General features: G+C 69.1%; 53 protein-coding genes, 1 rRNA gene and 1 pseudogene (1 of these 55 only partly in view). 22 read left to right on the top strand and 33 right to left on the bottom strand.

Features of this window, described 5'->3' with window-relative positions; translation table 11 throughout:
• Positions 1 to 355, bottom strand: partial view of a DUF779 domain-containing protein gene (locus tag ACWF9G_RS21370; RefSeq protein WP_452517301.1) — the 5' portion only. Its footprint begins 74 nt before the window's first position; the window shows 355 of its 429 coding nt (coding positions 1–355); the start codon lies at positions 353 to 355; the stop codon falls past the left edge of the window.
• A 146-nt stretch (positions 356 to 501) separates the two neighbouring features.
• Here ACWF9G_RS21370 and ACWF9G_RS21365 point away from each other — a divergent pair, with 146 nt between their 5' ends.
• The 8 genes from ACWF9G_RS21365 (at position 502) to ACWF9G_RS21330 (ending at position 11,014) form a co-directional block, all read left to right on the top strand.
• Entirely contained in the window at positions 502 to 1,509 is a 1,008-nt protein-coding gene (locus tag ACWF9G_RS21365) for an LLM class flavin-dependent oxidoreductase (protein WP_452517300.1), read from the top strand.
• A gap of 797 nt (positions 1,510 to 2,306) precedes the next feature.
• Positions 2,307 to 3,356: a 3-oxoacyl-ACP synthase III family protein gene (locus ACWF9G_RS21360; RefSeq protein WP_452517298.1), complete on the top strand. Its 1,050-nt coding sequence runs from the start codon at positions 2,307 to 2,309 to the stop codon at positions 3,354 to 3,356.
• A gap of 8 nt (positions 3,357 to 3,364) precedes the next feature.
• Positions 3,365 to 4,270 carry a hypothetical protein gene (locus tag ACWF9G_RS21355; protein WP_452517297.1) on the top strand — a complete coding sequence of 302 codons (906 nt, stop codon included), beginning with the start codon at positions 3,365 to 3,367 and terminating at the stop codon, positions 4,268 to 4,270.
• Positions 4,267 to 5,928: a fatty acid CoA ligase family protein gene (locus tag ACWF9G_RS21350; protein ID WP_452517295.1), complete on the top strand. Its 1,662-nt coding sequence runs from the start codon at positions 4,267 to 4,269 to the stop codon at positions 5,926 to 5,928. Before ACWF9G_RS21355 ends, ACWF9G_RS21350 begins: the two co-directional genes overlap by 4 nt.
• Positions 5,925 to 6,968, top strand: a complete 1,044-nt coding sequence (locus tag ACWF9G_RS21345) for an NAD-dependent epimerase/dehydratase family protein (RefSeq protein ID WP_452517293.1) — start codon at positions 5,925 to 5,927, stop codon at positions 6,966 to 6,968. Before ACWF9G_RS21350 ends, ACWF9G_RS21345 begins: the two co-directional genes overlap by 4 nt.
• Positions 6,969 to 6,993: 25 nt before the next feature.
• Positions 6,994 to 8,199: a peptide synthetase gene (locus ACWF9G_RS21340; protein WP_452517291.1), complete on the top strand. Its 1,206-nt coding sequence runs from the start codon at positions 6,994 to 6,996 to the stop codon at positions 8,197 to 8,199.
• Positions 8,196 to 10,349 carry an MMPL family transporter gene (locus ACWF9G_RS21335; RefSeq protein WP_452517290.1) on the top strand — a complete coding sequence of 718 codons (2,154 nt, stop codon included), beginning with the start codon at positions 8,196 to 8,198 and terminating at the stop codon, positions 10,347 to 10,349. Before ACWF9G_RS21340 ends, ACWF9G_RS21335 begins: the two co-directional genes overlap by 4 nt.
• Before the next feature lie 236 nt (positions 10,350 to 10,585).
• On the top strand, positions 10,586 to 11,014 hold the full coding sequence (locus tag ACWF9G_RS21330) for a cupin domain-containing protein (RefSeq protein ID WP_452517357.1): 429 nt from the start codon (positions 10,586 to 10,588) through the stop codon (positions 11,012 to 11,014).
• Positions 11,015 to 11,019: 5 nt separating this feature from the next.
• Here the strand turns inward: ACWF9G_RS21330 and ACWF9G_RS21325 are convergent, their stop codons facing one another.
• The 5 genes from ACWF9G_RS21325 to ACWF9G_RS21305 are packed head-to-tail and all read right to left on the bottom strand — an operon-like array spanning position 11,020 to position 15,576.
• Positions 11,020 to 11,742 (bottom strand): HAD family hydrolase, encoded by a 723-nt coding sequence (locus ACWF9G_RS21325; protein WP_452517289.1) that lies wholly within the window; start codon positions 11,740 to 11,742, stop codon positions 11,020 to 11,022.
• A gap of 26 nt (positions 11,743 to 11,768) precedes the next feature.
• A complete protein-coding gene (locus ACWF9G_RS21320; protein ID WP_452517287.1) occupies positions 11,769 to 13,253 on the bottom strand; it encodes a flavin-containing monooxygenase in 1,485 nt (494 codons plus the stop codon).
• Positions 13,250 to 13,792, bottom strand: a complete 543-nt coding sequence (locus ACWF9G_RS21315) for an NAD(P)/FAD-dependent oxidoreductase (RefSeq protein WP_452517285.1) — start codon at positions 13,790 to 13,792, stop codon at positions 13,250 to 13,252. The genes ACWF9G_RS21320 and ACWF9G_RS21315 overlap by 4 nt, the downstream gene beginning before the upstream one ends.
• Entirely contained in the window at positions 13,789 to 14,712 is a 924-nt protein-coding gene (locus ACWF9G_RS21310) for a ferritin-like domain-containing protein (protein WP_452517284.1), read from the bottom strand. The genes ACWF9G_RS21315 and ACWF9G_RS21310 overlap by 4 nt, the downstream gene beginning before the upstream one ends.
• Positions 14,713 to 14,739: 27 nt before the next feature.
• Positions 14,740 to 15,576: an SDR family NAD(P)-dependent oxidoreductase gene (locus ACWF9G_RS21305; RefSeq protein WP_452517282.1), complete on the bottom strand. Its 837-nt coding sequence runs from the start codon at positions 15,574 to 15,576 to the stop codon at positions 14,740 to 14,742.
• 108 nt (positions 15,577 to 15,684) lie between these two features.
• Between ACWF9G_RS21305 and ACWF9G_RS21300 the strand changes: the two genes are divergently transcribed.
• The 3 genes from ACWF9G_RS21300 to ACWF9G_RS21290 are packed head-to-tail and all read left to right on the top strand — an operon-like array spanning position 15,685 to position 17,794.
• Positions 15,685 to 16,332 (top strand): TetR/AcrR family transcriptional regulator, encoded by a 648-nt coding sequence (locus ACWF9G_RS21300; RefSeq protein WP_379304227.1) that lies wholly within the window; start codon positions 15,685 to 15,687, stop codon positions 16,330 to 16,332.
• Between the two features lie 55 nt (positions 16,333 to 16,387).
• Complete coding sequence (locus ACWF9G_RS21295; RefSeq protein ID WP_452517280.1) at positions 16,388 to 17,191, top strand: metalloregulator ArsR/SmtB family transcription factor; 804 nt, start codon at positions 16,388 to 16,390, stop codon at positions 17,189 to 17,191.
• 12 nt (positions 17,192 to 17,203) lie between these two features.
• A complete protein-coding gene (locus ACWF9G_RS21290; protein WP_452517278.1) occupies positions 17,204 to 17,794 on the top strand; it encodes a dihydrofolate reductase family protein in 591 nt (196 codons plus the stop codon).
• 4 nt (positions 17,795 to 17,798) lie between these two features.
• Here the strand turns inward: ACWF9G_RS21290 and ACWF9G_RS21285 are convergent, their stop codons facing one another.
• Positions 17,799 to 18,794: an alpha/beta fold hydrolase gene (locus ACWF9G_RS21285; protein WP_452517277.1), complete on the bottom strand. Its 996-nt coding sequence runs from the start codon at positions 18,792 to 18,794 to the stop codon at positions 17,799 to 17,801.
• Positions 18,795 to 18,836: 42 nt separating this feature from the next.
• Here ACWF9G_RS21285 and ACWF9G_RS21280 point away from each other — a divergent pair, with 42 nt between their 5' ends.
• Positions 18,837 to 19,685 carry an SDR family NAD(P)-dependent oxidoreductase gene (locus ACWF9G_RS21280; protein ID WP_452517275.1) on the top strand — a complete coding sequence of 283 codons (849 nt, stop codon included), beginning with the start codon at positions 18,837 to 18,839 and terminating at the stop codon, positions 19,683 to 19,685.
• A 112-nt stretch (positions 19,686 to 19,797) separates the two neighbouring features.
• A complete protein-coding gene (locus tag ACWF9G_RS21275) occupies positions 19,798 to 20,778 on the top strand; it encodes an AurF N-oxygenase family protein (RefSeq protein ID WP_452517274.1) in 981 nt (326 codons plus the stop codon).
• Between the two features lie 5 nt (positions 20,779 to 20,783).
• Here ACWF9G_RS21275 and ACWF9G_RS21270 read toward each other — a convergent pair whose 3' ends face one another.
• From ACWF9G_RS21270 to ACWF9G_RS21260, 3 genes are read right to left on the bottom strand one after another with little or no spacing between them, the layout of a single operon-like run.
• Complete coding sequence (locus ACWF9G_RS21270) at positions 20,784 to 21,521, bottom strand: SDR family NAD(P)-dependent oxidoreductase (protein WP_452517272.1); 738 nt, start codon at positions 21,519 to 21,521, stop codon at positions 20,784 to 20,786.
• Positions 21,518 to 22,540 carry a phosphotransferase family protein gene (locus tag ACWF9G_RS21265; protein WP_452517270.1) on the bottom strand — a complete coding sequence of 341 codons (1,023 nt, stop codon included), beginning with the start codon at positions 22,538 to 22,540 and terminating at the stop codon, positions 21,518 to 21,520. The genes ACWF9G_RS21270 and ACWF9G_RS21265 overlap by 4 nt, the downstream gene beginning before the upstream one ends.
• Complete coding sequence (locus ACWF9G_RS21260; RefSeq protein WP_452517268.1) at positions 22,537 to 23,745, bottom strand: acyl-CoA dehydrogenase family protein; 1,209 nt, start codon at positions 23,743 to 23,745, stop codon at positions 22,537 to 22,539. Before ACWF9G_RS21260 ends, ACWF9G_RS21265 begins: the two co-directional genes overlap by 4 nt.
• A gap of 129 nt (positions 23,746 to 23,874) precedes the next feature.
• Between ACWF9G_RS21260 and ACWF9G_RS21255 the strand changes: the two genes are divergently transcribed.
• Positions 23,875 to 24,744, top strand: a complete 870-nt coding sequence (locus tag ACWF9G_RS21255) for a TetR family transcriptional regulator (RefSeq protein WP_452517266.1) — start codon at positions 23,875 to 23,877, stop codon at positions 24,742 to 24,744.
• 277 nt (positions 24,745 to 25,021) lie between these two features.
• On the opposite strand, the gene ACWF9G_RS21250 is transcribed toward ACWF9G_RS21255, so the two are convergent.
• The gene (locus tag ACWF9G_RS21250; protein WP_452517265.1) at positions 25,022 to 25,759 is read right to left on the bottom strand and encodes a PaaX family transcriptional regulator C-terminal domain-containing protein; all 738 of its coding nucleotides are present in this window, start codon (positions 25,757 to 25,759) and stop codon (positions 25,022 to 25,024) included.
• A 104-nt stretch (positions 25,760 to 25,863) separates the two neighbouring features.
• On the opposite strand from ACWF9G_RS21250, the gene ACWF9G_RS21245 reads away from it, so the two are divergent.
• Together ACWF9G_RS21245 and ACWF9G_RS21240 are read left to right on the top strand one after the other, a co-directional pair.
• Positions 25,864 to 26,703, top strand: a complete 840-nt coding sequence (locus tag ACWF9G_RS21245; RefSeq protein WP_452517263.1) for an SDR family oxidoreductase — start codon at positions 25,864 to 25,866, stop codon at positions 26,701 to 26,703.
• Positions 26,704 to 26,865: 162 nt separating this feature from the next.
• Positions 26,866 to 27,348 (top strand): cation:proton antiporter regulatory subunit, encoded by a 483-nt coding sequence (locus tag ACWF9G_RS21240; protein ID WP_452517261.1) that lies wholly within the window; start codon positions 26,866 to 26,868, stop codon positions 27,346 to 27,348.
• A gap of 11 nt (positions 27,349 to 27,359) precedes the next feature.
• On the opposite strand, the gene ACWF9G_RS21235 is transcribed toward ACWF9G_RS21240, so the two are convergent.
• Positions 27,360 to 27,650, bottom strand: a complete 291-nt coding sequence (locus ACWF9G_RS21235) for a hypothetical protein (RefSeq protein ID WP_379304182.1) — start codon at positions 27,648 to 27,650, stop codon at positions 27,360 to 27,362.
• A 575-nt stretch (positions 27,651 to 28,225) separates the two neighbouring features.
• Between ACWF9G_RS21235 and ACWF9G_RS21230 the strand changes: the two genes are divergently transcribed.
• Together ACWF9G_RS21230 and ACWF9G_RS21225 are read left to right on the top strand one after the other, a co-directional pair.
• The gene (locus tag ACWF9G_RS21230) at positions 28,226 to 29,050 is read left to right on the top strand and encodes an SAM-dependent methyltransferase (RefSeq protein WP_452517259.1); all 825 of its coding nucleotides are present in this window, start codon (positions 28,226 to 28,228) and stop codon (positions 29,048 to 29,050) included.
• A 209-nt stretch (positions 29,051 to 29,259) separates the two neighbouring features.
• Entirely contained in the window at positions 29,260 to 29,976 is a 717-nt protein-coding gene (locus ACWF9G_RS21225; protein ID WP_452517258.1) for a GNAT family N-acetyltransferase, read from the top strand.
• A gap of 7 nt (positions 29,977 to 29,983) precedes the next feature.
• Here the strand turns inward: ACWF9G_RS21225 and ACWF9G_RS21220 are convergent, their stop codons facing one another.
• Positions 29,984 to 30,832: an alpha/beta fold hydrolase gene (locus ACWF9G_RS21220; RefSeq protein WP_452517256.1), complete on the bottom strand. Its 849-nt coding sequence runs from the start codon at positions 30,830 to 30,832 to the stop codon at positions 29,984 to 29,986.
• Positions 30,833 to 30,899: 67 nt separating this feature from the next.
• Positions 30,900 to 32,156 carry an aspartate kinase gene (locus tag ACWF9G_RS21215; RefSeq protein WP_452517255.1) on the bottom strand — a complete coding sequence of 419 codons (1,257 nt, stop codon included), beginning with the start codon at positions 32,154 to 32,156 and terminating at the stop codon, positions 30,900 to 30,902.
• Positions 32,157 to 32,357: 201 nt separating this feature from the next.
• Between ACWF9G_RS21215 and ACWF9G_RS21210 the strand changes: the two genes are divergently transcribed.
• Positions 32,358 to 33,482, top strand: coding sequence for an ACT domain-containing protein (locus ACWF9G_RS21210; protein ID WP_452517253.1), 1,125 nt, complete (start codon positions 32,358 to 32,360; stop codon positions 33,480 to 33,482).
• 84 nt (positions 33,483 to 33,566) lie between these two features.
• On the opposite strand, the gene ACWF9G_RS21205 is transcribed toward ACWF9G_RS21210, so the two are convergent.
• A complete protein-coding gene (locus tag ACWF9G_RS21205; RefSeq protein WP_452517251.1) occupies positions 33,567 to 34,454 on the bottom strand; it encodes an alpha/beta fold hydrolase in 888 nt (295 codons plus the stop codon).
• Positions 34,455 to 34,553: 99 nt separating this feature from the next.
• Between ACWF9G_RS21205 and ACWF9G_RS21200 the strand changes: the two genes are divergently transcribed.
• The gene (locus tag ACWF9G_RS21200) at positions 34,554 to 35,150 is read left to right on the top strand and encodes a TetR/AcrR family transcriptional regulator (RefSeq protein ID WP_452517250.1); all 597 of its coding nucleotides are present in this window, start codon (positions 34,554 to 34,556) and stop codon (positions 35,148 to 35,150) included.
• Between the two features lie 54 nt (positions 35,151 to 35,204).
• Here ACWF9G_RS21200 and der read toward each other — a convergent pair whose 3' ends face one another.
• The 11 genes from der to steA all read right to left on the bottom strand — a co-directional run bounded on the left by der (position 35,205) and on the right by steA (position 47,159).
• Entirely contained in the window at positions 35,205 to 36,623 is a 1,419-nt protein-coding gene (der, locus tag ACWF9G_RS21195; RefSeq protein ID WP_452517248.1) for a ribosome biogenesis GTPase Der, read from the bottom strand.
• On the bottom strand, positions 36,620 to 37,324 hold the full coding sequence (gene cmk / locus ACWF9G_RS21190) for a (d)CMP kinase (protein ID WP_452517355.1): 705 nt from the start codon (positions 37,322 to 37,324) through the stop codon (positions 36,620 to 36,622). Before cmk ends, der begins: the two co-directional genes overlap by 4 nt.
• 38 nt (positions 37,325 to 37,362) lie before the next feature.
• Positions 37,363 to 38,685 (bottom strand): pseudouridine synthase, encoded by a 1,323-nt coding sequence (locus ACWF9G_RS21185; protein ID WP_452517246.1) that lies wholly within the window; start codon positions 38,683 to 38,685, stop codon positions 37,363 to 37,365.
• A gap of 8 nt (positions 38,686 to 38,693) precedes the next feature.
• Positions 38,694 to 39,350, bottom strand: coding sequence for an SMC-Scp complex subunit ScpB (scpB, locus tag ACWF9G_RS21180; protein WP_452517244.1), 657 nt, complete (start codon positions 39,348 to 39,350; stop codon positions 38,694 to 38,696).
• Between the two features lie 70 nt (positions 39,351 to 39,420).
• On the bottom strand, positions 39,421 to 40,305 hold the full coding sequence (locus ACWF9G_RS21175; RefSeq protein WP_379304202.1) for a segregation and condensation protein A: 885 nt from the start codon (positions 40,303 to 40,305) through the stop codon (positions 39,421 to 39,423).
• Positions 40,302 to 41,135: a ParA family protein gene (locus ACWF9G_RS21170; RefSeq protein ID WP_229740260.1), complete on the bottom strand. Its 834-nt coding sequence runs from the start codon at positions 41,133 to 41,135 to the stop codon at positions 40,302 to 40,304. Before ACWF9G_RS21170 ends, ACWF9G_RS21175 begins: the two co-directional genes overlap by 4 nt.
• A gap of 249 nt (positions 41,136 to 41,384) precedes the next feature.
• On the bottom strand, positions 41,385 to 42,323 hold the full coding sequence (xerD, locus tag ACWF9G_RS21165; RefSeq protein ID WP_452517243.1) for a site-specific tyrosine recombinase XerD: 939 nt from the start codon (positions 42,321 to 42,323) through the stop codon (positions 41,385 to 41,387).
• Between the two features lie 53 nt (positions 42,324 to 42,376).
• Positions 42,377 to 43,033 (bottom strand): NUDIX domain-containing protein, encoded by a 657-nt coding sequence (locus tag ACWF9G_RS21160; protein WP_452517241.1) that lies wholly within the window; start codon positions 43,031 to 43,033, stop codon positions 42,377 to 42,379.
• An 88-nt stretch (positions 43,034 to 43,121) separates the two neighbouring features.
• On the bottom strand, positions 43,122 to 44,843 hold the full coding sequence (locus tag ACWF9G_RS21155) for a CTP synthase (protein ID WP_379304208.1): 1,722 nt from the start codon (positions 44,841 to 44,843) through the stop codon (positions 43,122 to 43,124).
• Between the two features lie 172 nt (positions 44,844 to 45,015).
• A complete protein-coding gene (locus ACWF9G_RS21150; RefSeq protein WP_452517239.1) occupies positions 45,016 to 45,957 on the bottom strand; it encodes a copper transporter in 942 nt (313 codons plus the stop codon).
• Positions 45,954 to 47,159 (bottom strand): putative cytokinetic ring protein SteA, encoded by a 1,206-nt coding sequence (steA, locus tag ACWF9G_RS21145; protein ID WP_379304211.1) that lies wholly within the window; start codon positions 47,157 to 47,159, stop codon positions 45,954 to 45,956. The genes ACWF9G_RS21150 and steA overlap by 4 nt, the downstream gene beginning before the upstream one ends.
• A 164-nt stretch (positions 47,160 to 47,323) precedes the next feature.
• Here steA and ACWF9G_RS21140 point away from each other — a divergent pair, with 164 nt between their 5' ends.
• Together ACWF9G_RS21140 and ACWF9G_RS21135 are read left to right on the top strand one after the other, a co-directional pair.
• Positions 47,324 to 48,145 (top strand): CPBP family intramembrane glutamic endopeptidase, encoded by an 822-nt coding sequence (locus ACWF9G_RS21140; protein ID WP_452517238.1) that lies wholly within the window; start codon positions 47,324 to 47,326, stop codon positions 48,143 to 48,145.
• 115 nt (positions 48,146 to 48,260) lie between these two features.
• Complete coding sequence (locus ACWF9G_RS21135) at positions 48,261 to 48,680, top strand: SRPBCC family protein (protein ID WP_379304213.1); 420 nt, start codon at positions 48,261 to 48,263, stop codon at positions 48,678 to 48,680.
• 46 nt (positions 48,681 to 48,726) lie between these two features.
• Here the strand turns inward: ACWF9G_RS21135 and recN are convergent, their stop codons facing one another.
• From recN to rrf, 7 genes and pseudogenes are all read right to left on the bottom strand, one after another.
• Entirely contained in the window at positions 48,727 to 50,496 is a 1,770-nt protein-coding gene (recN, locus tag ACWF9G_RS21130) for a DNA repair protein RecN (protein WP_379304214.1), read from the bottom strand.
• A complete protein-coding gene (locus ACWF9G_RS21125) occupies positions 50,474 to 51,430 on the bottom strand; it encodes an NAD kinase (protein ID WP_452517236.1) in 957 nt (318 codons plus the stop codon). Before ACWF9G_RS21125 ends, recN begins: the two co-directional genes overlap by 23 nt.
• Entirely contained in the window at positions 51,427 to 52,248 is an 822-nt protein-coding gene (locus ACWF9G_RS21120) for a TlyA family RNA methyltransferase (protein WP_452517234.1), read from the bottom strand. Before ACWF9G_RS21120 ends, ACWF9G_RS21125 begins: the two co-directional genes overlap by 4 nt.
• Position 52,249: 1 nt before the next feature.
• On the bottom strand, positions 52,250 to 52,537 hold the full coding sequence (locus tag ACWF9G_RS21115; protein ID WP_452517233.1) for a hypothetical protein: 288 nt from the start codon (positions 52,535 to 52,537) through the stop codon (positions 52,250 to 52,252).
• Positions 52,538 to 52,550: 13 nt separating this feature from the next.
• Complete coding sequence (locus tag ACWF9G_RS21110) at positions 52,551 to 53,444, bottom strand: HAD-IIA family hydrolase (protein ID WP_452517232.1); 894 nt, start codon at positions 53,442 to 53,444, stop codon at positions 52,551 to 52,553.
• 444 nt (positions 53,445 to 53,888) lie between these two features.
• Positions 53,889 to 54,759, bottom strand: a pseudogene (locus ACWF9G_RS21105) (hypothetical protein); the annotation flags it as partial.
• 1,735 nt (positions 54,760 to 56,494) lie between these two features.
• A 5S ribosomal RNA gene (gene rrf, locus ACWF9G_RS21100) occupies positions 56,495 to 56,611 on the bottom strand.
• Positions 56,612 to 56,778: the final 167 nt, after the last annotated feature.

Below are 56,778 nucleotides of genomic sequence, written 5' to 3'. Positions count from 1 at the left end.
CTTCCAGCGACGGTGTGCGGCGGTCCGAGCCGGGAGCGCTGTGGACAGCGATGCTGACGTCGATGTCCTCGAGGCCGACGTGGAAGTGGCCCGCCATCCAGAACTCGGTGGGGCCTGCCGTCTGACCGGCGAGAACATCGTCGGAATCAGCGTGGAAGTCGCTGCGGCGCAGACAGATCGGCGTGTGCCCATCGGAGTCGGCCGGCAGGTAGAGGACGACCGGGCCGTGCATCACGGTCAGCAGTTGCAGGACGTGGCGGGCGTCTTCGGAAGTGTCGACCGCGCGGTGGCGGTGGTTCGGCGTGTGCACGCGCGGATGGCGATCACGGTGTCCGGACCCGGCTTGGTAGGGCATGGTGCTCCTTGCAAAGTTCTCGAGGTTGTCGGGTTCGCCAGACACTATCGATGGCCAAGGTTGGTCCAGGGTTGGCGCCCGTCGAATCTTGCGAAGCTGTGACGAGTTCGTGGAATCCCGCGCGGCCCGCTGCGTTGACAACGGGTATGACTGCGCTCCCGGACTCGGTCCGCCTCTCGATCCTGGATCGCTCGCGTGTACGACGTGGGCAGTCCCATGCCGACGCGCTGCGCGACACCGTCGATTTCGCGGTGCGCGCCGAGAAGTGGGGGTATCACCGCTTCTGGGTCGCGGAACATCACAGCGTGCGCGGAGTCGCCGGGACGGCGCCGACGGTGCTGGCGGCGGCGGTCGCGGCGGCGACCAACCGGATCCGGGTCGGTACCGGCGGGGTGATGCTGCCCAACCACCAGCCGCTGGTGGTCGCCGAACAGTTCGGCGTGCTCGGCTCGCTGTTCCCCGGCCGGATCGATATGGGCCTCGGCCGGTCGGTCGGATTCACCGACGGTGTCCGCAGAGCGCTGGCGCGCGACCGTGTGGACGCCGAGGATTTCGATGCCGACCTGGCCGACCTCCTCGACTACTTCGGCTCGGGCCGGTTCGGCGTGCATGCCAGGTCCGCGGAGGACGCCGAGATCCCCGCGTTCCTGCTGGCGACCGGTTCCGGCGCGGAGCGGGCAGCGCGGTTCGGGTTGCCACTGGTCATCGCCCAGGCCGGGAGCCGCGCCGCCATGGTGCAGGCGATCGAACGCTACCGGGCCGAGTTCCGCCCGTCGGCGCAGGCCGAACAGCCGTATGTCATCGTCTCGGCGACCGTCATGATCGCCGACTCGGCCGAGCAGGCGCACCGGCTCCTGCTGCCCGAGGCGTGGTCGAGTGCCTACTCACGTACCCACGGCGAGTTTCCCGCGTTGATCTCTCCCGAGGAGGTCGACGCCGCGACGATGACCGAGCGCCAGCGCCGCTTCTTCGAGCAGGCGCTCGGCGACCAGATCCACGGCACCGAGCACGATGTCTCGGCGGCGCTGGGCCAGTTGGTTACCCACACCGGCGCCGACGAAATCCTCGTGCACACCAGCACTTTCGACCGCGAAGCACGGATCGACTCGCATCGGCGCCTCGCGCGGCTGGCCGGCCTCCGCTCGCTCCGGTAGCTACCCGGCCGCGGCCTCGGCCCAGGCGCGGGCCAGGATCTCCTCGACGGTTCTCCTCCGGCGTCTGCTCCGAGGTGTCGAGCCAGAGCGGAGGGTTCCGGCGTCATCTCCTCGCGGCCGTTGATCACCATGCGCCGGAACAGATCACCGCGCACATGCACCGATCGGGGCAACCGCTCGGCCAGCAGCTGGGCCACCGTCGATTTGCCCGCGGCCTGGATCCCGGTGAGGAGAATGATGACCTGTTGCAGCGACGGAGTCATCCGGCGCCTCCTTCCCGATCGGTTCCGCGAACCCGTAGCCGGACAGCCGGGAACGGGCCCGCCGTGCAGTGCGGCCGAGGCTACACCCACCGCCGGGGCGCCGACCGGTCGAAACTCGGCGGCACCGATGCGGACACCACCTTTCCTCGTGCGACAAATTTCGCGCCGACACTTCTGCGCACGAGACAAACTGAGCGGTCTGCGCCATATATTCTGCCGAGCGCCCTGACGTGAGGTCCCTCACGCCGAACCCTCGATCGCCCGGCACACGACCTCCAGAACATGCCACTTGGCATCGATAGCCGGTACGTAGCCGTACGCCGTAAAGCAGCGCATAACCAGTGCATGTCGCCTAAGATTTCAAGATTGCCGATAAAATGTGACTTTCAGTCACATATACGTGTTTACGGGACCGCCGAGCGGCCGTGGACCGCTCAGATCGTTTCCTGGACAACGCTTACTCTCCGGTAATGTTCCGTCGCACCGACCGTCGGAATTGATCCCAGGCGCACTCACAGACGTTCAGGAGTTCACGTGTTGCATTCACGTTTTGAATCGATCGGCGCATATCTTCCGTCGAATATCGTTTCGACCGCGGAATTGATTTCCCGTCTGAAAGTGCCACCCTCGTTCGACCTCGAGAAGATCACCGGGATCAAGGAACGCCGCGTGCGTGACACGCGGCCGGACAGCATCGAGGATTCGTTCGCGCTGGCGATGCAGGCCGCGCAGGATTGCCTGTCCCGGTCCCGGTACGACGCAGGCGACTTGGATGTGATCATCTCCTGTTCGATCACCCGCAGCAACCAGGGCACCCGGATGTACATGGAGCCCTCCTTCGCCTCGACGATCGCGCAGGCGCTCGGCGCCGACGCGGCGATCACCTTCGACGTGTCGAACGCGTGCGCCGGAATGCTCACCGGCACCTACATTCTCGACCGGATGATCCGTGCCGGCGTGGTGCGCAACGGCATGGTCGTCAGCGGTGAGTCGATCACCCCGATCGCCGACACCGCGGTCGACGAGATCTCCGAGAAGTACGACCTGCAGTTCGCGTCGCTGTCGGTGGGCGACTCCGGCTGCGCGGTCGTGCTCGACCAGGCCGTCGACGAGGCCGACATGATCCACTACGTCGAATTGTTCACCGCGGCAGAGCATTCGCATCTGTGCCTGGGCATGCCCAGCGACAAGTCGGCGGGCGTCGCGCTCTACACCGACAACCGCAAGATGCACAACGAGGCCAGGTTCCTGCTGTGGCCGGACGCGCAGGGCACGTTCCTCGAGGAGCGGGGCAGCAGCTTCGCCGACGAGAACTTCGACTACATCATTCATCACCAGTTCGGGGCCGCGGCCGTGCCGTTCATGAACGGCGTCGCCGCGCGCGAGTTCGGCGCACCGATGCCGCCGGATCTGAATGTGATCGAGAAGTACGGAAATACCTCGACCACTTCGCATTTCATCGTCTTGCACGACCAGCTGTCCGAGCAGAGCATCGAGGCAGGGTCGAAATTGCTCATGGTGCCCGCCGCTTCGGGCGTGGTCGCCGGCTTCCTGTCCACCACCATCTCTTCGCTGAAGGTCTGAGGTTCGTCATGGGCGTGCGTATCCAAGCCACCGGCGCCGACAGGGCTGCCGACACCCACAGCATCGTCGAGCACAGCGGCCGCGCGGCGCGGCAGTGCCTGGAGCGGGCCGGTATCCGGCCCGACCAGGTGGGCGTGCTGATCAATACCGGGATCTTCCGTGACTCGAACACGGTGGAACCGGCTGTCTCCGCGCTGATCCAGAAGGCGGCGGGCATCGGGCTCGACTACACCCGCGACGACGCGCGGACGTTCTCCTTCGACCTGATGAACGGCGCGGTCGGCGTGCTCGATGCCGTCCGGGTCGCCGGATCGGTGCTGGCGACCGGGAGTACCGGGCACGTGCTGATCGTCGCGGGCGACACCCACCCGTCGCTCACCCGTGGCACGGCCGATGCCGCATTCCCCTATGCCACCGCGGGTGCCGCGCTGCTGCTCGACCAGGTCGACGGTCCGGAAGGCTTCGGGCCGGTCCACTCGGCGAGGTCGACCGGCAGTCCCGCCGAGAAGGCCTACGTCGACACCGCGACCATGGGCACGGCCGGGCGCGGCCTGATGACCGTCGAGCGCGACGCCGATTTCGAAGACCGGATCCTGGACGTGGCGAGCAAGGCAGCGCGCGCCGCGATCGAGGAGGCCGGGACCGATCGCGCGAGCCTGGCATTGATCGCCTCGACTCCCACACCGCATTTCCCGAAGCGACTGGCCGACGCCCTCGGCATCGACCAGGACGCGGTGCGCACACCCGACCTGACCGACGGCGACCCGCACACCGCCTCGCTGCCCCTGGCCTACGACCGCGCGATCGCCGAGCACTCGCTGACCGGCTACACCCACGTGCTGTTCGTCGCGGCGGGCGCCGGTCCGACCGCGGCCGCCGCGCTCTACCGCCTCCCCGCGGAGACCGCCGCGTGACGACGGCGACCTACTGGCAGACCATCGACGACTTCCGGCGCTTCGCCGCCGCGGAACCGGACCGGGCGGCGGTGATCTACCCCGACGGGCAGACACCCGCCGGTCTGCCCGACTACCGCCGGATCACCTACGGTGAACTCGACCAGTGGTCGGACGCGATCGCCCAGCAGCTCCTCCGATCGGGGGTGGGCAGCGGGACACGGACCATCGTGCTCGTGCTGCCCAGTGCGGAGCTGTACGCGATCCTGTTCGCGCTGTTGAAGATCGGCGCGGTGCCGGTGGTGATCGACCCGGGGATGGGTGTGCGCCGGATGGTGCACTGTCTGCGCGCGGTCGAAGCGGAGGCGTTCATCGGGATCCCGCAGGCACACGCCCTGCGGGTGCTGTTCGCGCGGAGTTTCCGCGGCGTGCGCACCACGCTCACGGTCGGACGGCGCTGGTTCTGGCGTGGTCCGACCCTGCGCGCGTGGGGCCGGAGGCCGTCGGGCACGCTGCCGGAGCGCTCGCCCGCCGCGCCCGAGGACGTGCTGATCATCGGATTCACCACCGGCAGTACCGGTCCGGCCAAGGCGGTGGAGCTCACGCACGGCAATCTGGCCGCCATGGTCGAGCAGGTGCACGCCGCCAGGGGGAACACCCCGCCGGAGACGTCCCTGATCACCCTGCCGCTGGTCGGCGTGCTCGACCTGCTGCTCGGATCGCGGTGTGTGCTCCCGCCGTTGATTCCCAGCAAGGTCGGGTCGACCGATCCGGCGCATGTGGTGGACGCGATCGACCGGTTCGGCGTCCGCACCCTGTTCGCCTCCCCCGCCCTGCTCATTCCGTTGCTCGCGCATCTGCGCGCGCAGCCTGCCGAGCTGAGCACGCTGGCCAGTGTCTTCTCCGGCGGAGCGCCGGTGCCGGACTGGTGCGTGGCGGGCCTGCGCGAGGTGCTGAGCCCCGACGCCCAGATCTACGCGGGATACGGATCGACCGAGGCCCTGCCGATGTCGACGATCGAATCCAGGGAACTCCTGGATGGTCTGGTCGAGCGGGCGCATCAGGGTGACGGGACGTGTATCGGCCGTCCGGCCGATCGCGTCGAGGTGCGGTTGCTCGCGATCACCGACGGCCCGGTCGCGACCTGGGACGACGCGGATCGTCCCGCCGGTCCGCGCGCGGTGGGTGAGATCGTCGTGACGGGCCCGAATGTCAGTACCCGCTACTACTGGCCCGCGGCGGCGAACGCGGCGGGCAAGATCGCCGACGGCGAGCGGACCTGGCACCGCACCGGCGACCTCGGCTGGATCGACGAGCAGGGCCGGATCTGGTTCTGCGGGCGCAAGAGTCAGCGCCTCGAGACCGCGCACGGGCCGATGTTCACCGTGCAGGTCGAGCAGGTGTTCAACGTGGTGCCCGGGGTGGCACGGACCGCGCTCGTCGGTGTCGGCGCGCGCGGTGCGCAACGGCCGGTGCTGTGTGTCGAGCTCGAACCGGGCGCCGATCCGACTGCGGTGCAGACCCGATTGCGCACGCGCGCCGTGGAATTCGAGACCGTGGAGCCGATCAGCGAGTTCCTCGTTCATCCCCGGTTCCCCGTCGATATCCGGCACAACGCCAAGATCGGCCGCGAAGAACTCGCCCGCTGGGCGGCGAAACGACTGGAGTCGCGACGATGAAGGTATTGGTCACCGGTGCGTCCGGATTCCTCGGCGGCGCGCTCGTGCGCGCACTGGTCGCCGACGGCGCGCACGATGTGTCGATCCTGGTGCGGCCCACCAGCGTTCTCGACGATCTCGGCTCGGCGCTGGAGCGGGTCACGGTCGTGCACGGCGATCTGGCCGACCCGGCGTCGCTGGTGCGCGCCGTCGAGGGCATGGATGTCGTGATCCACAGTGCGGCGCGGGTCGACGAGCGCGGTACCAGGGCTCGGTTCTGGGCGGAGAACGTGGCGGCCACCGAGCTGCTGCTCGCCGCGGCCCGCGGTAGCGGCGCCACCCGGTTCGTCTTCGTGTCCAGTCCCAGTGCGCTGATGGACCGCGACGGCGGCGATCAGCTCGACGTCGACGAATCGCTGCCGTATCCGCGCCGGTATCTGAACTTCTACTCCGAGACCAAGGCCGCCGCCGAACGTGCCGTGCTCGCCGCGAACACCGACAGGTTCACCACGGTCGCGCTGCGACCACGGGCGATCTGGGGCGCGGGCGACCGTTCGGGTCCGATCGTGCGGCTGCTCGGCCGGACCGCGGCGGGTTCGCTGCCCGATCTGTCGTACGGCCGCGCGGTCGAGGCCTCGCTGTGCCACGTCGACAACATCGTGCACGCGTGCCTGCTCGCCGTCACCGCGGAAACCGCGGGCGGCAAGCCCTATTTCATCGCCGACGCCGAGAAGACCGATGTGTGGGGCTTTCTCGGCGAGGTGGCGACCCGGCTGGGCTATGCGCCGCCGTCGCGCCGCCCGAACCCCCGGGTTCTCGGCGCCGTGGTCGCGGCCATCGAGACCGTATGGCGGATACCGGCCGTGGCGCAGCGCTGGTCGCCGCCGCTGTCGCGCTACGCCGTCGCCCTGATGACGCGCAGCGCCACCTACGACACCGGCGCTGCCCGCCGCGATCTCGGCTATGCGCCGGTCACGGACCGCGACACCGGGCTGACCGAGTTCCTCACCTGGCTCGACGCCGTCGGCGGCGTGGAGACGCTCACCAGGCACCTGCGCTAGTCACCGCACGATTCCGGAGGCAATCATGAACGGCAGCACCACCTTCCGCCGCCCGATCTCGACGACGGAACGCATGTACTTCCCCATGCGCGATCTCGCGCCGCCGTTCCTGATGCAGCTGGTCATCCCCGGTGCGGGCGAGATCGACCCCGCCCGGCTGGGCCGGGCGGTGGCCGCCGCCGCGGCGGTGACCCCCGGCGCGCGCCTGGTGCGCCGCGGCGCGGAATGGGTCGACAGTGGCACCACTCCCGCGGTGCGGGTGGTGCGCGGGCACGTGCTGCGCGCGCCCGCGCTCGAGACGGATCCCGTGCTCACCAGCCCGATCGGGCCGACGCCGGACACCACTGTCGAGGTGTTGCTGCTGACCGGCGCTCCGGTGACGCTGGTGTTCCGGGTCTTCCACGGTGTGATGGACGGCATGGGCATGGTGCTGTGGGTGCGGAATGTGCTGCGCGCGCTGCGCGGCGAGGAGCCGATCCCCCAGCCGGACCCGATCGCCGATCAGGAACTCGTGCCGCGGATCGGAGTCCCTGGCAAGCCGGCGGCGATGGTGCCGCGCTATCGCAGCGCGGTCGGCCGGGGCAGGCAGCGGCGGGGTGTGGCCCGGCATCTGTTGCGGCACAAGAGCATCGACGCGGCGGGCCCGGGTGCGCTGGCCCGGGTCTGCGCGCTGCTCGCGGCCGAGACACCGGGGACTTCGCGCATCATGATGCCGGTCGATCTGCGCAGACACGATCCGGAGCTGCGCTCGACCGCCAATCTCGCCCTGCCGCTGTTCCTCGACATCGAACCCGGCCGGGACTGGACGCAGATCAAGGATCAGATCAAGACCGGCCTGCACGAGCGGCGCGAGCTGAACCAGCTGGCCAATACGCGGATCACGCTCGTGCCCGATGTCGTCAATCGTGGTGTCCTGCATACGACGAACTGGCTCGGCGCGCGATTCGGCCGGAACCTGGCGTCGGCCACCGTGTCGCACATGGGCCGGTTCACCGCAGACGAGCTCGCCGTGCCCGGCTTCCAGCCCACCGGGTTGTACGTGCTTCCCCAGCACAGCGTCGCGATGCCGCTGTTGTTCGGGCTCACCGAATTCGACGGCCGGACCGACCTGACGGTGTCGGCGCGCAACGGCGACGGGGTGGAGGCGCGCCTGGACGCACTGCTGGACCGGATCGTGGCGATGCTCGAATCCGAGTTCGCCGCGCAGGATTCGGTGGACCGGTCGCGGTGACCGTGCTGGCTCGTCTCGTCATCGCTCGCCCGCGCACGGTGCTGGCCGCTGTCGTCGTGTTCATCGGGTTGTGCGCGGCGTTCGGCGCCGACGTCACCCAGCGGCTCAGCGCGGGCGGGTTCACCGATCAGGGCAGTGAGTCGGCGCTGGTGGACCGGCTGGTCACCGAGCATCTCGGACCACAGAGTCCCGATGTGGTCGCGCTGTACACCGTCCCGGAGGGCCGGACCGTCGACGAGATCGGCCCGCGGGTCGGTGCGGCGCTGGAGCGGATCGATCCGGCGCTGCTGGCCCGGCCGGTCCAGAGCTATTGGACCGCCGTCCCGCCCGTGAAGAACTTCCTGGTCTCGGACGATCGGCGGCAGGCCGTGGCCGTGGTGTTCACCGCCGGTGACGACACCGCGCGCATTGCCGCGTATCCATCGATCGCCGAGGCATTGCGTGTGCCGGGCATCGAGACCCGGCTGTCGGGGTACAGCGCGCTCAACTCCGAGATCGTCGAGCGGTCGCAGCGTGATCTCGTCGTGGCGGAGTCGATTTCGCTGCCGTTGACGCTGCTGATCCTGGTGCTGGTCTTCGGTGGTGTGCTGGCGGGCGCGCTGCCCGTGCTGGTCGGTGTGCTCGCGGTCGCCGGTTCACTGGGCGTCATCCGGTTGCTCACCGAGACCACCGAGGTCACCACCTTCGCCGTCAATATCGCGTCGCTGCTCGGCCTCGGCATGGCCATCGACTACGGCTTGTTCCTGGTCAACAGGTTTCGCGAAGAGTACACCGAGAGCCGCGACGTTCCCGCCGCCATCGCCCGCACCTACGCGACCGCCGGGCGTACCGTCGCCTTGTCCGCGCTGCTGCTGATGTGTGCGTTCGCGGGGACGTTCGTGTTTCCGCAGGCGGTGTTGCGTTCGCTGGGAATCGGTTCCGTGGCCGCGGTCGCGCTGGCCGCCGGCCTCTCGCTGACGGTCCTGCCCGCCCTGCTGGCACTGTTCGGCGCCCGCATCGGTCGCGCCAAGCCGACGACCCGCACGGAACGTTTCTGGACCAGGGTGGTCGACGGCGTGCTGCGGCGGCCCGGTGCCGTGACGCTCGTCGTCGGCGCGATCCTGCTCGTCCTGGCCGCACCGCTCAGCGGGATCAAGCTCGGCGACATCGACCATCGTGCCTTGCCGCCCGACAGCGAGATGCGCCGCACCGTCGAGGAACTCACCGCGAAGTTTCCCGCCGCGGCCAGTGGCGCGACCGTGGTGATCCGCGGGGTCGGCGGCACCCCGCCGCAGCCGGGCGCGGTCACCGCGGTACTCGACGACGTCGACGCGATCACCGGGGTCCGCGATGTGCTGCAGGTGGGCCGCGCCGACGACTTCGTCGTCGCGCACGTCTTCCTCACCGCCGCGGACCGCAGCGAGGACGCCACCGCCACCGTCGGCGCCATCCGGGCGCTCGAACCACCGGCGGGCACCTCCCTCGCCGTGGGCGGCGACACCGCGGCGACCGCCGACACCGTCGACTCGATGGTCGCGCGGATGCCGCTGATGATCGCGATGATGGTGCTGGCCACCCTGGTGCTGCTGACCGTGGCTTTCCGCTCGATCATGTTGCCGCTCAAGGCCGTCGCGATGGCATTCCTCAGTCTGGCCGCCACCTTCGGCGTGCTGACCATGATCTTCTACCACGGCCATCTCGCCGATCCGCTCGGCATCACCGCGGGTCCGATCCCCGCGGGCATGCTGGTCCTGATCATCGCGGTCGTGTTCGGCCTGTCCACCGACTACGAGGTATTTCTGCTCTCCCGCATGGCCGAGGCCCACCGCGCGGGCGCCGACACCGCCACCGCCGTCCGCATCGGCACCGTCAAGACAGCACGCGTCATCACCGCCGCCGCCGTCCTGCTCATCCTCGTCACCGGCGCCTTCGCCCTGTCCCCGCTCACCCCGATGCGCTTCCTCGGCCTCGGCATGATCATCGCTCTGATCCTGGACGCGACCCTGGTCCGCATGCTGCTGGTTCCCGCGCTGGTCCAATTGATGGGCCCCGCCAACTGGTGGTTGCCCTTCCGCGCGCTCGACAGACCGGACGCCGCCGCGCCGCGAGCGACCGAGGAGAGCACCATGGAGACGGCACTCGACCGAGAAGCAGAAGGAGCGCACCGATGATCGTGACAACACTCGAGCGGTGGCAGTCGACCCGTGACCGGCTACGGATCGACGACACCGCGGTTCTCGTCGACGACGACGAGACGGCACTGCTCGCCGCCGACGCTCTGCCCGGTGCCCCGCAGGTACTGGTACTCACCACGACCGGGATTTCACCGAACGCCGAGGACGTCCCGGTCGATGCCGTCGCGGATGTTCGCTGGGCCCGGCGTGGGCCCGCCGGCCGGCATACGCAACTGCTGCACCGGCCGTCGACCGCCGCCACGCTCGACCTGCTGCCGCATCCCGAAGGCGGCTGGTATCGCGAAACCTGGCGCACCGCCCACGATTTCACCCCCGACGGCTATCCGGGCGTGCGGGCAGCGGCCACGGGAATCCTCTTCCTCCTCCCGCCCGGCGAGCAGTCGATCTGGCACGCGGTGCGTTCCGACGAGGTGTGGATGTGGCATCGCGGCGGGCCGCTCGAGCTCAGCCTGGGTGGGGACGGCGACGCACCGGACACCGTGGAGCAGGTGACCCTCGGCCCGCTGATCGAAACCGGTCACCGGGTGCAGTACGTGGTTCCCGCGGGCCACTGGCAGGCCGCGAAACCCAGCGGTGACGACGAGGTCCTGGTGAGTTGTGTTGTCGCACCGGGCTTCGACTTCGCGGACTTCCGCAGCTGAGGCGGCTATCCCGTCAGGACGGACGGGAGCAGTTCGAGCGAATCGATGACGTGGATACCGTGGCGGACAGCCGTCTGGTTCCGGATGTTCGTGCGGTCGAGCCAGCACGCGCGCAGGCCCGCATCGTGCGCGCCGAGCGCGTCGATGAGGTATTTGTCGCCGACGAACGCGACCTCGTGCGGTTCGAGTTCCAGGAGTGCGCAGCCGGCGAGGAAGATGCTGGGTGCCGGTTTCGCCGCGCCGTGCTCTTCGCTGCACACCACCAGGTCACCGAAGTAGTCGAGCAGGCCGACCGCGTCGAGCTTGCGGCGCTGCTGTGGGACCGAAGCGTTCGAGACGATGCCGAGCCGGTAGCCGGGAGTCAGGTGCCGCAGCACCGGTTCGGCGTCGGGGAACGCCGACCAGGCGGCGCGGCGGTGCGCGTCGTACCCGGTGAACCACGCCGCGGCCTCCGGCTCGGGGATAGCCGACGGTGCCGTTCGCCGCAGATGGGACAGGAATCCGCGGGCCCTGGCGCGCTGCTGTTCGGGGAAAGTCAGTTCCCCTTCGGCGAAGCGGGAGTACTCGGTCTCGGTGATCTCGCGCCAGAGGGCAACGGCAGCGGCGGGATCGGGAAACCGGTCGAGCAGGCCGTCTTCACTCAGGTGCGCGAGCAGACCCGCCGCTTCCGAGGCCGAGTAGTCGAACAGGGTGTCGTCGACATCGAACAGCACACCGCGGATCGGCATGGGATCCCTTCTCTGTCGGCGGCGGGTCAGGTGAAGACATAGTCGGTCAGGGCGAAATGGCTGCTGCGCCAGGCGGCTTCGAGGGTGGAGGCGGGGCGGAGGGGGACGTCGCCGTGTTTGTCGAAATAGTAGCTGTTTGCGGTGGCGCAGCTGTCCTGCCAGAACACCTGGCCGCCGCGGCGGGCGAGCATTTCGCGGAAGTAGCGGTCGTTGGCGGCTTCGCTGATCTCGATGCGGTCGGCGTCGGTGCTGCGGGCGTGGTGCAGGCAGCGCAGGATGTGGCGGGTCTGGTTCTCGATCAGGGTGAAGTAGGACGCGCCGTTGTAGCCGTAGGGGCCGATGATGGAGAAGAAGTTGGGGAAGCCGGGGACGCTCACGCCCTCGTAAGCCTGCAAACGGTTCTCGTCCCACCAGGTTTCCAGGTCGCGGCCGCCGACGCCGTGCAGGTCGTAGGTCGGCATGTTGCCCGATTCCATGACCTTGAAGCCGGTGGCGAGGATGAGAACGTCGGCGGCGTGCTCGATGCCTGCCGCCGTGCGCACGCCGGTGGGGGTGATCTCGCTGATCGCCGTGGTTTCGAGGGTGACATCGGGGCGATTGAAGGTCGACAGGTAGTCGTTGGAGAAGCTGGGACGCTTGCAGCCGAGCGCGTATTTCGGGGTGAGCGCGGCACGAACGGCCGGGTCTTTCACCTGGCGGCGCAGGTGCGCCAGGCCCGCGCGTTCCCCGATCGCGGCGGTCGGCAGCGAGCGGTGGTAGTGAGCGGCGAGGGGGAAGGTGAATTCGACATAGGTCTGGCTCACCAGCCGGGTCAGGGTGCGCCCACCGGGGACTTTCAAGGCCAGGCGGGCGGGCAGCGGCAATGGCATGTCGGGGCGGGGCAGACACCAGATCGGCGTGCGCTGGAACACCGTCAGGTGCTCGACCTCCGGTGCGATCTCGGGAATCACCTGCACCGCGGAAGCGCCGGTGCCGATGATCGCGACCCGCTTGCCGCGCAGATCCTGCCGGTGATCCCAGCGTGAGGTGTGCATGGTGACACCGGCGAAACTCTTGATGCCGGGAATGTCGGGCAGTTTGGGCCGGGTCAGCACACCGGTCGCGCTGATCACGAAACGCGCGGTCAGTTCGCCGCCGTCGTCGGTGTGCAGGACCCAGCGCCGGGCATCGGAGTCGAAGTCGGCACCGAGAATGGTGGTGCCGAACCGAATTCGCGGTCGCAGCTCGTATTTGTCGACGCACGATTCGGCGTAGGCCTTGAGTTCACTGCCCGGTGCGTACACCCGTGACCAGTCGGTGCGCTGCTCGAAGGAGAATTGGTAGCTGAACGACGGAATATCCACGGCGACACCGGGATAGGTGTTCCAATGCCAGGTTCCGCCGACGCCGTCGGCTTCGTCGACGATCAGGAAGTCGTCGAATCCGGCGTTGCGCAACGCGATCGCCGCGCCGATCCCGGAGAATCCGGCGCCGACGATGATGATCTCGTGGTCGATTCCGGTGGTGGTCATGCGATCTCCTTCATCCGGGCGCGGCCGGGACGGGCGACGGTGCGGACGACATGCTCGGCGTCCTCCGCGTAGACGATGGTGTCGACCCGATGCTCGATGCCGTCGACCGTACGCACGCCGAGCGGCACCAGTCGTGCGATCGGCCAGGTCACCAGGGTGCAATGTGGTTGCCGCAGCGTGCGGTAGTAGCTGTTGTGCACGGCGACGCCCGCGGTGTCGTCGGGTGTGAGACGGTGCCGCAGCCACGAATCATGGACTTGGACGCGAAGATTGACGCGGGCGACGAGCCGCACCAAGCGCTCCGGCGTATGGCGCAGGACCGCAGCGCCAGGTAGCGGTGCGCGCGGCAGAATCCACACCGCGTCGGTCTGGAACACCGTCACCCGCGCGGCCTCGGCCGCGATGCCGGGCAGCAGTCGCGCTGCCGCCGCCCCGCTGCCGATGATCGCGACACGGCGGCCGGTGAATTCGTGGCGCGGCACGAATTCGGTGCTGTGCGTCTGGCGACCGGTGAAGGTCTCGGCGAATCGAGGAGTCATTTCGCCACCGGTTCGTAGGTGAGTTCGTCGGACCAGGACGGCCTGCGCCCCAGCACCCGGACCGGGAACCGGTCGATACAGGCGTTGGACACATCGGCAAGCAACTGGAACGGCTGGCGGCGGTGAATCGTGGCCTTACCGTGCATTTTCACCACGTGATACAGCGGCATCCGCCGGATCGCCGGGCTGCGTTCCCCGACGTTCTCGTAGCGGCGCACCGCCTGCCACAGCTTCTCCTCGTCGAGCCCGAGGGCGATGATGTTGGTCGACATCCGCGACAGCAGTGGCGCGTACAGCAGCGCGCCGAGCACGAACGACGGGCGCACCGCGAAACCCGCTGTCTCGATGGCGATCCGGCGCAGCGGTCCGGCCCCGAGCTGTTCGAGAACCTGGAAACCGACGGCAAGGTGCCGGGATTCGTCGCTGTTGATGTGCCGGAACACCTCGTGACACACCGGATCATCGACCTCGTCGAGCAGGAATTTCACCAGCGCGCCGTCCAGCGCGGTCTCGAGCGAGGGAATGACCGTGCCGAGCACCGGGAGGGTGAGCTGGTCCGCGTAGCGGTCGAGCCAGCTGATGACGAGGCGAATGTTCTTGTTGGGCAACGGCATCGCGTCGCCGTCGAGCATGCCCCAGCGGCGCATCAGCGCCAGTTCGGCATTGGCATGCTTCTGTTCCTCGGCGTGGAAATACCGGTAGATCTCGCGGAGCGGGCCGGGCGGCGCCTGGTGCACGAGGGCGGCGAAGCCGCGGGCGCCGACGTGTTCGATCCACACCAGATCGGCCATGAAGGTGGCAAGCCGGGGGCGCTGCTCGTCGGTGATGGTGTCGGCACCCGGTGCGTCCCAGTCGATGTCGGCCAGTGCCCACTGCTTGGCGCGCACGGTGGCGAGCATATCGGGATAGGCGAACGTCATTGTTCGATCTCCTTCTTCTGTGCTGGATCAGCGCACGACCCGCTCCAGCAGGCCGGCCGAACGGGTATAGGTCGCCGGCATCCACCGTTTGGCCTGCCACAGCATCTTGGCCTCGAGCTGCGGCACCACATACAGCTCGCCGTGGTCGACGGCGTCGAGGGTGGTGCGGGCGATCGCGGCGGGCGCGCGTCCGGTCCAGCGCAGGAGCAGTCCGCCGAGCCGTTCGGCGGTCTCGTCCATCGGTGAATCCGCTTGCATGATGTTGGTTTTCACGCCGGTCGGGCACAGCACGGTGACGCCGACGCCGGTGCCTGCCAGCTCGGCCGACAAGGTCTCCGACAGTGCCAGCACCCCCGCCTTGCTGACGTTGTAGGCCGCCATGCGGGGCGCCGCGCCGAACGCGGCCGCCGAGGCGACGTTCACGATCGCCCCACGACCCGCCTCCCGCAGGATCGGCGCGAAGACATGACAGCCATGGATGACACCCCACAGATTCACGCCGAGCGTGCGCTGCCAGTCGTCGAGGGCGAACTCGCCGACCACCGGTCCGCCCGCCCCGATACCCGCATTGTTGACGACGACGGTGGGTGCTCCGCCGAACCAGTCCTCGGCGGTGGCGGCCAGCCGGGTGACCTCGGCGATCTCGGTGACGTCGCAGGCGGCGCCGATCGCCTTCCCGCCCGCGGCCTCGACGAGTCCGGCGGTCTCGGCGGCGCGGTCGGGATCGATGTCCGAGCAGACGACGCGGCCGCCACGCTTACCCAGTTCTACGGCGAAGGCACGCCCGATTCCGCTGCCCGCGCCGGTCACCACGGCATCGGCGCTGGTGGTCCGGCGGCGTCCGCCGAAGGGAAACACTCGCATGGCAACTCCCGGGTCGACCCGGTGAGACTCGAACTGGTGGCAACTGCCACCATTGGCCGCACCTGACACCAATTAGGCTCGCAGAGGAGTACTTTGTCAACCATGGATGTGCGCGCACCGGCACGGACCTGGGGCGGGCTGACCGCCGACCAGCGCAGGGCGCAGCGGCGGACCAGCCTGGTCGACGCCGCCCTCGGCATCTGGATCGAGCACGGCTGGGCCGCGGTGACCATGCGCGGCGTCTGCCAGCGAACCTCGCTCAACGACCGGTACTTCTACGAGCACTTCGCCGACCGCGACGAGCTGCTCGCCGCGGCCTGGGACGAGGTATGCACCGAGGTGTTCGTCGACCTGGCGAGCATCGTCGCCCAGAACACCGAGCGCACACCCCTGGAGATCCTGCGCGCGGCCATCGCCCGCGCCGTCGAACTGCAATCCGACCCCCGCGGCCGCGCCAGGATCCTGCTCGCCGACCACGCGGGCAGCGCGGTACTCGAACAGCGCCGCAAGACCATGCTCACCGACGCCACCGATTTGCTGATCGCCGCGGCATGGCCCTATCTGCGCCCCGGCGTCGACGAGACCGCCATCCGCATGAGCACACTCGCCGGGATCGGCGGCTTCATCGAACTGCTGTCCGCCTGGCGCACCGGCGGGCTCGACGTGGATGCCGAACGCATCGTCGAACACACCAGCGCGATCGCGGCCCAGCTGGGAACGATGTTCCTACCGGCGGAGATCATCGGCGACCACTAGACTTTCGCGAAAGTATTCCTTGACAGGAATATTCCCTTCAAGGAATACTTTCGGCATGGACGAGATCGCCGCAGCACTCGGAGACGGCGCGCGATGGCGCATCGTCGAACTCCTCGCCGAACGACCGCGCTCCGTCGGCGAGCTAGCCGAGCTGACCGGGTTGCGGCAACCGCAGACCACCAAGCACCTCCAGACGCTGGCCCGTGCGGGCCTGGTCACGGTGTTCCCGCTGGGTCAGCGCCGCGTCTACGCCATCGAGTCCGGGCCGCTCACCGGCCTCGAGCAGCGCCTGCGCCAGCTCGTCGAGTCGATCGAAGCGAACGCGGACGAACGCGACGTGGTCGAGCGCTATCGCGCGGCCATCGAGGCGGAATCCGCTGTCGCCGACCATGATCGGTGGGCCGACGGCCGCGCCTTCACCTTCGATCGCGTGCTGGACGCGCCGCGCGAAGTCGTCTGGCGACACTGGGTCGACGCCGATCTGCTCGGATCATGGCTGGCCCCACCGTCGATGACGATCACCGAGTGCGCGCTCGAACCGACACCCGGCGGACGCGCTGTCCTCGACTACCGCGATCCCGAAGGCCGCCGGTACCACTCGGCCGGAAAGGTTTGCTCCGCAACCGAACCCGAGCACCTCGTCTTCGATCTCTCGGTCCTCGATGCGGCCGGAGCGGTGTCGTTCACCGGCCACTACGAGCTGGTCCTCGACCCGATCCAGGGCGGTACCCGACTTCGGCTCGGGCTCACCATCACCGAAACCTCTGTCGAGGCCGTCCCGTATATCGCCGGGATCGGCACGGGATGGGGGCAGGTGCTCGACAACCTCGCAGACACGCTCGGCACCACCAGAAAGTAGGGAAGTACAGTCATGACCGAACGTATCGTGGCCGCCAATATCGGCCTCACCCTCGACGGACGCTACAACGGACCCGGCGGCCCCACCGATGCCGCGGCGATCGTGCGCTACGCGACCACCGATGTCGCGCGCGACCACCTCACCCGGCTCTGGGAGAACGCGACGACGGCGGTCCTCGGCCGCCGTAACGCCGAGGGATTCCTCGCCTACTGGCCGACGGTCGCCGCGGACGACACCGCCGATCCGCGCGACCGCGCCTACGCGAAGTGGTTGGCAGACACCGACAAAGTCGTCCTGTCGACCACTGTCACCGACGCACCATGGGAACACACCCGCATGGTGAACGCGCCCGCCGCCGAGGTTGTCACGGAGCTGAAGGCGACCGGCACCGGCGAGATCCTCGTCAACAGCAGCCCGACCGTCATCAAAGACCTGCTCGCGGCGGACCTGATCGACCGCCTGTATCTGCTCATCTGCCCCGAGATCGCCGGCGGCGGGCAGCGCCTGTTCGACGACGGCCTGCCGGATTCCCGGTGGACGATCGCTCACCACGAAGTGGGCGAACTCGGCGAGATCGCCCTCACCTACGACCGCGTGCGCTGAGACCTCAGGGCGCGACCCGAACTCCCACCCCGAGGTCGCGCAGTGCGGTGGTCAGGAACTCGTCGACGGCGTCGGTCCGCTCCAGTTGCACGAGGTGGCCCGCGTCCGGGACCTTCACCACCGCACGCAGATCCGGGACGTTCGCACGCAGGACGGCGAGCGGGTCACGGCCGCTGAAACCCTCCATGTCGGGGTCGTTCTCGCCGTAGAGGAAGTAGGTGGGCACCGGGACCTGCGCGCCTGCGAAGGCTTCGGTGAGTGCCCAGTTGCGGTCCAGATTGCGATACCAGTTCAGGCCTCCCGTGAAGCCGGTGCGTTCGAACTCTGTTGCCAGTGTGTCGAATTCGGATTCGGAGAGCCACGACCACGGCAGCTCGGGCGCCTGGGGCAGGACGTCGAGGTAGCCGAGTCCGGGCGGGTTCTTCCAGGTGTCGAGGTAGTGGTAGTCGCCGGAGAGCGAGTAGTACACGCGGGCAAGGAATTCGCGGGGACGTGCTGCCAGTTCGGCATCGGCCACGCCCGGCTCCTGGAAATAGGCCAAATGCAGGAAGTGCCGTTGCGCCGCCTTGGTCCAGAATTCGGACGGGGCTCGTGGTGGTCGCGGGGAGAACGGATTGTTGAGCACCGCCACGGCATCCACGCGTTCGGGCGCACGCAGCGACAGCTCCCACACGAGCTGGGCGCCGAAATCGAGACCGACGAACACGGCCTTCTCGGCGCCGATGTCGTCGAGTAGCGCCAGCAGGTCACCGATCACGGCCTCGTTCGTATAGGCGGCGACATCGGCGGGGGCATCGGTGCGGCCGTACCCGCGCAGGTCGGGGGCGATGCCGCGGCATCCGGCGGCGGCGACGGCCGCGAGCTGGCGGTGCCAGACGAACGAGGTGTGCGGGAATCCGTGGCAGAAGACGACCGGATACCCCTGCCCCTGCTCGGTGACGTGCATCCGGATGCCGCCGGTGTCCAGGAATCGATGCGTCAGCTCCACTACCGTCTCCATTTCTAGAACGTGTTCTTATTTTGACGGTAGTGTCTGGAGGTCATGAGCGGAACACCCAAGATTCTCGCCGGCAAGGTCGCGGTGGTGACCGGGGCCAGCCGCGGTATCGGCAAAGGCATCGCCCAGGAATTGGGCGCGGCGGGGGCCACCGTGTACGTGACCGGCCGCACCACCACGCCGGGCAAGCTGCCCGGCACCGTGCACGCCACCGCGGCGGAGATCACCGCGCTGGGCGGACACGGGATCGCCGTCGTGTGCGATCACGCCGACGACGCGGCGGTCGAGAAACTCTTCGCCCAGGTCCGCGACGAGCAGGGGCGGCTCGACGTGCTGGTGAACAACGTCTACAACTCCCCCGCCGCCGCCCGCTGGCTCGGGCGCAAGTTCTGGGACGTGCCGCCGAAGGCGTGGGACGAGACCTTCGACATCGGCGTGCGGTCGCACTACGTGGCCAGCGTTTTCGCCGCTCCGCTGCTGATCGAGTCGGCAGGCTTGATCGTCAATGTGTCCTCGCCCGGTGCCAGGCGATACATGCACAACGCCGTGTACGGCGTCGGCAAGACCGCCCTGGACCGGCTCACCACCGACCTCGCCCACGACCTCGACGGCACCGGCGCGACGGCGATCTCGATCTGGCCCGGCATCGTGGATACCGAACTGCTGCAACTGGTTCCGGCCGACAAACAGGGTCGCCGACAGGTCACCCTGCCGGGCGAGGGCACCTTCGATCTGAACGCCGCCGAGACGCCCCGCTTCCCCGGCCGCGCCGTGGTTGCCCTGGCCGCCGATCCGGATCGCGCGGCGCGCGCGGGCACCGCGTGCAAGGTCGCCGATCTGGCCGAGGCCTACGGATTCACCGACGTCGACGGCCGGATTCCCCGCGCCGACTGACCCCGGGCCCGATCGGTCTGCGCACACCCCTGGAAATAGGTGAGACAGTGCGTTACATTCAAATCAGGGCCCGCCAGCTCGACGGCGATCCTTGTGACGATGGAGAGAAACAATGACGTTCTCGAAGACCGCAGCCACGAACCCGGACTACGCCGACACCCTGCTGACCTTGTCGGAAGGGTCGGTCCACCGCAGGTTCGATCCGTACCTCGATATCGACTGGGACGCACCCGAATTCGCGATCGACCGCGATGATCCACGGTGGGTGCTCTCGGCCGAGCTCGACCCGCTGGGCGCCACCCGGTGGTATCAGGAACTGCCGCTCGAGCGCCGGATCGAGATCGGCCGCTGGCGGCAGGCCAATGCCGCCAAGGTCGGGCTGGCCTTCGAGTCCATCCTCATCCGCGGGATGATGCAGTACGCCATGGCGCTGCCCAACGGCTCCCCCGAGTTCCGCTACTGCCTCCACGAGATGACCGAGGAGTGCAACCACATCCAGATGTTCCAGGAGCTGGTCAACCGCATCGGCGACGACGTGCCGGGCATGCGGCCGCTGTTCAAGGTCGCCTCACCGTTCATCGGCGTCGCGGGCGGCTACTTCTGGGCCATCCTGTTCATCGGCATCCTCGGCGGCGAGGAACCAATCGACCATTACCAGAAAGCCCTGATCAGGTCGGGGAACGCGACCCAGCCGACGCTGCTGCGGATCATGGAGATCCACATCGCCGAGGAGGCGCGCCACATCTCCTTCGCCAACGAGTTCCTGCGCGCCCACCTCGCCCGGATGAACCCGGTGAGCACCGCGGTCTGCGCCGTCGCCTTCCCGATCGCCATGCGCTGGCTCGCCGACGAGCTCGTCAAGCCGTCGACGTCGTTCGCGAAGAAGTTCGACATCCCCGACGAGGTGTTCGCCGACGCGTTCTGGCGCAGCCCCGCCTCCCGCAAGATCCTCAGCGGATTCTTCGGCGACATGCGCGCACTGGCCGACGAGCTTGGCCTGATGAACCCGGTGACCAAGCGGCTGTGGAAGCTGCTGAAGATCGACGGCGGCCACGCCCGCTACCGCAGCGAACCACCTCGCCGCATCGCCTGAACCCGCTACGCCCGGTAGCCGTCGGTGCCCGCGCGGGACATGACGATCGTGGGGACCACGGCCTGGGCGGACAGGCGCAGCAGGGAGTCGACCATCTCGACGATGTCGTTGACCGCGAGCATCTGCTCGGGGGGAATCCGGTCATGGATCCAGGCGCTCATGTCGGTGTCGACGTAGGCGGGTGCGATCGAGGTGGCGGTGACGCCGTTGCCGGATTCTTCGGCGTTGAGGGTGGTGAGCAGCGAGATGAGCGCGGCTTTGGCGGCTCCGTACACGGCCAGTCCGGCCTCGGCGTAGACGCCGGTGATCGAGGACAGCGCAATGACTTTCGCGCCGTGGCGGGGATCGGCGGCTGCTCCGGCGCGCAGCATCGGCAGGGCGCCCTGGATGAGCTGGATCGGTGCGCGCACGTTGACCGCGATGGTCTTGTCGAAGCGCCGCATCGACGACTCGGCCAGTGGGCCCGCGGTGCCGACACCGGCGTTCAGGATCAAGGCCGACATCGTCGCGAACCGGTCGGTGTGCGCGGTGAGTACCCGCGCGACGCCCTCCTCGTCGGACATGTCGGCGGCGACGGTGACCACCTCGGCGGCGCCGTGCGCACGCAGCTCGGCGGCGACCACGTCGAGACGGTCGGCGTCGCGCGCGGTGATGGTCAGCGAGTAGCCCTGCTGGGCGAGCCTATTCGCGATGCCGAGGCCGATTCCCCGCGAGGCGCCGCTGATCAGGGCGGACTTGGTCATTTCCGGGTTCCTTTCAGTGCGCGCAGGCCCGCGGCCATGAATTCCGGGGTGGCCTCGGCGGCGCGTTCGGCCGCTGCTCCGGAGTCGGAACCCTGCAACGCCCGGTGGGTGATGCCCTCGCCGATCACACCGAGTTTGAAGTTGGCGAGCGCGAGATAGAAGCCCCAGTCGCCGAGGTCTCGGCCCGACGCCGTCGCGTAGGACTGGGCGAGGGTGTCAGCGGTGGGCATCCGGTCGCTGGTCCATGCGGCCGACGAGCCGAGGACCAGGTCGAAGACCGGTGAGCGGTACACGCACATCAGGGCGACATCGGTGAGGGGATCACCGAGGGTCGACATCTCCCAGTCGACGACGGCGCGCACCTGGCTTGGATCGGTCGCGTCCAGGATCGTGTTGTCGATGCGGAAGTCGCCGTGCACGATCGAGGCCGCCGATTCGGTCGGCAGTGCCTCCGTCAGCGCGGAGTGCAGCGCGGCGACATCGGCGAGTTCGCGAGTCTTCACCCGATCCCATTGGGAAGCCCACAGATTCACCTGGCGTTCGACGAAACCGGTGGGCCGCCCGAATTTCTCGAGCCCCACCGCCTGCGGATCGACCTCGTGCAGGTGGGCCAGCACTCGCACCAGCTCGGCCGCGCTCGCCCCGACCTGGTCGTCGGTCAGGGTGGCGAGGTCGTCCTGATCGCGGATCACCAGGCCGTCGACGTATTCGACGACGGTCATCGGGGCGCCGAGCGCGGTGCCCTGCGCATCGAATGCGATGGTCCTCGCGACCGGAACCGCCGAGCCCTGGAGTGCTTCGGTGACGGTGAATTCGCGGGCCATGTCGTGCGCGGACGGCGTGAGTCCGGCGACGGGCGGACGCCGCACCACCCAGGTCGAGTCGTCGTCGGCCGCCGTGAAGGTCAGATTCGAGCGGCCGCCGCTGATCAGTTCCACCCGCAGCGCACCGCGCACCGGTACGCCGCTGTCGCGCAGGAACTGTTCCAGTGCGGCGACATCCATGCCGGGCAGACTCATTCGGCATCCTTCTGCGCGCGCTTGGCCGCGCTCACCGCGCGCTTGGCGATGGCCCAGCGGTGCACCTCGGACGGACCGTCGTAGATCCGGAACGGACGGACCTCGCGGGACAGCCGCGCCAGCGGCAGGTCGGCGGAGACGCCGAGGCCACCGCACATCTGCATGCTGCGGTCGATGATCCGGAATATCGCCTCGGCGGCATAGGTTTTCGCGATCGAGGTGGCGTTCGCCGCCGGCTCGCCGCGATCGAGTTCCCAGCAGGCGCGAGTCAGCAGCGCGCGGGTGGCGGCGATGTCGATCTCGTTGTCGGCGATCATCTGCTGGATCATGCCGAGATCGCCGAGCCGCGAACCGAATCCGCGCCGTTCCGCCGCCCGTGACACCGCCACATCGTGGCCGCGGCGGGCCGCGCCGAGCCAGCGCATCACATGCGTCATGCGGGCGGGGCCCAGGCGCACCTGGGCGTATTCGAAGCCACGGTCGACCGCGCCGAGCACCGCCGAATCCGGGACGAGCAGGTCCTCGAAGAACACCTCGCAGTGACCGCCGAGCATCGACCGGTCCAGGGTGTCGATATGCCTGCCCACCCGGATGCCCGGGGTGTCGGCGGGGGCGAGGAACATGGTCGCACCGCCGCGGTCGCCGGGCTCGCCGGAGGTGCGGGCCATGATGATGAACAAGCCCGCGCCGTCGGCGCCGGTGATGAACCACTTGTGGCCGTTGATCCGCCAGCCGCCCTCGGCGCGCACCGCGCGGGTGGTCAGCGCGGAGGGGTCCGAGCCGGCGCCGGGTGCCGGTTCGGTCATCGCGAAGGCCGAGCGGACGTCACCGCGCGCGAGTGGCGCGAGGAACCGCTCCTTCTGCTCGGGGTCGGCGATGTGGGCGAGCATGTGCACATTGCCCTCGTCCGGCGCCGCGATGTTCAGTGCCGTCGGGCCGAACAGGGAGTAGCCCGCTTCCTCGAAGATCGGGGCGCGGTCCGACATCCCCAGGCCGTGCCCGCCGTATTCGACCGGCGCGTGGGGTGCGAACACCCCGGCCTCGCGCGCTTCCCGCTGCAGGTCGGCGCGCAACGCGTCGCCACCGGCGGCGGTGATGTCGCCGTCGTTGGCGTCGTCGAGCGGGATGACTCGGTCGCGGATGAAGGCGCGGGTGCGCTCGGCCAGGCGCTGCACCTCGGGCGGATGGGACAGGTCGATCGCCACGGGCCAACTCCTCGACTCGACTTGCCGAACGTTCGCTCGGCATTGAACACTCACGACACTGACATGTTCGATACATGCTGTCAATTGCCGAGTTTTCTCATCGTGTACTGTTCAGCTATTCTGAACGCTATGAACGCTTCCGAGGGGGAATCGGCCACCCTCGGCGCACGCCTGCGACAGGCCAGGACCGCGACGGGCCTGTCGTTGCGGGAGACCGCGCGCCGCATCGATGTCAGCCCGGCCACCCTCAGCGCCATCGAGACCGGCAAGACGGGGGTCTCCGTGCCGCGGCTCCATCTACTGGCAGCCGAACTCGGCACCACGACGCAGTGGCTGATCGGCGAGCGGCCGACCCGAACGCCGATACCCCGACAGCGCGCCGCGGCCGATCCGGTGCACGAGACCGACCTCGCCTGGCGCGAGTTCCCGCCGCTGGATATCGATCCCGTCCTCGCCGCCGCCATCGACTCCTTCGTCGAAACCGGGTACCACGGCGCCACGATGCGGTCGATCGCGCAGCGGGCAGGCATGAGCGTGCCGGGCGTCTACCACCACTACCGCGACAAGCAGGAACTGCTCGTCCGGGCACTCGACCTGACCATGGACGAGCTGCACCGGCGGGTCGGCGCGGCCCGGGACGAGGCCGGCGCGGGCCGCGACCGGGTGATCCGGGTCGTCGAAGCACTCGCCCTGTTCCACACCCACCGCCGCGAACTCGCCTTCATCGGCGCCAGCGAGATGCGCAGCCTGAACCCTGACAATCGACGACGGATCACCGCGTCCCGCAACGAGATCCAGTACCTCCTCGACGAAGACATCGATACCGCGCTCACCGAGGAGAACCTCAGCACAGCCCACGCGAGAGCCGCCGGACGCGCGATCGCGACAATGTGCACCGCCCTGCCGCAGTGGTTCCGGCTGGACGGTCCGGCCACCCCCGAACAGATCGCCACCGAGTACGCCGACTTCGCCCTCGGGTTGCTCGGCATCCGCCGATGACTGCGACGGAATCGAACCGTCAGTCGAGTCTTGGTGCGCCGCAACCGAAATGACGTGGACCCGCCGGTCCGAACGGTGCGGCCCGCCCCGAAACTCTCGGGGCGGGCCCTTCCCCTGCACCATGCGGCGCCGCCACGTCGCACGGCAGGGTCCATGGTAGACGCGACAACCTCATCTGCCCCGTAACCACACCCGGACTACTGCGGACAACATGCTGGCGCCTGGGCTTTCCGCGGAATTCGCCGTCGATGTCACCCCGCACGACACTGCCGCGGCGCTAGGGCGCAACGGATTCCGCGCCCAATGCGGCGAACCATTCGAGATAGTCGGCGGTGACGGCGCGCAGCCGGGCGACCGGCCAATCGTCGGGCTGGAGTTCGCCGGGCAGGACGGGATCGGTCGTCAGGTGATCCAGACCCGCGCAGACGGCGGCGAATCTGACTGTCGGGTCGGGGGTTTCGATGGCGGAGAGCAGCGCGTGGCCGCGGGCGGACCAGCCGGGCAGCGACCAGAGGCGGGCGGCCAGCAGCGCGGGATCGTCGACGGGACGGGTGTGCAGGCGGAAGGTGGTGTCGTCGAGGTCGGCGGGCCAGGCGCGGTCGAGGTTGGCCGGGCGCATCCAGACGCCCTCGCGGAGTTCGGCCAGGCGCAGCGACAGCAGTGTCGCGCGCAGGGCGGCGCGGTCGGCGGCGGGGCGGCCGGTGGCGGTGACGACGACCTGTTCCCAGTCGCCGGTCCACGGGCGAGTCGGGGGCGCGGCGAGTTCGGTGCGCCGCGCGCGCAGTGCCGGGGTGAGGGTGTAGGCGCGGTTTGCGCGCAGCAGGTCACCGGCGGCGACCATCCGCGAGACGGCGACGCGGACGGTCGCCTCCGGGTAGCCGATGGCGGTGGTGGCGGCACAGATCTCCCGCGAGGTCATCGTCGGCGAATCGGCCGCGATGAGGATGCGGACCAGCGCGGAGCGGGCCGACACCGGACGGACATCGGTATCGGAGCCGGTCACAGGGGGTTGCACGGGTCGAGTCTACATATTTCACTATTGCCGCGGTCGTTTGTTATCTGTAACGTTACCGTTCATCAGTCGCCTCGCCGGCGTCGTCGACGACAAGGAGCTCACCCATGACCGCCACCTTCCCGCTGGCCGGGCGCACGATGATCATGTCCGGCGGCAGCCGCGGCATCGGCCTGGCCATCGCCGTGGCCGCCGCGCGCCAGGGCGCCAATATCACGCTGCTGGCCAAGACCGACGTGCCCGATCCCCGCCTGCCCGGCACCATCCACACCGCGGCCGCCGAAATCGAGGAAGCGGGCGGTCAGGCGCTGGCCGTGGTGGGCGATGTCCGCGACGAGGCCTCGGTGGCGAACGCCGTCGCCCAGACGGTGGAGCGATTCGGCGGCATCGACTACTGCGTCAACAACGCCTCGGCGATCGCCCTGGCCTCGACCGAGGAACTGCCGATCAAGCGCTTCGACCTGATGCAGCAGATCCAGATCCGCGGCACCTACCTGCTCTCCAGCGCGTGCCTGCCGCACTTGCGGCAGAGCGAGAACGCGCACATCTTGAGCCTGTCGCCGCCGCTGAACCTCGCCCCGCACTGGCTCGGCGGACACCCCGCCTACATGGTGGCCAAGTACGGGATGTCGCTGCTCACGCTCGGCTGGGCCGCCGAATACGCCGAACACGGCGTCGCCGCGAACTGCCTGTGGCCGCAGACGCTGATCGCGACCGCCGCGGTGCAGAACCTGCTCGGCGGCGACGACGCCATCGCCAAGGCCCGCACCCCGGAGATCGTGGCCGACGCCGCCGTCGCCATCCTGGGCCGCGACGCCCGCACGACGACCGGCAACACCTTCCTCGATGTCGATGTCCTCGCGGCCGAGGGCATCACCGATCTGTCCCGCTACGGCGGCTCGGGCGAGCTCGAGTACGACATCTTCGTCGACCCGCCGCAGGCCTGACCCCGGGCGTTGGATCAGCTCTCCGCCGCCGCGGCGATCTGATCCAGCGACACCGCCGGGGCATTGTCCGCCGTGCCGAAAATCGCCGGGTAACCACTCGACACCGGTCGGCCGTCGAACTGTGACCAGCCTGCGTCCGTTTTGTCCGGATACCCTGAGGGGATGCAGATCGAGGTGACACCCCTACCCGGGGTCGGTGTTCGCAAGGATTTCCCGGTGCGCAAGGGCGGCAGGCGCATCGGTGTCGTCGAGCACCGCGACGGCTCGATCGATTTGATCGTCGGCAGGCCGGGCAATCCCGATGCCACCGATCAGATCGCCCTGTCGAGCGCGGAGGCGTCGGCCTTGGCCAGCCTGCTCGGCGCGCCGCAGGTGGTCGCCCAGCTCGAGGCCGAACATCGCGAATTCGACGGCGTCAGCACCGCCCAGTTCTCGATCGCGGCCCACTCGCCCTACGACTGCCGCACGCTCGGCGACACCCGGCTGCGCACCCGCACCAAGGCCTCGATCGTCGCGGTGATGCGATCCGGGGCGGTCATCGCCTCACCCGGGCCGGAATTCGTGTTCACGGCAGGCGACGTGCTCATCGTGGTCGGGTCGGCCGACAGCCTGGAAGCCGCCGCGCAGATCCTGCACGACGGCTGAGCAGACGGAATCTATCGGCGGTGCAACGATCGGACGGTGACCGCACCCCACAGCACCAGCCGCACCGCGGCCGCCATGTAGAAGACATACGCCAGCAGGACCAGGACGGGACCGTAACTACCCGCCCAGTCCCCCAGCCGCAGCAGCGCGGCGAGGCCGAGGCCGACCAGGACGAGGCCGAGGATCAGCCCGGGCATCGCCAGCGGGGCGATGGGCGATTCGACGGCCGGAGTCGCGGTGACGCGGCGATCTCGGCCGGTAACTGACAGCTTGCTGTTCGGTTCGAAGTAGATGCTACTCATAACCATGAGGTCCCTTCCGGCGGCCGTCCCGACACGGCCGGCACCTGATCCATGGGGTTCTATTCGAGGCCAGTCGCGCCGTAACGGACAGCCTGGGCGTTCGTGACGAAAGGCCCCCGACGACCTTGCCGTTGATCACGAACGGTTAACGTTCAGCAATTACGAGCGTGCCAGCTCAGGTAACCGATTGACAGCTAGTGTGATCTGCATCACATAGAACATTCGTTCGACACGAGTCGGTAACGCACGTTACATTTCCGGCAAAATACCCCTCGGAACTGGCGGAACCGCTGCGTAACTGGACATTTGGTCAACAGACGAACATTGATGTTATTTATCGAACCGTTACGCCCCTGACGTGCGACAACGCACAGATTTACACCGCAACCCACCCGGTACCTCGACACGCCACCGTGACGTCGGCGAACCGCCCCGCAGAGCCCTACTCGCAGCGGAACCCACACGCCCGGAACAGTTTTCGGGTATCACCGACAGTGAAACCATGCCGGCACCCGGAGTTCTCCTACGATGGGCGGCGGCACAACACCAGCACTGTGTGAGGGGGTCGTCGAACGATGAGCGACAACGCGAAGGTGATCGACCAGTCCAGTCCCAGCATCGCCCGGGTCTACGACTATCTACTCGGCGGCAAGGACAACTACGAGGTCGACCGCGCGGTCGGCGACCACTTCAAGCTCAATCTGCCCGGGTCCGTGGCGATCGCGACCACCAACCGGCAGGCCCTCACCCGCGCGGTGCGCGAGATGGCCGAGGCCGGGCTGACCCAGTTCCTCGATTTCGGCAGCGGCCTACCCACCGCCGACAACGTGCACCAGGTCGCGCAGCGGATCAACCCCGACGCCCGCGTCGTCTACATCGACAACGACCCGATCGTGCTCGCGCACGGGCGCGCGCTGCTGGCGACCAACGACAACACCACCGTCGTGCAGGCCGACGTGCGCGATTCGACAGGCATCCGCGCCGACGAGCAGGTGAACCGGCTCATCGACTTCGACAAGCCGGTCGCGTTGATCTTCAGCGCCGTCCTGCACCACCTCAACGACGACGAGGACCCGCGGGCGATCGTCGAGTACTGGACCGATCAGATCCAGGTCGGTAGCAGTGTGTTCATCACCCATTTCCGGTCCGGGCACAACACCGAGACCGCCGCGGCCGAGGCGAAGCTGCAGTCCACCTTCGGCCGCGGCCGCTGGCGCACCGACGACGAGATCGCCGACCTGTTCGGCGACCTGCACCTGCAGGAACCGGGCGTGATCGCGGCCGCGCTGTGGCGCCAGGACGAGCCAGGCGGCGACGGGAAGCCGCAGCTCGTCTCGCCTACTCCCACGCTGTCGGTGTGGGAGGAACTCATCGTCGCGGCCATCGCCGACAAGCGGTAGGGCGGTTCGTCCGACTCGCGAATATCGGCGAATTTCCGGCGACGACATCTCGTCTGTTCGCGCGGGTGAACGCGCCACGTTCGGCTATCTTGTGCATCTAGTTTTCGATGCTGCTGGATCGTTCGTGTCGCTTCGCCGCAATCACGTGCCGCGTGAGATCCACGCCTCGTGTTTCCGGCGACCCCATCAGACGAAGGACGCCGGTCACCATGCCCGCACCCGTTATCCTCCACGGCCGCATCGTACGGCTGGAACCCCTGGCACCCCAACATGTTCCCGGCCTGGTCGCGGCTGCCGCCGCGCTCGGCCCTGCCGGGTTCACCATCGTCCCGCACGGTGAGCAGGAGGCGCGCACCTACGTCTTCCAGGCCGAGGCCGCGCAGCTGGCGGGCACCGTCCTGGCCTTCGCGATCGTCACCCTCGACGAGGAATGCGTGGTCGGGGCGACCAGGTTCACCCGGCTCGACTACTGGCAGGGTCCGCTGAGCTGGCCGCTGTCGGCCGAGCCCGTCACCGCCCTGCCCGGCGGGGCGATCCCCGACGCGGTCGAGATCGGCAACACCTGGCTGATGCCCGCGGTCCGCGGCGGCCTGGTGAACCTCGAATCCAAGCTGCTCATGCTCACCCACGCCTTCGACGGCTGGGGTGTGCGACGGGTGAGCTTGCGCGCCGACGCCCGCAACCTGCGCTCGCGTACCGCGATCGAACGGCTCGGTGCGGTGAGCGACGGTGTGCGCCGGGCACATTCGCGTGGGCTCGACGGCGCGGTGCGCGACACCGCGTTCTATTCGATCCTGCACGACGAGTGGTCGGGAGTGCGGCTGCGGATCATCGAGCAGCTGGCCGCCCGCGCCGCGGTCCCGCGCGCGCCGCTGATCCCGGCGACCGCCGAGGCGTTGCGGCCCTTGGCTTCTCCGATCGGCTGACCGGGGGTCACTTCGGCACGGACTCGATCCGCTCGGCGATGATCTCGGCGAGTTCGTGCGGGCGCTCCTCGGGCAGCCAGTGCGAGGCGCCGTCGATTACTTCCAGGCGATAGTCACCGGTCACGTAGCGCTCGGTCAGTTCGGCGCCGCGGCGCGCCAGTGCCGTGTCGCCGGAGCTCCAGACATGGGTCACCGGAACCCGGACCGGCGCCGACATGGCGCGCTGTCCGGCCAGCGGGAGCGCGCGGTACCAGTTTAACGCACCGGTGAGCGCACCGGCGTCGACGATCTCGCGGTGCACCCTGGCGATCGCGTCCGGCGCCATGCCCGTGCCTGACAGCGCCCGGTCCAGCAGTCCGGGCCGGGCGAGCATGAACCGCTCCGGCAGCGCCGGGAGCTGGAACAGACCCATGTAGTAGGAGCGGGCGAGCTGATCGCTGCTGACCAGCGAGCGCCGGAACGCGCCGGGATGCGGCACCGACACCGTCACCAGCGTGCGGACCAGGTCGGGCCGGGCGCCGGCCACCGACCAGGCGACCATGGCGCCCCAGTCGTGGCCGACCAGATGCACCGGCCCGCGGTCGATCTCGCGGATCAGCGCGACCACGTCGCCGACCAGTTCGGAGACCCGATAGGCGAATCGGCCCCGCGGGCGCGCGCCCGGCGAGTAGCCACGCTGATTCGGGGCGATGGTGCGGTAGCCGCGGGCGTTGAGCAGCGCGGTGAGCTCGGACAACGAGCTCGCGGTCTGCGGAAAGCCGTGCAGCGCAAGGACGACAGGGCCGTCGATCGGTCCGGAGTCCACCACGTCGAAACGAAGTCCGGCATGGGTGAAGGAGGTCAGTCGGTTGCTCAAGGGAACCCTCCGGTCGATCGACGGCCTAATTGACTTGTCGGTAAATTACCTGGCGTTCAGTCGGTCGTCAACGACCGGTGCCGCCGTGGACGACCGCGACTTCGGCGCCGCCGAGGTCGAAAGCCCGATGCAGTACGCGGACCGCCTCGTCCAGGTCCGTGTCGCGGACCAGCACCGAGATCCTGATCTGTGAGGTGGCGATCAGGTCGAGGTTGATGTTCGCCGCGGCCAGCGCCTCGCAGAACGTCGCGGTGACGCCAGGGTGGTTCTTCATCCCGGCACCGATCAGCGAGACCTTGCCGACGCGATCGTCGTAGCGGACATCGGCGAAACCGATGTCGGCGCGGCGATCGCGCAGCAGTGCCACCGCGCGGGCGCCGTCGGCGGCGGGCAGGGTGAAGGTGATGTCGGTGCGACCGGTGCCGGTGTTCTGTACGACCATGTCGATGGGGATCTCGGCGTCGGCGACCGCTCGGAACACCTGCGCCGCATAGCCCGGCTCGTCGGGCAGGCCGACGACGGTGACCTTGGCCTCGGTGCGATCGTGCGCGACGCCGGTCAGCACGGCCTGGTCGGCGGGGATGTCGGCCATCGAACCGAACACGGTGGTGCCGACGGCGTCGGTGTAGGACGAGCGCACATGCACCGGCACGTGGTAGCGGCGCGCGTATTCGACGCAGCGCAGCATCAGCACCTTCGAACCGCAGGCCGCCATCTCGAGCATCTCCTCGTAGGAGATCTGGTCCAGTTTCTGCGCGTCGGGCACGATGCGCGGATCGGCGGTGAAGACGCCGTCGACGTCGGTATAGATCTCGCAGACATCGGCATTCAGCGCCGCGGCCAGCGCGACAGCGGTCGTATCGGAACCGCCGCGGCCCAGGGTCGTGACGTCACGGCTGTCCTGGCTGACGCCCTGGAAGCCGGCGACCAGCACCACCTCGCCGTCGTCGAGAGCGCGGCGGACCCGGTCTGGATCGACCTCGATGATCTTGGCGTTGCCGTGCGCGCCGGTGGTGATGACGCCTGCCTGGGAGCCGGTCAGCGACCTGGCATCGGCACCCAGCGAGTGAATCGCCATGGCCACCAGGGCATTCGAGATGCGCTCGCCCGAAGTCAGCAGCATGTCCATCTCCCGCGGCGGTGGTGCGGGCGCCACCTGGCCTGCCAGATCCAGCAATTCGTCGGTGGTGTCGCCCATGGCTGAGCAGACCACCACCACATCGTGACCCTGCTTCTTCGTTTCCACGATCCGCTCGGCGACCCGCCGGATCCGCTCCGCGCTCGCCACCGACGATCCGCCGAATTTCTGCACAACCAGGGCCATCCCTCGTCCTCTCCCCTGCTCGCCCACGCGCGATCCGCGGGTGACTCTTCCGAGTATCCCGGCATTTCTGGCACGACTGTCCTGATTCGTGGTGAAAACAACTGCCGCCGAATGGATCCGGCCGCGATACTGGCTGGACGGGGGTGGCGCGAGCGGCGTTCGTTCCCGGCTCGGCAGTTCTCGGCGGTTAGGCGAATTCCCATGACCAATCAGCTCTTTCGTTCCCCACGCGGCTCGTTCGGGGTCACCGTTCTCGGCACCGGAGCGCTCGCCACCGAGGTCACGCGGATCCTGCGCGACACGCGTGGCGACTTGCGGGAACGCGCCGGTGCGGAGCTGGTGCTCGACGGGCGGGCGGAGCTTTTGGTCGATGCGACCGAGGACATCGACTCGGTGACGGCGATGCTCGACGCACTGCGCGAGGGCCGGTCGGTGATCACCGCGAACACCGCGCTGATCGCCGAGCACGGGCACCGGCTGGCCGCGGCCGCCGAGCAGCACGGCGCCGACCTGTTCTTCGAAGCGGCGGTGGCGGGCGGGGTTCCGGTGGTGCGGCCGCTGACCCAGTCGCTCTCCGGTGACCGGGTGAATCAGGTGCTCGGGGTCTTCCCCGCCGAACACAGCAGGCACGCGGCCGCGCAGGCGGCGATCCTGGCGACGCTGGCGTTCCATACCCGGGTGGAGGTCGGTGACGTGCACTTCGAGGAGTCGGGCCCGGCGACAGCGCACGATCTCGACGCCGCCGAGGCACTGGGCCTGCGCCTGCGCACGCTCACCGTGTGCACCAGAGTCGCCGAAGACGGTGGCAAGGAACAGATCTCGGTCCGCGTGCACCCCGCGCTGCTCCCGGCGACCGATCCCCTCGCCCGGGTCGACGCGCCGTTCAGCGCGGTGGCCGTCGACGCCGCGGGCGCGGGCAGGCTGATGTTCTACGGTGACGGCGCCCCAACCGCCACCGCGTCGGCCCTGCTCGGAGACCTGATCACCGCCGCCCGCAATCGCGTCAACGGCGGGCGCGCACCCCGCGCCTCCTACTACGCCGAACTCCCCGTCGCTCCCCTCGGCGACACCCCGGCCCGCTTCTACCTGAACCTGCGGGTCACCGACCACGCCGGTGCGCTGGCCCAGGTCGCGGCGGTGTTCGCGGAACACGGCGTGAGTATCGCGCGGCTACGCCAGGAGCACCGCGGCGACGACGCCCACCTGATCGTCCTCACCCACCGCGCCCTGGAGTCGGCGCTCACCGACACGGTCGACGCGCTCGCGGACGCACCCTGCGTCCGCGAGGTGACGACCCGATGGCGGATCGAGGGCACCGACGACTAGCGTGCCCTGCCCTCTGCGGCCCCACCCGTGGTGCGGACGATCGCCGGGCAGTCGCCGACTCGCCAACAGTCGTGGGTGGGGCAATCACTCGCTGCGGCGGGCGTCTGTCGGTTCGTACCGGCTGGTGAAGTCGAGGATGCGCGCCGTGACCTGTTTCGGGATCTGGTGGAAGATGCCGTGGCCTGCGCCCGCGAAGATCTCGGTGTCGCAGGTGGGCACGTTGTCGCGCAGGCGTTCGGTCGCGAGGGTCGCGTCGACGACGAGCGACTCGGATCCGAACAGGCCCAGAGTCGGCACTGTGATCGCCGCCAGCCGCTCGTCGGTGAACATCCGCGGGTAGCCGATCGACGGGACATATCCCAGAGCGGCTTTCACTCCGGCGAATTCGGTGTCGGTCAGGGTGACGCCAGGGTTGAGCCACTCGTTCAGCTTGCGGAGGTTCTTGTCGGTCGGCCGAGCGCCTACCTTGATCATCGTCCACAGCACGCTCCAGCGGACCTTCGTCAACGTGCCGCCGGGCTCGATCACCGTCAGACTGACGAGCCGTCGCGGTTCGCTCGCCGCGATCGCCATCGCCTGCCATCCACCCTGTGAGTAGCCGACCAGGTGAACTCGGTCGACGCCGAGACCGTCGAGGACCTCGAGAAACCAGGCACCGAACCGTGTTTCGTCGATCGGTGCGATCTGGATGCTGAGACCCGGCGTGCCGAGGAACTCGGGTGCGTGGACGACCCGATCGCGCGCGATCTCCTCGATGACGTGAGTCCAGGCCAGACTGTTGCCCCCGAGCGAGTGCATCAGCACGATCGGCACGCCGTCGCCCCGGCCGAAAGTGCGCACCCGGGTGGTGCCGAAAGAGGTGGGGACGTCGGCCGTTGTCGATGGAATCGGCTGCTGCTTCTCCAGTTCCCGGTAGGACCTCAGGAACTCCTCGCGCGCCTTGTCGTTCTTGAATCGCCCGATCTTGGCCATGACCACCCCTTATCTCCGTTGGTGATATCACCGTACCATAAAGATGGTATGGGCGTACCATCAAGAGCCTGCTGGACGAATCAGGACGAAGGAGCGAGCGTGCCGCGGTTGGCCGATCACGAAGAACGGCGCGGGTCCATCACCGGAGCCACGCGCCGGGTCATCGCCCGCGGCGGGCTGGATGCCGCCACTTTCCAGTCCGTCGCGGCTGAGGCCGGGGTATCGGTGCGATCGGTGCAGTACTACTTCGGCACCAAGCGGGAGTTCCTGCTCGCCACCCATCGCGCCGTCGTTGCGAATTCCGGTGCGCGGCTGCACCAGGCGCTTGCCGCGCTCGGACCGGACGCGGGCCCGCGCGATATCGTCCGCGCGGTCCTGCTCGGTCTGCTCCCCCTCGACGAGCCGAGTCGCGAGGACGCCGTCATCCTCGGGATTTTTCACGCCGCCACGCTCACCGGCCCCGACCTCGAGTCCGCCGACACCGCCGAGACACCGAACTACATCGTCGATGCGGTCGCCGCCCAGCTCCGGCGGCTACGCGGCCCCGATGCCGAGGAGACGACCATCCGCGCGGACGCCGAGATCGTCCTGCTCGCCGTCGCCGGGCTGGCCCAGGGAATGCTCACCGACAACGACATGGCCGCGCGCGCACCGCACCTCGTCGACCATCTGCTCGACCGGGTGATGATCGCCTGACCGCCGAAAAGCAGCGAGCCCCGGGCAGTTGCCCGGGGCTCGCGTGGTGACGCTCTACTTCTTTCGTTCCTTCTTCTCGCGCACGCGCACCGAGATGCGCACAGGCGAGCCGTCGAAGCCGAACTCCTCGCGCAGGCGGCGCTCCAGGAAGCGGCGGTAGCCCGCCTCGAGGAAGCCGGTGGTGAACAGCACGAACGTCGGCGGACGGGTGCCCGCCTGGGTGGCGAACAGGACGCGGGGCTGGCGGCCGCCGCGCATCGGCGGCGGGGTGGCCGCGATGACTTCCTTGAGCCAGGTGTTCAGGCGGCCGGTGGAGATGCGCTTGTCCCAGGACTCGAGCGCGGTCTCCATCTGCGGCACCAGCTTGGCCACGGCGCGGCCGGTGTGGGCGGAGATGTTGACCCGCTGGGCCCACGGCACCCGCACCAGATCGCGATCGATCTCGCGCTCGAGCATGTAGCGGCGGTCCTCGTCGACCAGGTCCCACTTGTTGAACGCCAGCACCAGCGCGCGACCGGAGTCGGCGACCAGGCTGATCACGCGCAGGTCCTGTTCGGTCATCGGCACCGAGGCGTCGATCAGCATGATCGCGACCTCGGAAGCCTCCAGCGCCGACTTGGTGCGCAGCGAGGCGTAGAACTCGGTGCCCGAGGCGTTGGACACCTTGCGGCGCAGACCGGCGGTGTCGACGAACTTCCACACCTTGCCGCCCAGTTCGACCAGCGAGTCGACCGGGTCGACGGTGGTGCCCGCGACATCGTGGACCACCGAACGCTCGTCGCCGGCGAGCTTGTTGAGCAGGCTCGACTTGCCGACGTTCGGCTTGCCGACCAGCGCGACGCGCCGCGGTCCGGCGGCGCCGGTGCCTTCGCGCGGGGTCTCGGGCAGTGCGGTGAGCACGTCGTCGAGCAGGTCGCCGGTGCCGCGGCCGTGCGCGGCCGAGACCATCCGTGGCTCACCGAGACCCAGCGACCACAGGCTGGCCGCCTCGAGTTCGACCTTCTGGTCATCGACCTTGTTGGCCACCAGGATCACCGGGATCTTGGAGCGGCGCAGTTTGCGCACCGCGGCCTCGTCGGTCGCGGTGGCGCCGACGGTCGCGTCGACGACGAGCAGGATCGCGTCGGCGGTCGCCATCGCCACCTCGGCCTGGCGGGCGACATGCTGCTGCAGGCCCTTGGCGTCGGGCTCCCAGCCGCCGGTGTCCTGCACCAGGAATCGGCGCCCCGCCCAGCTGGCCTCGTAGGAGATGCGGTCGCGGGTGACGCCGGGGACGTCCTCGACGACGGCTTCACGGCGGCCGAGAATGCGGTTCACCAGGGTCGACTTGCCCACGTTCGGGCGGCCGACCACGGCGACGGTGGGCATCGCGAGGTGTTCGTCACCCTCGTGCTCACCTTCGAAATCGGCGATCTCCCAATCGGCTTCGTCGGACCAGGTGCCGTCTCCGACCAGAACCTCTTCGTCGATCATCGCGAACCTCCTGTCGTGGCCGAAAGCTGCTGGGCCACCACGCGGTAGAGCTCGTCGATGGTCTCGTCCATCGTCAGGTCGCTGGTGTCGACGAGCACCGCGTCGGCGGCGGGGCGCAGCGGCGACACCGTGCGGGTGGAATCGAGGGTGTCGCGACGCTGCACGTCGGCCAGCACGGCCTGGTAGTCGTCGCCGCGGCCCTCGCGGATGTTCTGGGCATTGCGCCGCTGGGCGCGCGCCTCCGCGGAGGCGGTGAGGTAGATCTTGGCGTCGGCGCCGGTGAGCACGACGGTGCCGATGTCACGGCCCTCCACCACGATCCGCCCGGCCATCGCCGCGATCTCGCGCTGCAGGGCGACGAGCTGCTCGCGCACCTGGGCCACCGCGGACACCGCGGAGACAGCTTTGGTGACGGCATCGCCGCGGATCTCGGCCGAGACGTTTTCACCGTCGAGCTCGATCACCTCGCGGCTCGGGTCGGTGCCGATCGACAACGGCAGCGCCGCAACGGTTTCCGCGATCGCGGCCGGATCGGTCAGGTCGACCTCGGCGCGCAGCACGCACAGCGTCGCGACCCGGTACATGGCGCCGGTGTCGAGGTAGCGGGCAGCCAGGCGGGTCGCCAGCCTGCGCGACACACTGGACTTGCCGGTACCGGACGGGCCGTCCATGGCGACGACGAGGGTGCCCTCGCCGGTCATCCGGTCGCCGGCGAACTCCACCGGGAAATCCACTCCGTTCACAGCTGCACCGCCTCGTAGAGTTTGCCGATCTCGTCCCGGCCGAGCACGCGCAGCGTGCCGGGACGCTGGTCGCCCAGTGCCACCGGGCCGATGTGGGTACGCACCAGCCGGATCACCGGGTGGCCGACCTCGTCGAGCAGCCTACGCACGATGTGCTTGCGGCCCTCGTGCAAGACGAGCTTGACCAGCGAACGACCCTCGTAGGCCTCGAGCAGCATGAACTTGTCGACCTTGGCCGGGCCGTCCTCGAGCTCGACGCCCTCACGCAGGCGCTTGCCGACCAGGCGGTAGTTGACCTCGCCGTTGACGGTGGCCAGGTAGGTCTTGGGCACCTCGAACGACGGGTGCATCAGGCGGTGCGCCATCTCGCCGTCGTTGGTGAGCAGCAGCAGGCCCTCGGTGTCGGCGTCGAGACGGCCGACATGGAACAGGCGCTGCCCGGCGGCGATCCGCTCGGCGACAATGTCACCGACGCAGGGGCGGCCAAGATCGTCGGACATGGTGGACTGCCAGCCCTTGGGCTTGTTCAGCACCAGGTGCACGAGTTCGTCGCGGACGACGACGCGGGTGCCGTCGACGCGCACGACCGCGTTCTCCGGATCGACCCGCAGACCCTGCTCACGCACGATCTTGCCGTCGACCTCCACGCGGCCCGCAGCGATCATGTCCTCGGCCGCGCGGCGCGAGGCCACCCCGGCCTTGGCGAGCACCTTCTGCAGGCGTTCACCTTCGCCCCAGGGCAGCTTCTTCGGGCCCTCGGTGTTTTCGGCGTGCTGGTGACGCGCGGGCTTGGCGTTGTTCAGGATCGTCGGCGCGACGACCTTGCGCTGTGGCTTGGCGGACTTGGTCTTGCGGGCCGGCGCCTGCGAGGTCGCCGGGCGGGCGGTGCTGCCTGCCCGCTGGCCGCCGCGCGCCGGGCTACCTGCCGAGCCGGAGCTGCGCTGGTAACCGCCCTCGCGGCGGTCGTCGCCACCTCGCTGGTAACCGCCACGGCGATCGTCGCCGCCACGCTCGTAGCCGCCCGCGGAACCACCACGCCGATCGTCGGTCGCGCCGCGCTGGTAGCCGCGGCCCGCCGATCCGCGGCGGTCATCGGTGCCGCCACGGGTGAAGCCACCCGAGGAGGGGCGGCGGCCGGTCGACTCACCGCGCTCGTATCCGCCGGTGCCGCGGCGGCCGGTCGCATCGCTGCGGCTGCCCGACTGCCCGGTGCGCGCGGTGCCGCCGCGGGTTCCCGTGGTCCGGTTCGCGCCGCTACGGGGCTGGTCGGTGCGTTTTCTTCGGTCCGGTGTGCCATCTCGGCGAGCGGAATTATTCATCTGTCCTGTCAATCGTCGGTGCCGAGATCCATGTCGGACTCGGTCGTTTTCTTCAGCCTGGTGAACCGGGGGTCGGTCTCCATGCTCTCGCTGATCTCGTCGATCAGGTCGACGCCGGGAAGCAGCGGCGCCAGCGGTGGCAGGTCGCCCAGTGAGGCGAGCCCGATCCGTTCGAGGAACAACTCGGTGGTGCGGTACAACGTGCCGTTGGTCTCCGGGTCCTGACCCGCTTCCGCGATCAAGCCCCTGGCCAGCAGTGTGCGCATCACTCCGTCGACGTTCACCCCGCGGACCGCGCTGACCCTGGTCCGGGTCACCGGCTGGCGGTAGGCGATCACCGCCAAGGTCTCCAAGGCGGCCCGGGTCAGCTTCGTCCGGGCCCCGTCGAGCAGTACACGCTCGACATAGGGCGCGTACTCCTGTCGAGTATAGAAGCGCCAGCCGTCACCGACGAAACGCAGGTCGATGCCGCTGCCCCGCGCGGTGAGCTCCGCCGACATGGCCCGCAGCGTGGTCTCGACCCGCTCCGCGGTGTCGTCCAGGGCCGCTGCCAGCTGTTCTACCGGCGCGGGAGCGTCGACGACGAGCAGCATCGCCTCCAGCGCCGACCGCAGTTCGGGATCGTCGAGCGGCTCGGAAGTGAACTCCACCACTGTCTCGGTCATGCTGTGCCCTCCTGGATGATCGGGAGCCCTCCGTGGTTACGCTGCGCTGCCGCCGCCGGGCCTGACCCGATCATCCGTAGTCCTCCTCGAAGGTCAGCGCGGCCGCTTCGGCGTCCGGATCGAGTTCGCCGAGCCAGCTCACGGCCAGCGGCCCGAGCGGATCGGGCTGGTCGAACGCGATGGTCTTGCCGCGGTACAACTCGAGCAACGCCAGGAACCTGGCCACGATTTCCACCGGCACCGTGCAGTCGTCGACCAGTTCGGCGAAGGTGGTCCACCCGCCGGGACCACGCTCCTTGAGCCGGGCCAGCACCAGCTCGGCCTGCTCGGCGACCGAGATGGTGTGCATGTGCAGATGCCCGAGGCCGACCTGGGCGATCGGGCGTGGCCGGAACGCGGCGGCGGCGATCTCGGCGAACGCGGCGATGTCGACGCCGAGGGTCACTTCCGGCAGCAGCCCTTCGAACTGTTCCTCGAGCGCCACCGAACGCGGATACCGGCGCAGCGCGGCCGCTTCCAGCTCGGCCAGCAGCGCGGCCACCTGTTTGAACGCCCGGTACTGCAGCAGGCGGGCGAACAGCAGGTCGCGGGCGTCGAGCAGTTCCAGATCGTCGGCGTCGGTCATCTCGCCCGACGGCAGCAGCCGGGCCGCCTTGAGGTCGAGCAGAGTGGCCGCGACGACGAGGAATTCGGTGGTCTGATCGAGGATCTTGTCCGCGCGCAGCTTGGTGTTCTCGGCGAGCTCGGCGGTCAGCGCCTTGGTGTAGGCGATGAACTCGTCGGTGACCTGATGCAGCGCGACCTCGGTGACATCGAGTTTGCGCGAGCTGATCAGCGTCAGCAGCAGATCGAACGGCCCCTCGAAGTTCTTCAGCCGCAGGTGGAACCCGGTGTTCTCGGCGGCGGGTGCCGCTTCTTGCTGAGCCTCTTGCACCTCGGGTATTGCGTCGATCACCGGCCCGACCGGTGGATGACTTCGCGTGCCATGGCCCGATACGACTCGGCGCCCGCCGATTTCGGCGCCCAGGTGGTGATCGGCTCACCGGCGACGCTGGCGTCGGGGAACCGCACGGTGCGGGAGATGGCGGTGTCGTAGACCAGGTCGCCGAACACCTCGACCACGCGCGACATCACCTGACGGGAGTGCAGCAGCCGGGCGTCGAACATGGTGACCACGATGCCGTAGAGGCTCAGGCGCGGGTTGAGCCGGTCGCGCACCTTCTCGACGGTGTCGTTGAGCAGGGCCAGACCGCGCAGCGAGAAGTACTCGCATTCCATCGGGATGATGACGCCGTCGGAGCAGGCCAGCGCGTTGACGGTGAGCAGGCCGAGCGAGGGCTGGCAGTCGATGAGGATGTAGTCGTAGCGGTCACGCACACCCGAGAGAGCCCGGCCGAGTGACTGCTCGCGGCCCACCTCGTTGACCAGCTGGATCTCGGCCGCGGAGAGGTCGATGTTGCTGGGTAACAGGTCCATGCCGTCGACCTTGGTGGTCTGCAGGACGTCATCGACCGTGGCCTTCCCGCCGATCAGCAGGTTGTGCACGGTGAGATCGAGATCGTGGTGGGCGACGCCGAGACCGGCCGAGAGCGCACCCTGCGGGTCCAGGTCGACGAGCAGCACGCGGCGGCCGTATTCGGCCAGGGCCGCACCGAGATTGATGGTCGAGGTGGTCTTGCCGACCCCGCCCTTCTGGTTGCACATGGCCACCACGAGCGCGTCGCCGTGACGCTGCACCTGCGGGGGCTCGGGTACCAGTCGCAGCGGGCGCCCGGTCGGGCCCATCTCGACGGCCTCGGCGACCTGCTCCGGTCCACCGTCCCACGGTGTTTCCGCTGTCGTCACGATCCGCTGCTCCTTATACGTTTTCCTGCCGGTAACCCCTGTCGAGGGTAGCGAGGCCGATTCGGCTCGGACTCACTTTCGTACGGTCCAGCTCTGGGTAGACGCTACCGCTCGGACCGGTGAGGTACGGCATGGCAACGCCGGGCGTGTTCGCACCATACCCGCCGGGCGCGACCGTGCGGTGGCGGTTCACGTGGCCCGCGGATGCGCGGTCGCCCAGACCTCGCGCAGCGTGCTCACCGTCACGAGCGTGTAGATCTGGGTGGTCGTCACCGAGGCGTGGCCGAGCAGTTCCTGCACGACCCGCACGTCGGCGCCGCCGTCGAGCAGGTGTGTCGCGAAGGAATGGCGCAGGGTGTGCGGCGAGACCGTCGCCCCGATGCCCGCCCGTTCGGCCGCCGTCTGCAGTACCTGCCAGGCGCTCTGCCGCGACAGCCTGCCGCCGCGCGCGTTGAGGAAAAGGGCTCCGGCGGAGCCTTTTCCGCTCGCGGCGAGGGTGGGGCGGCCGCGGATCAGGTAGGCGTCGACCGCGGCGAGGGCGGGTCTGCCGATCGGGACGAGTCGCTGCTTGCCGCCCTTGCCGTGCAGGACGACACATCGCTGCTCGGCATCGATGTCGTCGACATCGATGCCGACCATCTCCGAGATACGTGCCCCGGTGGAGTACAGCAGTTCCAGCAGTGCACGGTCGCGCAGACCGCGCGGTCCCCCGTCGGCGCCACCCGAATCACCGTCGCCGCCTGCGGCTTCGAGCAGTCGCAGCACCTGGTCGTAGGGCAGCGCCTTGGGCAGCCGCCGGCCAGGGGCAGGCGGTTTCACGGCATGCGCCACGTCGGTGTCGGTGATCCCCTCGGCGGCGGCGAACCGATGCAGACCACGCACCGCGATCAGCGCCCTCGCCACCGATCCCGCGGCCAGCGGCGGATGATCTTCCCCGCCGGAACGCAGCACCATGGTGAACTCCGCGACATCGCCCTGCGCGACCGCGCGCAGGTTCGCGATGCCGCGTGCGGTGAGGAAATTCCGGTAGCGGGCCAGGTCACGACGGTAGGCGCCGAGAGTGTTGCGCGCGGCTCCGCGCTCGACCGCCAGGTGGTCGAGGTAGGCGTCGATCTCCCGCGACAGCACGCCCGGCCCCGGCTAGTCCCTGCCGACGGCTGCGGCAGGGACGGCCGCCGTGCTCACGCGTCGCTACCGTTGGCCGCGGACTCGGCGGCCTTGCGGCGCAGGAACGCTGTCGGCTGACCCGCCCACGGCGCGTCGGCCGGACGCATTGGCACCCCGCTCGCCGTAGCCGCGGCGTACGCGAGCACGCCGGCGACCGCCGTCGCGTTCACGATCTCCCCGGCCAGCGCCGCGCGCACCGCCTCGGCGACCGGCATCCTGACCAGCTCGAGATCGGCTTCCTCGTGCTCCGGGTCGGGCCGGTCGGTCTCGGTGAGCCCGGTCGCGAAGAACACCCGCAGCGCCTCGTCGGTGAATCCCGGCGACAACGCCACATCGACCAGCACCGACCACTCGGCGGCGGCCAGGCCCGTCTCCTCGGCCAGCTCGCGCTTGGCCGCGGTGAGCGGGTCCTCGCCGTCGATGTCGAGCAGCCCGGCGGGCAGCTCGAGCAGCCGGGTACCGATCGGATGCCGGTACTGGCGGATCAGGACGACATTGCCGTCGTCGTCGAGCGCGAGCACAGCGACAGCGCCGTGGTGCTCGATGACCTCGCGATCGGCGATCCGCCCGTCCGGCATCGCGACTTGATCCTGGCGCAAGGCCAGGATCGCCCCGCTGTAGAGCACCCGGCTGGAGACCGTCTCGAAGTCGTGGCTACCGGGCTGGCTCATGTCCTGTTTCCATTCGGCATGCTCGGGCGGCCTGCGTGGTCACGCTCCGCTACCTCCTCCGGCCGCTGACCGCTCATGCCGGATTTCCTCAGAGATCCGCGGCGTGCTCCGCGAGCTCTTCCTCCGGGAAGTCTACGGGAAGGCGTTCGGCCAGTTTGTATTTCAATGCCGCGTTGATCAGCGCGGCGAACAGCGGATGCGGCCTGGTCGGACGGCTCTTCAGTTCCGGGTGCGCCTGGGTGGCGACGAAGAACGGATGCACCGAGGCCGGGTACTCGACGAACTCCACCAGGTGCCCGTCGGGCGAGGTGCCCGAGAACACCAGGCCGCTCTTGGCGATGGCGTCGCGGTAGGCGTTGTTGACCTCGAACCGGTGCCGGTGCCGCTCGGAGACGTGCTCGGAGCCGTACGCCTGCGCGACGACCGACCCCTTCTGCAGCGTGGCCGGGTAGGCGCCGAGGCGCATGGTGCCGCCCAGATCGGCTTCACCGGCGACGACGTCTTCCTGGTCGGCCATGGTCGAGATGACCGGGTTCTTGGTGTCGGGCTCGAACTCCGCCGAGTTGGCGTCGTCGATGCCGACCGAGCGCGCCGCCTCGATGACCACGCACTGCAGGCCGAGGCACAGGCCGAGCAGCGGGATGCCGCGGTGGCGGGCATACCCGATCGCGCCGAGCTTGCCTTCGATGCCACGGATACCGAAACCACCGGGGATCAGCACCGCGTCGACGTCACGCAGCGCCGCCTGGGCACCCGCCTCGGTCTGGCACTCGTCCGAGGGCACCCAGCGGATGTTCACCTTCGCCCGGTGCGCGAAGCCACCGGCACGCAGCGCCTCGGTCACCGACAGGTAGGCGTCGGGCAGGTCGACGTACTTGCCGACCAGCGCCACCTCGACGGTCTCGCGCGGCGAATGCACGCGGTCGAGCAGATCGCCCCACACGGCCCAGTCCACATCGCGGAACGGCAGGCCGAGTTTGCGCACCACGTAGGCGTCGAGGCCTTCGCTGTGCAGCACCTTCGGGATGTCGTAGATCGACGGCGCGTCGGGCGTGGAGATGCACGCCTCCACGTCGACGTCGCACATCAGCGCGATCTTGTTCTTGAGCCCCTGCGGCACCTCACGGTCACAGCGCAGGATCAGCGCGTCGGGCTGGATACCGATATTGCGCAGCGCGGCGACCGAGTGCTGCGTCGGCTTGGTCTTGAGCTCACCCGAGGGCGCCAGATACGGCACCAGCGACACATGCAGGAAGAACACGTTGTCGCGACCCACGTCGTGGCGGATCTGGCGCGCCGCCTCGAGGAACGGCTGCGACTCGATATCGCCGACGGTGCCGCCGATCTCGGTGATCACCACGTCCGGCACCTGGCCCTCGAGATCGGGGCCCTGCATCGCCATGATGCGGTTCTTGATCTCGTCGGTGATGTGCGGGATCACCTGGACGGTGTCGCCCAGGTACTCGCCGCGCCGCTCCTTGGCGATGACCGTCGAATAGATCTGCCCGGTAGTCACGTTCGCGTCCTTGGATAGATCGCGATCGAGGAACCGCTCGTAGTGGCCGACGTCGAGGTCGGTCTCGGCGCCGTCCTCGGTGACGAACACCTCGCCGTGCTGGAACGGGTTCATGGTGCCCGGATCGACATTCAGATACGGGTCGAGCTTCTGCATCGTCACCCGCATGCCGCGCGCGGTCAGCAACTGACCGAGGCTGGAGGCGGTGAGACCCTTACCCAAAGAGGAGGCGACGCCACCGCTCACGAAGATGTGCTTGGTGGCAGTTCGAGCCTGATTCCGTGTTTGACCCACGGAACTCCAGAGTAGCAGTAGCCAGCCTCTCCGCGTATTTAGCGGGTCGTTAGCGGCGGGGCGTGTTGGCAGTCGGGCCCGCGATGAGATGGTCGGCGGCTGCTGGGCGTGCCCGGTGAGTTACCCATGTGCTCACGAAATCAGTTGTCTCGACGGGCCATGGAGATGACTGTCAGCGCGGCATGGCGACCATCGTCAGCGAGGTCGCTGTCGGGCCGGTTCCGTAGCGGCCCGCGCCACCGGTGAGTTGTTCGGTGAAGGCGAGAGCTGTTGTGACCCTGCCTATTTCGCGGTCGCTATTGTCGACCGTGGTGACTGTTGCCGCCAGGGGCGCTTGGGCGCGGACATGGGCGATGGCGGCGCTTCCCTCGGCGGCGCCTGCCCGGCCCGCGAGCACGGTGCCTGCCGCCCTCGCGCGGACCGCACCGGTGAAGCGGGCGATAGTCGCGCCCTGTCCGGTGTCGGATGCGACACCGTTGCCGGTGACCACCACGGCGAGTTGCGCGGGTCGCACTGGAGTGTCGCCGTAGGCGAGGAAGCCGCCACCGCGCAGGGTCTCCAGGACCAGCGAGAGTTCGGGCGCGGTGCTGCGCGGCTGATTCGTCGCGGGGTCGAGCAGCAGGGTCAGGCCGAGCAGGTCGCCGGCCATGCTGCCCTGATCGACCGCGCCGGTCCGCAATTGCGCGCCGGCGGGGACGATATTGGTCAGCGCCGAGCGCATCCGGTCGCCCTCGCCCGCGTCGACGAACGCGTCGGTCAGCGCGATCCGGCCGGTCACCGCGGCGCCCGCGGTCTCGAGCGCCTTGCTCACCCCGTCGATGTCGCCGGGGTCGGCGTCGGGGGTGGTGAACACGACGACGCTGCGGTCGGCCAGCGCGCCGCCGAGAATGCGCCCCGCCGAACCGGCGATGAACTGGTCGGCGGCATCGAGCCTGCCGGTCAACTGCTCGTTCTGTGCGGTCAGCGCGTCGACCTGGCCGCGCAGATCACTCTTGTCCGAGCGCAGGCCGGACAGCATGTCCGAGGCCAGGGTCTGCGAGCCGAGCACCACGCCGACGGCCAGGGCGAAGAAGATCGCCGCGATCGAGATGGCGTGGTGACGCAACGAAATCACAGCAGACCACGCATCCACAGAACGAACCGGTTCCAGTACTCGACCGCCCAGTCCAGCACCTCGGCCCCGTTGCGCGAGGCCAGGACCACCACGACGATCGCGACCAGCGCAGCCAGCACCACCAGCGCCAGCGCCGCGCTCGGGGACCGCTGCCGGTACAGCGTCGACATCGCGTTCGCGTCGACCAGTTTCGCGCCGACCTTCAACCGGGTCAGGAACGTCGCCGGATTGCTGTCCCGACGGCCACGGTCGAAGAAGTCCTCGAGCGACGCGGGCGAACCGGCCAGCACGATCAGCGACGCGCCGTGATGATCGGCCAGCATGAGCGCCAGATCGGTCGGCGAGCCCGACGAGGGGAACGTGGTCGCGCCGATGCCGAGATCCTGGATGCGTTCCAGACCCCTTGCGTGCCCGCCGGTGTCGGCGGGCAGGATCATCTCGGCGCCGGATCGCAATGTCTCCGTGCTGATCTCGTCCGGATCGCCGACGATCAGATCGGGCGTGTACTTGAGCTTGCGCAAGGTGTCGGCACCGCCACCGACGCCGATCAGGATCGGCGCGTACTCCTTGATGAACGGCTTGAGCCGCTGCAACTCCTCGAGATGCCCCGGCCCGTCGGCGATCACGACCACGTGCCGGTTACGCAGTTCCAGTTCGATATCGGGCACGCCGATGCCGTCGATCAGCAGCGCGCTCTCGGTACGGACGAACTCGGCGGTGTTGCCCGCGAACGCGTCGAGGTGATCGGCGAGGCCGTTGCGCGCCTCGATCATCAGGTCGGCGACATCCGACTCGTCGAACTCGATGCCCTCGACCAGGACCTCGGGTTCCTTCTTGATGATCAGCTTGTCCTCGTAGACGATGCCATCGTCGATGCGCACCTTGGTGCCGTCCTTGATCTTGCCGAAGGCATCGGAGGACACCGTGTCCACCAGCAGGATCCCGTTGGCAACCAGCACCTCCGGGCCCAGGTTGGGATATCGGCCCGAGATGGACGGCGAGGTATTGATCACCGCGACGACACCGGCCTCGACCAGCCGGTCCGCGATGTGGCGGTCCAGATCGGTCTCGTCGAGGACCACCACGTCCCCGGCGCTGACGCGCCGCAACAGTCGCCGGGTGTCACGATCCACCCGGGCGATCCCGGTGACACCGGGAAGCGTTTCCGTGCTCCTCCTCGACAACAACGCCGGCATCTTCATGTCGCCGATGATGCGGGCAAACCCTCAACCTTTGGTGGAGGCGCGCCGGATTGCCGGTCGCCTTCGTCGAATCACAGCAACCTGCCGGCACACCCTGTTCCCGGTCGGCTGACGGCCGGCAGGAAGCTCACCACGCACCCGCGGTACCGGATTATGTTGGGAGAATGGACTTTTCCCGCGACCGCGGCTCCGCGATCGGCGCGGCGTGCGTCGCGATCTACGTGACCGCGGTGACCGCACTGGCACTCACCGGGCATACCGCGCTGCGGACCAGCGCCGACACACACGACACGCGCTCGATCCTGTCGATCTGGCTGCCTGCCGCCGCGGGCATCGCGCTCGCCTGGGCCGTCCGGCCGCGGCGATCCGCCACCGACCCGTTCGCCGCCGACTCCCCCGGCCGGGTCGCCCGTCAGGCCTGGATGCTGGCCGCTGTGGCGGTCGCGTTCGCGATCGCGGTGCATCTGCTGCCCGGCGACGGCTGGTTCCTGCTGTTGAAACTGGCGTTGTTCGCGATTCCGCTGCTCGCCCGCTGGGCCACCGTGCGCGAGTGGGCGCGGGTCGACACCCGAGGGCGATGGTTGCGGCCGCTGCCCGCCGTGCTCGCGTTCGCCGGGCTGGCGGCCTGGCAGCAACCCTGGTCGGGTGGAACGGTTCCCGACCCGGTCGTGCTGGTCGTCGTGTTCCTGGTGAACGCGGTGATCGAGGAGGTCTTCTACCGCTTCTGGCTGCAGACCCGGCTGGAGTCCCGGTACGGCCGGTGGCCCGCGATCGCGCTGACCGCCCTGCTGTGGGCGAGCTGGCACACCGCGATCCAGGGTGGGCTCGGCCTGCCACTCGACCTCGCCGCGGTGATCGCCAACCAGGGCGTCACCGGACTGTTCCTCGGCTACCTGTGGTCACGTCACCGCAATCCATGGCTGGTGATCGGCGTGCACGGTCTGCTCAACGCGCCGATCACCATGTTCGCCGCGGCACTGTCCTGAGCGCTCAGGACGCAAGGAAGGTGCCGTAGCCGGTGACGACCGTGGCCAGATCGGGGCAGGGGCGACAATTACCCGTATGCTGCGGGTCACAGACATCTCGGACAGGAGACACATCATGCCCCGCAGCACCGTCGAGACGGTTTTCGACGCCCCTCGCGACATCGTCTACCGCCTCTTCACCGAGCGTGAGGCCGTCAGCCCCTACCTGCCGATCCAGGTCAAGCTGATCAAGCAGGGCGATCCGGCCACCGGCGTCGGCGCGCAGCACCTGCTCGGCTTCGGCAAGGCAGGCGTCACCGAGGAGATCACCGCGCTGGTCCCGGGCGAGCGGATGGAGTACAAGATCGTCAAGGGCGCGCCGGTCAAGCGCCACGTCGGCATCGTCACCTTCGCCGACACCTCCGCAGGCGGCACCCGCGTGGTCTACACGATGGAGTCCGAGCCGTCGCTGCCCGTGCCCGCGCCGGTGCTCGAGTTCGGCCTGCGTCAGCTGACCAACCAGCTCATCGGCGGCGTGCGCAAAGCCCTGAAGTAGTCGCGCCGACGTCGCCCGCGTTCCGCGCGGGCGACGTCACCCGCGGTCAGGCCGGTGCTCGCTCCGCCCGCGCGGTTTCCAGCAGTTCCTCCGCGTGCGCGCGGCCGGTCTCGGTATCGTCCAGACCCGCGAGCATGCGTGCCAGTTCCACCACCCGCTCGTCGTCGGTCAGCGTGCGAACTCCGCTGTCCACCTTGCCTTTTCCGTCGTCGGACTTGTTCACGACCAGGTGGGTGTCGGCGAAGGCCGCCACCTGCGGCAGGTGGGTCACCACGATGACCTGGTGGGTACGCGCGAGCCGTGCGAGCCGCTTGCCGATCTCCACCGCGGCCCGGCCGCCGACGCCTGCGTCGACCTCGTCGAAGACCATGGTCGCGCCGTGATCGGACCCGGCCAGGACGACCTCCAGCGCGAGCATCACCCGCGAGAGCTCACCGCCGGAGGCGCTCTTGCTCAACGGCAGCGACTGCGCGCCGGAATGCGCCGAGAGCCGGAACTCCACCTCGTCGACCCCGTTCGACCCGGCGTGCAGCTGCTTTCCGTCGATATCGATCGGCGCCGAATCCTGCGCGCCCGCTGGTACGGGCCGCACCTGCACCTCGAGCCGGGCCTTGCCCATCGCCAGCCCACCGAGCTCGGTGCTCACCGCGGTGGCCAGCTTGCCCGCCACCTTCGCCCTGGCGGCGCTGAGTTTGCGGGCTGCCTCGCGCACCTTGCCCGCCGCGGTCTCGACTTCACCCGCGAGTTTGGCCAGCGCGTCCTCGGACACGTCCAGCGAGTCGAGGCGGGCGCGTGATTCGTCGGCCCAGGCGATCACGCCGTCGATGTCGGGCGCGTACTTGCGGGTCAGCGATTTCAGCTCGGCCTGGCGGGTGAGCATCGAGTCGAGCGCGCCAGGATCCGACGGCAGCTCCGACAGATAGCCGCTGAGTTCGGTGGTCACGTCGACGACCACGGCGATGGCTTCACCCAGCCGCGGCGCGAGGCCCGTCAGCCCCGGATCGTCGGCGGAATCCAGCCGGGCCCGCGCGCCACCGAGCAGATCGAGCACCCCGCCACCGTCGGCGGGCGCGTCCGTGGGACCGGACAGCGCCTCGTGCGCGGCGACGGCCGCCTCACGCAGCGAATCCAGATCACTGAGTCTGCGGATCTCGGCGACGAGACGGACGTCCTCGCCGGGTTCCGGTGCGATGCCGTCGATTTCGGCGAGCGAATGCTTGAGCCGGTCGGCTTCGAGTGCCAGCTCTCTGCTGCGCGCCGTCCGCTCGAGCAGTTCGGTGCGGGCATCGAGCCACGATCGGCGATGCACCTGATACTTGCGCAGCAGCCCCGCGACACCGTCGCCGGCGAACTGATCGAGCGCGGCGAGTTGCTGTTCCGGGCGCTGCAGGCGCAGCTGGTCGTTCTGGCCGTGCACGGTAAGCAGCCGGGAGGTGAACTCACCGAGCACGGCCGCCGGCACACCGCGACCGCCGAGGTGCGCGCGCGAACGCCCGTCGCTGTTGACCGTGCGCACGGCGATCACGCTGCCGTCCTCGTCGGCCTCGGCGGCGGCCGACTCCAGCACCTCGCCGACGGCCGCGCGGGCCGCTTCGTTGACATCATCGATGACGAAACGGCCTTCGACCACGGCCTTCGACGCGCCGAGCCGCACCCTGCCCGCGTCGGCGCGCGCGCCGCTGAGCAGGTGCAGGCTGGTGACGACCATGGTCTTGCCCGCACCGGTCTCACCGGTGAGCACGGTCAGACCCGCATGGAACTGCGCGGTCGCCGTCGAGATGACGCCTAGTCCGTCAATCCTGATCTCTGTCAGCATCGCGGCTGTTCTCCGTTCGATGTCTACCCCGCCAGCCGGTGACCGGCAGCTGGAACTTGCGCACCATCCGGTCGGCGAACGGTGCGGAATCCAGCCGCACCCACCGCACCGGTCGTTCGCCACGGACCACTTCGGCGCGGCCGCCGCGCGGCAAGGCCAAGGTGCGCCTGCCGTCGAGGAACACGATCGCGTCGTGCCCGGTCGCCACCGTCTCCACGGCGATCAGCGAATCCGGGCTGGTCACCAGCGGACGCGCGAACAAGGCATGCGCGTTGCTCGGAATGACCAGCATCGCTTCGAGTTCCGGCCACACCACCGGTCCGCCCGCCGAGAACGCGTACGCGGTCGACCCGGTCGGTGTGGAGATGAGGATGCCGTCGCAGCCGAACGCCGACACCGGCCGTCCGTCGACCTCGAGCACGACTTCCAGCACGCCCATGCGCTGCGCGTTCTCGATGCTGGCCTCGTTGAGCGCCCAGCCGCGTTCGACGATCGTGTCGTCGACCCGGACGGTGACGTCGATGGTCATCCGGTCTTCCACGGGATAGTCCCGGTCGACCACCTGGGCCAGCGCCTCGTCGAGATGCTCGGCCTCGGCTTCGGTGAGGAAACCGATGCGGCCCAGGTTGATTCCGAGCACCGGCACCCCGCTCGGGCGGCCGAGTTCGGCCGCGCGCAGGAAGGTGCCGTCGCCGCCGAGGGCGAGCACCATCTCGCAGCCCAGCGCCGCGGACGGGCTGTGCGGCACCACCCGCACCGGGTAGCCGGCCGGCTCGTCCTCGAATCGGGTGCTGTCGGCCTCGTCGGCAAGCACCCGCAGGCAGATGCCCGCTTCGGCGAAGATCTTCGCCACCCGGTGCGCGGTCTCGATGATCTCCGCGCGGCCGGGATGGGCGACGAGCAGGATCTCCCTGCCGCCGTCGTGCGTGTTCACTGCGGACCCTCCTCAACCGCACGAGCCACCAGGGCCTCCACCTGCGCGGCGTCGTACTCGAACGTCCCGACCTTGCGCAGCCACAGGAAGTACTCGACATTGCCCGACGGGCCGGGCAGCGGGCTGGCCACCACACCCTGCGTCCGCAATCCGAGCGCACCCGCCACCGCGGCGACTTCGCGTACCACTTCGGCGCGCAACGCCGGATCACGCACCACGCCACCGGAACCGACCCGTTCCTTGCCGACCTCGAACTGCGGCTTCACCATCGGCAGCAGATCCGCGCCGTCGGCGGCGCAGGCCGCGAGCGCGGGCAGCACCAGCCCCAGCGAGATGAACGACAGATCGCCGACGACGGATTCGACTGTGCCGCCGATGGTTTCGGGCGTGATGTTGCGCACGTTGGTCCGGTCGTACACCTGGACACGGTCGTCGCTCTGCAGCCGCCAGATCAGCTGGCCGTACCCGACGTCGACCGCGGCGACCTCCCGCGCGCCCCGCGAGAGCAGGACATCGGTGAACCCGCCGGTCGACGCGCCCGCGTCCAGGCATCGCTTGCCCGCGACGCTGAGACCCTGCGGTTCGAACGCCTCGAGCGCGCCGAGCAGCTTGTGCGCACCACGCGACGCCCACGACACCTCGTCGGGTTCTTCCCGCACGATCAGCGGGGTACCGGTCTCCACCGCCGTCGCCGGCTTCACCGCGACGGTTCCGGCAATCAGGACGCGCCCCGCGCTGATCAGCTCGACCGCGTGTTCTCGCGATCGCGCCAATCCGCGGCGAACCAGTTCGGCGTCCACACGCGCTCGCCTGGCCACCTCAGATCTTGTCCACTGTCGCCAGGGCGTCCACCAGCACGTCGTGCGCCTGCTCGAGGATGCGCGCACGGCGGGTGATGTCGGCACCGGCCTCGGTGTTCTCGGCAGGGCCGGTGACCGTCGGGGTCGCGCCGAGTTCGGCGAGCAGCGCGTCGACCTCGGCCTTGATCCGGTTCGGGTCGGCCGGTTCCGGCCTCGCCTGACCACCGGGCAGGTGACTGCCCGGCAGCGGGATCCCGGGGCGGGGTGGCTGCGGCGCGCCGGTCGGCGGTGAACTCGGAGTACTCATCGTGTCGTCAACGCTATCGGATTTCCGAATCGACTGCGCGCACCCGTACCGCCCTGCCGGGGTGCTGTCGCAACAGTTCCGCGACGGCCGCGGGCGCGACCGCTTCGGGCACGATGTCGGCGTTGAGGGCGTCGAGTGAGGTGGCGATATAGGTGGGCACCTGTGCCGGTGGCGCGATGACCACTTCCTCGAGCGTGCTGACCCCGGTCAGCACCAGCAGCGAGTCGAGCCCGAGTCCGTTGGCGCCCTCGATGTCGGTGTCGAGGCGATCGCCGACGACCAGCGCGTTGCGGGCGCCGGAGCGCTCGAGCGCGTCTTCCATCAGCGGCGCGTACGGCTTGCCTGCGACCAGAGGCTCACGATCGGAGGCTGTCCGCAGCGCGGCGACCATGGACCCGTTGCCCGGCGCGAGGCCGCGCTCGTTCGGCAGGGTGCGGTCGGTGTTGGCGGCGACCCACAGCGCACCCGCCCGCAGCGCGTACGCGGCTTCGGCGAGGTCCGGCCACGCGGTGGTCGGCGAATGCCCCTGGACGACGGCTTCGGGCGGCACGTCGCCGAACCGGCGGATCGGTACGAGGCCGACCGCTTCGATCTCGGCGGCGAGGTCGTCGGTGCCGACGACGAGTACCCGAGCTCCGGGGGCCAGCCGGTGTGCCAGCATCCCGGCCGCGGCCTGGGCGCTGGTCACCACATCGTCGGCCATGGCCGGATAGCCCAGCTCGGCCAGATGTTCGGCGACCGGACCCGGCCCACGTGCCGCGTTGTTGGTGACGTACACCAGCCGCTGCGCCGAATCACCGTCCGGAGCGAGCGCTTTCGGGGCGCCGTCGATGACCTCGGGACCGCGGTACAGCGTTCCGTCCAGGTCGAGCAGCAAAGCGTCGTATTGATCGCGTAGCCGGTTCACACACCCTCACTCCGTCGTCACTGCCGGGCCGAACACACCTGCCGACCCTAGGCGAGCCCACCGACAGCCCCTGGCCTCGCCGGACCGTCGAATCGTGCTCGCACTCTTCATGATCGAGCATGCGGTGACCGTCCGTGCACGGTGTGCCCGGTTTCGGCGCACGGCGTCGCGCGCGTCGCCACCACCCCGGTGATTCAAGTCACCATCGGCCACTTCACCCAAGCCAACGGCATGGGGCGGCTGAGGGTACCTGCCGCCGATGCCGGTGTCCCCGCCATCTTCAGCGGCGCGCTGATCCAGTTCCACCTGGTGAATATCGCTCCAGCAGGTGCCGCTGGGCCTCACCGGCCTGCTGTTCGGTGCCCTCTGACCCCGACGCAGAACAGCCGCAGGACGGGAACCGCTGTCGGGTTCCCATCCTGCGGCCGTCGAGTGCTGGAGCTGCTACGCGTCACCGGTGAGTTCCGCGGCGCGGTCCTCGGCGTCGGTTTCGTCGTCGAGGTCGGCGGCAGCGGCATTGAGGAACCACTGCAGGCCGTCGTCGGTGCGTCCCGCCGCGACCAGCGCGTCGGCGTAGGCGTAGAACAGGCGCGCGGCGGCCGAACCGGTGCGCGCCGGATCCAGATCGGGGGTCTGCAGCGTCACGACGGCCTGGTCGAACTGACCCAGGTCCATTCGCGCGCCGGCGACCACGATCCGCAGCTCGGTGGCCTCGTCACCACTGAGCGCCTGCGCCTCTTCGCTGCGGCCGAGCTCGATGGCCCGTTCCGGCCGCCCGAGACCACGCTCGCAGTCCGCCATCACGGCCAGCAGCCCGGAGCCACCCGACATACGTCGCGCGGTCCGCAGCTCCGAAAGCGCCTCGGCCCATTCCTCGGCGTGATAGGCCACCACGCCCGCCGTCTCGCGCACCACCGCGATGCGGCCTGCCCGCTGCCGGGCGGCCCTGGCATGCGCCAGGGCGAGGCGGGGATCGTCTTCGAGCAGCTCGACGGCCATCACCATGTGCCGGGCGACAGTCTCGGCATTGTTCTTGTCCAGGCTCAGCAGATCGCGGCGCACGGCCGGATCGAGATCGGAGGCCTGGACGTCTTCCGGCAGATCCGGCTCGTCCGGACGTGCCGCGCGGCGGTCGGTGGACCGTCCGCCCGCGGTCCGGGCGCCTTCGCCGCCACGACGGCGGTCGTCACGGTCCTCGGCGCCACGGCTGCCGTAGCCGGTCTCCGCGGCGCGAGCCGAGGTGTCTGCCGCGGCCTCGCGGTCGTCGGCCACCTCTTCGATGTCCTCGTTCGTCGGCTCGGCGACTACCTCGTCCGTAAACTCGGCGCGCTCGCTGGCCGAGGAGGTGTCGTCGGACTGCTCAGTGGACGCGGGTGCGATCTCATCGCTCGCTGCTGCCTCGACGTCGGCCGATTCGATGTCGGCCTGCTCGATACCGGCAGCATCGGCGTCCGATGCTGCCGCCGACGAGACGACGCCAAGGACATCGCCTTCGCGCTCACGCCGCTTCTCGCGGTATGTGCCGTCCAGCGGCGCACCGTCCTCACCGACATAGCGGGTCCCACCGGAGTCGCCGCCCCGCTTGAAGCCACCGCGTCCGCGATCATCGTCGCGGCGGAAGCCGCGGTCGTTGTCGTCGCGCCGCTGGTAGCCGCCACGATCCGAGCTCTCGCCGCGCTTGAAACCGCCACGATCCGAGCTGCCACGCGAACGGTCGTCGCCCTCGTTGCGGCGGAAACCACCACGATCGCCGGAACCACCACGGCCCGCATCGTCACGGCGCTGGTAACCACCACGGTCGCCACTCTCGCCGCGACGGAAACCACCGCGGTCACCGCCACGATCGGCACCACCGCGCGAACGGTCGTCACCTTCGCTACGGCGGAAGCCACCACGGTCACCGGAGCCACCACGGCCCGCGTCATCACGGCGCTGGTAACCACCACGGTCACCACTCTCGCCGCGACGGAAGCCACCGCGGTCACCGGAGGAGCCACGGCCCGCGTCGTCGCGCTTCTGGTAACCGCCGCGATCACCGCTGTCGCTGCGGCGGAAACCGCCACGGTCGCCGGAGCCACCACGGCCCGCGTCGTCGCGACGCTGGTAACCACCACGGTCGCCACTGTCGCGACGGAAACCGCCGCGATCGCCACCACGGTCCGAACCACCGCGCGAACGGTCGTCGTCGCGCCGGAAGCCGCCGCGGTCACCACGGTCGTAGCCGCCGCGCGAACGGTCGTCACCTTCGCGGCGCTGGTAGCCGCCGCGATCGCCACCACGATCCGAGCCGCCACGGGGACGGTCGTCATCGTTGCGGCGGTAGCCACCACGGTCACCGCCGCGGTCGAAACCGCCTGCGGGACGGTCGGATTCGTCACGGCGACGGAACCCGCCGCGGTCGCCGGAGGAGCCCCGGCTCGCGTCGTCGCGCTTCTGGTAACCACCACGGTCGCCACTGTCGCTGCGCCGGAAACCACCCCGGTCGTTGTCGTCGCGCCGCTGGTAGCCACCACGGCCTGCGTCGTCACGGCGCTGGTAGCCGCCGCGATCCGAACCACCGCGCGAACGGTCGTCGTTGTCGTTGCGGCGGAAGCCGCCGCGATCGCCGGAGCCGCCACGGCCTGCGTCGTCGCGACGCTGGTAACCACCACGATCATCGCGGTTGTAGCCGCCACGCTGGCCCTCGGAGCGGTCGGAACCACCGCGGCTGCCACGATTGTCGTCATTGCGGCGGAAACCGCCACCTTCGCCACGTCCTGCGCCACGGTTGTCGCCGTGTCCGCCGCGGGGGCGGTCGGTCGGTTCGCCGCGCCGGCCGAAACCGCGGGCGTCTCCGTCCCGGCGGAAAGGCTTCCGTCCGTCGTTGTGTTCCGACACGGCGATCCCTTTCTAGATTCCCCGGCCTCGGGGAGTGTTGTCATGGCCCCGCCTACAAGAATTCAACCACGGGCGGAGGACGGGGCATCGTCCGCCTGGCGTGCCAGGGCCGTCGTCGGCCCCACAAACGCCGATAGGGGACCCAGATTCTGGGTCCCCTATCGCGAAGGATGTTCCGGCGGTGTCCTACTCTCCCACACCCTGTCGAGTGCAGTACCATCGGCGCAGGTGGCCTTAGCTTCCGGGTTCGGAATGGGACCGGGCGTTTCCCCACCGCTATAACCGCCGTAACACTATGAAACTAGACAGCGCTCCCTCGACTCCACCCGAACCCCACAAGTGGAGCCCGAACAGATCAGGTTTGCTGCAGTGTCTGTTGTTTCAGATACCGCACAGTGGACGCGTAACACCTTCGATAGTAAGCCCTCGGCCTATTAGTACCAGTCACCTACACCAG

It is taken from the genome of Nocardia sp. NPDC055029 (assembly GCF_053608525.1).
This window is presented reverse-complemented; position numbering and strand designations above follow the sequence as displayed.

Coding starts and splice junctions, on each gene's coding strand:
- ACWF9G_RS21315 (WP_452517285.1), bottom strand. CDS start 13,792: ATGACTCCTCGATTCGCCGAGACCTTCACCGGTCGCCAGACGCACAGC.
- ACWF9G_RS21230 (WP_452517259.1), top strand. CDS start 28,226: ATGAGCGACAACGCGAAGGTGATCGACCAGTCCAGTCCCAGCATCGCC.
- ACWF9G_RS21210 (WP_452517253.1), top strand. CDS start 32,358: ATGACCAATCAGCTCTTTCGTTCCCCACGCGGCTCGTTCGGGGTCACC.
- ACWF9G_RS21345 (WP_452517293.1), top strand. CDS start 5,925: ATGAAGGTATTGGTCACCGGTGCGTCCGGATTCCTCGGCGGCGCGCTC.
- ACWF9G_RS21255 (WP_452517266.1), top strand. CDS start 23,875: ATGAACGCTTCCGAGGGGGAATCGGCCACCCTCGGCGCACGCCTGCGA.
- der (WP_452517248.1), bottom strand. CDS start 36,623: ATGATCGACGAAGAGGTTCTGGTCGGAGACGGCACCTGGTCCGACGAA.
- ACWF9G_RS21185 (WP_452517246.1), bottom strand. CDS start 38,685: ATGAATAATTCCGCTCGCCGAGATGGCACACCGGACCGAAGAAAACGC.
- cmk (WP_452517355.1), bottom strand. CDS start 37,324: ATGACCGGCGAGGGCACCCTCGTCGTCGCCATGGACGGCCCGTCCGGT.
- ACWF9G_RS21205 (WP_452517251.1), bottom strand. CDS start 34,454: ATGGCCAAGATCGGGCGATTCAAGAACGACAAGGCGCGCGAGGAGTTC.
- ACWF9G_RS21280 (WP_452517275.1), top strand. CDS start 18,837: ATGAGCGGAACACCCAAGATTCTCGCCGGCAAGGTCGCGGTGGTGACC.
- ACWF9G_RS21305 (WP_452517282.1), bottom strand. CDS start 15,576: ATGCGAGTGTTTCCCTTCGGCGGACGCCGCCGGACCACCAGCGCCGAT.
- ACWF9G_RS21135 (WP_379304213.1), top strand. CDS start 48,261: ATGCCCCGCAGCACCGTCGAGACGGTTTTCGACGCCCCTCGCGACATC.
- ACWF9G_RS21290 (WP_452517278.1), top strand. CDS start 17,204: ATGACCGAACGTATCGTGGCCGCCAATATCGGCCTCACCCTCGACGGA.
- ACWF9G_RS21270 (WP_452517272.1), bottom strand. CDS start 21,521: ATGACCAAGTCCGCCCTGATCAGCGGCGCCTCGCGGGGAATCGGCCTC.
- ACWF9G_RS21310 (WP_452517284.1), bottom strand. CDS start 14,712: ATGACGTTCGCCTATCCCGATATGCTCGCCACCGTGCGCGCCAAGCAG.
- ACWF9G_RS21160 (WP_452517241.1), bottom strand. CDS start 43,033: ATGAGCCAGCCCGGTAGCCACGACTTCGAGACGGTCTCCAGCCGGGTG.
- ACWF9G_RS21170 (WP_229740260.1), bottom strand. CDS start 41,135: ATGGGCCCGACCGGGCGCCCGCTGCGACTGGTACCCGAGCCCCCGCAG.
- ACWF9G_RS21340 (WP_452517291.1), top strand. CDS start 6,994: ATGAACGGCAGCACCACCTTCCGCCGCCCGATCTCGACGACGGAACGC.
- ACWF9G_RS21325 (WP_452517289.1), bottom strand. CDS start 11,742: ATGCCGATCCGCGGTGTGCTGTTCGATGTCGACGACACCCTGTTCGAC.
- ACWF9G_RS21285 (WP_452517277.1), bottom strand. CDS start 18,794: ATGGAGACGGTAGTGGAGCTGACGCATCGATTCCTGGACACCGGCGGC.
- ACWF9G_RS21140 (WP_452517238.1), top strand. CDS start 47,324: ATGGACTTTTCCCGCGACCGCGGCTCCGCGATCGGCGCGGCGTGCGTC.
- ACWF9G_RS21355 (WP_452517297.1), top strand. CDS start 3,365: ATGGGCGTGCGTATCCAAGCCACCGGCGCCGACAGGGCTGCCGACACC.
- recN (WP_379304214.1), bottom strand. CDS start 50,496: ATGCTGACAGAGATCAGGATTGACGGACTAGGCGTCATCTCGACGGCG.
- steA (WP_379304211.1), bottom strand. CDS start 47,159: ATGAAGATGCCGGCGTTGTTGTCGAGGAGGAGCACGGAAACGCTTCCC.
- ACWF9G_RS21115 (WP_452517233.1), bottom strand. CDS start 52,537: ATGAGTACTCCGAGTTCACCGCCGACCGGCGCGCCGCAGCCACCCCGC.
- ACWF9G_RS21235 (WP_379304182.1), bottom strand. CDS start 27,650: ATGAGTAGCATCTACTTCGAACCGAACAGCAAGCTGTCAGTTACCGGC.
- scpB (WP_452517244.1), bottom strand. CDS start 39,350: ATGACCGAGACAGTGGTGGAGTTCACTTCCGAGCCGCTCGACGATCCC.
- ACWF9G_RS21225 (WP_452517258.1), top strand. CDS start 29,260: ATGCCCGCACCCGTTATCCTCCACGGCCGCATCGTACGGCTGGAACCC.
- ACWF9G_RS21275 (WP_452517274.1), top strand. CDS start 19,798: ATGACGTTCTCGAAGACCGCAGCCACGAACCCGGACTACGCCGACACC.
- ACWF9G_RS21245 (WP_452517263.1), top strand. CDS start 25,864: ATGACCGCCACCTTCCCGCTGGCCGGGCGCACGATGATCATGTCCGGC.
- ACWF9G_RS21240 (WP_452517261.1), top strand. CDS start 26,866: ATGCAGATCGAGGTGACACCCCTACCCGGGGTCGGTGTTCGCAAGGAT.
- ACWF9G_RS21295 (WP_452517280.1), top strand. CDS start 16,388: ATGGACGAGATCGCCGCAGCACTCGGAGACGGCGCGCGATGGCGCATC.
- ACWF9G_RS21215 (WP_452517255.1), bottom strand. CDS start 32,156: ATGGCCCTGGTTGTGCAGAAATTCGGCGGATCGTCGGTGGCGAGCGCG.
- ACWF9G_RS21265 (WP_452517270.1), bottom strand. CDS start 22,540: ATGAGTCTGCCCGGCATGGATGTCGCCGCACTGGAACAGTTCCTGCGC.
- ACWF9G_RS21320 (WP_452517287.1), bottom strand. CDS start 13,253: ATGACCACCACCGGAATCGACCACGAGATCATCATCGTCGGCGCCGGA.
- ACWF9G_RS21365 (WP_452517300.1), top strand. CDS start 502: ATGACTGCGCTCCCGGACTCGGTCCGCCTCTCGATCCTGGATCGCTCG.